The sequence below is a fragment of the Frankia sp. AgB1.9 genome (genome assembly GCF_016786355.1).
Taxonomy (GTDB): domain Bacteria; phylum Actinomycetota; class Actinomycetes; order Frankiales; family Frankiaceae; genus Pseudofrankia.
In genome coordinates this window covers 1-44215 of sequence record NZ_JADWYX010000078.1, presented here as the reverse complement: position 1 = coordinate 44215, position 44215 = coordinate 1, and the positions used below count along the sequence as shown (strand labels likewise).

The window sequence follows — 44215 nt, the reverse complement described above, 5'->3', positions numbered from 1 at the left end:
CACTAGGGCGTGACCTTGGCTCCAGGGCTCGCCCTGGACGTTCCTGCCTGCCGGGTTCGCCCCGGCAGGACCGTCGGGGCCCCCCCCCGGGCCCCCCCCGGGGGGGGGGGGGGGGCGCGGGCGGGGGGGCCCCCACGGCGCGGGCGCGCGAACGCGCCCAGGGAACTCAATCCCGCCGAGCCACCTCGCCCACGGCGAACCGGCTCCTGGCTAGTTACGCCGCGTTACCTTCCGTCGAGCGTCAGGTGGAGGTGGCCGTAACTAGAGCACCCGCCAGGACTCACAGCGGCCACCTCCTCAAGGTCGTCCTCGCTAGAGGATCCGATAGGTTCTTGTCAAGGATAACGGCCGGTTCCGCGACGCCCCACCTGGGGCTGCCGTGATATTGGTCCTTTGCCCGACGCCGCAGCGGATGCCGGCCGGCGCGATGTCCACGCCCGAGGCCAGCCGAACCGGGTTACCAGCGTTCGCGGGCCCCGGCGTCACGGTCGCCGTCCAGCGCGACGCCGCCGGCCCACTCCCCACTGGCTCGCTCGACGCCCGCGAGAACGTGCGTCATCCGCAGCCAGCGGCGTTCGTCGCCTGGATCGCCGGAAGGGTCGCCGTCAACGGCGAACCCATGGCGCTCGTAGAGCCGCCGAGCGGCGGCGTTGTCCAGGTTGACCCACAAGGTGACCTCCCGCGCGCCGACCTCGCGGGACCAGGCGACCGCGGCCTCGACGAGCGCGTCGCCCGCACCGATGCCGCGCGCCCACGGCGCGATCCACATCGCGGCCAGCTCGCGCCGGTCGGCCTCCGTCGCGGGCGCGTAGGCCCTGGCCAGACCGCAGGGGGTGCCGTACCGGCTCACGATCGCCACGTAGTCGTCCTGGCGAGTGGCGCAGTCGATCGCCCTCCGGTCCCAGCCACCGGCCGGAACGGTCAGCTCGTCGCCGACGCAGCCGGAGAAGGCGCGCGGCGCGTCCGTGAGCGCGAGCAGCCGCAGTGACCGCAGCAGCAGCGCCTCATCCGCCCGGATCCGGCGGGTCTCGACCTCGATGGGTCCCTGCTCGACCGTCGTCAGGTCGACCGACGCGTGCTCACTCGCGGCGTCGGCGGGGCGCGCCGCATCCAGCGACGCGACGTATCCGCCAGGCGCGGCGATGGCCGCCGGCGCCGGCGCTACCGCGCCGACGTTCGTCCCCGTCGCGTTCATCGGCTCCTCTCAGGACAGTGGCAGGCGCGGTGCGGCAGTGCCGCGAGATGTCGCTCGGGCGCGCGGTGCCACGGGCAAAAGGCTAGGACCATGTGCTCGACTGCGAGCGATCAGGTTCGCACATTCCGGGCCCTTACGTCCGAGGGTGGCACGAAGGCCACGTGACGCGACCCATCGGCGCGGCCCCGAAACCGACCCTGACCAGCACCGACGCCGGCCCGCCACGGCCCGCGCCACCGTGGCGGCGGACGGCGGCCGGGCGCCCGCCGCTCAGCGACCCGGCCGCAGCGCTCGGCGGGCCACGATCCGGGCCAGCGAGGCGGCCGGGATCGTGCCCCGGCCGAGGCCGATCTCGACCAGCGTGTCGTACAGCTCAGTACGTCTGCTGGCCGCGTGGACGGCGGCGTCCATCAGCGCGCGGTGCCGGCCGGCGAGCCCGGCCAGCAGGGTCGTGTGCCGCAGATGGCGGCCCAGCTCGCCGGCGAGCGCGCGCCGGTAGGCACCGCCGGCCCGCTCCGGCCGGCCGGCGGCGACGGCGGTCATCGCCGCGTCGCCGGCGAGGGCGCCGGACAGCAGCGCGTAGTAGATCCCCTCGCCGGTCAGGGGGTTGATCAACGAGGCGGCGTCACCGGCGAGCAGCACGTGGCCGTCCGGCTGGCGCGGCCGCGCGGTGGACATCGGCAGGTGGTGGGCCCGCAGGGTCCCCGGGTAGGCCGGCTGGTCGGGCAGGATCGCCGCCAGCGTGCCGTGCAGCACCGCGCGGCCGGACCGCTCGTCGGCGCCGGCGGCGCCGCGGGCCGCGGCCGTGGCGTTCAGCTGGGAGCGCAGCATCCCGAAGCCGATGTTCGCCCGGCCGTCGCCGATCGGGAACGACCAGGCGTAGGCCGGCCAGCCCTCGTCCGTCATCTCGATGTACTGCTCGGGCGGGACGTCAGCCTTGGGCGCGTCCGCGTAGGCGCGCACGGCGATCGCGAGCGAGTCCGGCGGGTTCACCGCGATGCCCAGCGCCCGGCGCACCGCGGAGTTCGCGCCGTCCGCGCCGACGACGACCCGGGCGGCCAACGCGCCGCCGTCCACGACGACCGCCGGGGCACCGTCGGCGTCGGTGACCGCCAGCTCGCGGACCCGGTGACGCACGACCTGGGCGCCGCGGGCCTGGGCTGCCGCGAGGAGGCGCGCGTCGAACACCATCCGGGGGATGACGTGGGTGGCTCGGGCCGACGGCGTGGCGACCTCGGCGCCACCAGGGGTGCGCAGCCGCATCCGGTCGACCGGCCGGAATCCGGCGGCGGCGTGCGGCACACCCAGCTCGCGCAGCACGTCGAGGCCGTGCGGGGCGATGCCGTCGCCGCAGGTCTTGTCCCGCGGGAAGGTGGCCAGATCGGCGATCACCACGGTCGCGTCCGGCCGGTGGCGCAACACCGCGAGGGCGGCGGCGGCACCAGCCGGCCCGCCGCCGACGACGAGCACGTCGGCGACCCGGCCACGCAGCTCGGCCGGATCGGTGACCGGCACCGCCGGCGACTCCAGGAGGCGCATCGCCCCAGTTTCGCAGCCGGCGCCCCGGGCGGATGTCGCCGGTCCCCATCAACCGACCCCGGACCCTCCCCACCAGACTCCCGGGCCGGCCCACCAGACCCCCTGGCCCGGCCCACTCGGCCTACGTCGTGGCGGTCCCGAGGACGGAGCCGTAGCCCTGGCGTATGAGTGATCACACCTGGCCGGCGTCAACGGGCTGGGGTGGGGGGTGTTCGTAGAGTTCGGGGGGTGGAGGCGCTCAAGCAGGTGGCCGACTGGCCCGTTCCGACCGTCGCGGCGGTGGTGCTCGCCCGCGCCGCCGACGGCTCCGTACGCAGGGTCGGCGAGATCGGCGACCAGGCGGCGACGTTCCGGCTGGCAAGCGTCTCCAAGACGATGTCGGCCTACGCCGCCCTGCTCGCCGTCGAGGAGGGCGCGTTCGGGCTCGCGGACCCGGCCGGGCCGCCCGGCGCCACCGTCGCGCACCTGCTGGCCCACGCCTCGGGACTGGCGTTCTCCGGGCAGCGCACCCTGGCCCGCCCCGGCACGCGGCGGATCTACTCAAACACCGGCGTCGAGGAGCTCGGCCGGGCGCTGGAGACCGCGACCGGGATCGCGTTCGCCGACTACCTGGCCGAGGCGGTCTTCGCCCCGCTGGGCATGACGGCCAGCCGACTCGTGGGGTCGCCGGCGCACGGCGTCGAGGCGACGGCCGCCGACGTGGCCACGTTCGCCGCCGAGCTGCTGCGCCCGACGCTGCTGGCGCCCGAGACGTACGCCACGGCGACGCAGGTCGCCTTCCCCGGGCTGGACGGGGTGCTGCCCGGCTTCGGCATGCAGCGGCCGAACGACTGGGGACTGGGTTTCGAGCTGCGCGGCACCAAGGCCCCGCACTGGACCGGGTCGGCCAACTCCCCGGCGACGTTCGGGCACTTCGGCCGGTCCGGGACGTTCCTGTGGGTGGACCCGGTCGCCGGGGTGGCCTGCGTCGCCCTCACCGACCGGGATTTCGACCAGTGGGCGGCCGACGCCTGGCCGGTGTTCTCCGACGCGGTCCTGGCCGAGGCCGCCGCGCTCGATGTCCAGCACCTCGACGTCCAGCACCTCGACGTCTAGCACACTGCGGTCGCCCAGGCTGTCGCGGACTGAACGCCGACGGGGCGGCGGGGGTGATTCCGCAGGCGTGCCAGGGGGTATCCCGCCTGTCGTGGACGGCATCCGCGGCACATTCGACACGGCCCGCCGAGGGGTCTCCGGCGGTGTCTCGACGACCCGTCGATCGCTTCCACCGCTCGACCACACGATCCGCGCCTACGCGCGGTATGGAGCAAACGGCGGCGACCGGCTCGCGGCCTCTACGACCTACTACGTGTTCCTGTCGTTCTTCCCGCTCGTGGCGCTGCTGTTCGCGGCGACCGGCTTCGTCGTCGACTCGTACCCGGATCTGAAGGACGACGTCGTCCGGCAGATCAACGGCTACCTGCCTGGGCTCGCCGACAAGCTGAACATCAGCAGCCTGGGCACGCTCAAGGTCGGAATCGGCGTGCTCGGCCTCGTGGGCCTGTTGCTGGCCGGGTTGGCGTTCGTGTCGGCGCTGCGGGACGCGATACGCCTGATGTGGCACCAGGACACCGACGCCGGCAACCTGATCACTCGACGGCTGCGGGACATCCGGGTGCTCGCCGGGCTCGGGCTGCTCGTGGTGATCTCGCTGGCGCTGACGAGCCTCGCGACGTCCGCGAACGGGGTGCTGCTGCGCGCGACCGGAATGGCCGGCAGCTCCCTGGCCTCCTGGTCGGCCAGGGGCCTGGGTGTGCTGCTAGCCCTGATCGCCGACCTGATGGTGTTTCTGTACCTGTTCTGGCGGCTGCCCCGGCAGACGAGCCGACGAGCGGTCGCTCGGGCCGCCCTGCTTGGGGCGGTCGGGATCGAGGTGTTCAAGCTGGTCGGCACCTGGCTGGTGGGCAAGACCACCGACAACCCGATGTACGGCACGTTCGCGGTGCTCGTCGGCCTGCTGATCTGGATCAACGTCGTGATGCGCTGGACGCTGTTCGCCGCGGCCTGGGCGGTGACCGCGCCAGGGAACTCGGACGTCTTCCCCTCCGGTACCGCTGACCAGCAGACATCGGAGGCCGACGCGACGACCGACGAGCCGGCACCAGAAGGACCGGCACCGGAGGCGGACCCGGCGCGGGAAGTCCCGGCTTCGGGAGCAGCCGGCGCCGCGGACGAGGCGTCGCCAGCCAGCCCGCCGGCGCCGGCCGACGCGGGCGAGCCGTCCCCCGACCGGCACTGGCTCGCCGACCGGTTCCGCGGCGTCGTACTGCGGCGGCACCCCGCCGCGCCACGGGACCCCACGAACACCCGGCACCCCGCGACGCTGCCGGGCCCCGCGACGGGACCGGCCCCGGCCGCTCGGCCTGCGCCGGAGCCGCCGTCAGCCAGGACGGCTCCTCGCGACGAGGCGACGCCGGCCGCCCGCGCCCCAGCGCGGGGCGAGGACGGCCGGAGCAGCAGCTAGACCGCGTTCAGCGCGGCGATCGCCTCGTTGAAGGTCGCGGACGGGCGCATGACGGCGCTCGCCTTGGCCGGGTCGGGCTGGTAGTACCCGCCGATGTCGGTCGGGGAGCCCTGCACGGCCAGGAGCTCACCGGTGATCGTCGTCTCCTGGTCGGCGAGCGACTTGGCCAGCTCGGCGAACGCGGCGGCCAGCTGCTCGTCGGCGGTCTGCGCGGCGAGCTCCTGGGCCCAGTAGAGGGCCAGGTAGAAGTGGCTGCCGCGGTTGTCGATCCCGCCGACGCGCCGGGCCGGCGACCTGTTCTCGTTGAGGAACGTGCCGGTCGCCCGGTCGAGCGTCTCACCGAGGATCTTCGCGCTGGCGTTGCCGGTGACCTGGGCGAACTGCTCGAAGCTGACGGCCAGCGCCAGGAACTCGCCGAGGCTGTCCCACCGCAGGTAGTTCTCCTTGACCAACTGCTGGACGTGCTTCGGCGCCGAGCCACCGGCACCGGTCTCGAACAGGCCACCACCGGCCATCAGCGGCACGACCGAGAGCATCTTGGCGCTGGTGCCCAGCTCCAGGATCGGGAACAGGTCGGTCAGGTAGTCGCGCAGCACGTTGCCGGTGACCGAGATGGTGTTCTGGCCCTTGCGGATCCGCTCCAGCGAGTAGGCCGTCGCCGCGACCGGCGAGAGGATCTCGATGGTCAGGCCCGTCGTGTCGTACTCGGGCAGGTAGGCCTTCACCTTGGCGATCAGCTGGGCGTCGTGGGCGCGGTTCTCGTCGAGCCAGAACACCGCCGGGTCGCCGGTCGCCCGGGCGCGGGTGACGGCGAGCTTCACCCAGTCGCGGATCGGGGCGTCCTTGGTCTGGCACATCCGGAAGATGTCGCCCGCCGCGACCGGCTGCTCGAGAACCACCGTGCCGGCACCGTCGACGACCCGCACGACGCCGTCCGCCGCGATCTCGAAGGTCTTGTCGTGGGAGCCGTACTCCTCGGCCTTCTGCGCCATCAGGCCGACGTTGGGCACGGAACCCATCGTTGCCGGGTCGTAGGCGCCGTGCGCCCGGCAGTCGTCGAGGACGACCTGGTAGACGCCCGCGTAGCTGCTGTCCGGCAGCACGGCGAGGGTGTCGGCCTCGCTGCCGTCCGGGCCCCACATGTGGCCCGAGGTACGGATCATCGCCGGCATCGAGGCGTCGACGATGACGTCGCTCGGCACGTGCAGGTTGGTGATGCCACGGTCGGAGTCGACCATCGCCAGCGCCGGGCCGGCGGCGATCTCCGCCTCGAAGGACGCCTTGATCGCGTCGCCCTCGGGCAGCGCGGCCAGGCCCGCGAGGATCGCGCCCAGGCCGTCGTTCGGGGTGAGGCCGGCGGCGGCGATCGTGTCGCCGTAGGCGGCGAACGTCGACGGGAAGAACGCGCGCACCACGTGGCCGAAGATGATCGGGTCGGAGACCTTCATCATGGTCGCCTTCAGGTGCACCGAGAACAGCACGTCCTCGGCCTTGGCCCGGGCGATCTGGGCGGTGAGGAACTCGCGCAGCGGGCCGACCCGCAGCACGGACGCGTCGACGACCTCACTGGCGAGGACCTTGACCGAGCCCTTGAGCACGGTGGTCGTGCCGTTCGCCGCGGCCAGCTCGATGCGCAGCGCGCCGTCTGCGCCGATGACCGCCGACTTCTCGGTGCTGGCGAAGTCGTTCTGGGCCATCGTCGCGACGTTCGTCTTCGAGTCCGCGCTCCAGGCACCCATCTTGTGCGGGTGCTTGCGGGCGTAGTTCTTCACCGACGCGGGGGCGCGCCGGTCGGAGTTACCCTCGCGCAGCACCGGGTTCACCGCGCTGCCCTTGACCGAGTCGTACCTGGCGCGGACCGCGCGCTCCTCGTCGGTCTTCGGCTCGTCCGGGTAGTCCGGCAGCGCGTAGCCCTTGGCCTGCAGCTCGGCGACCGCGGCCTTCAGCTGCGGAATCGAGGCCGAGATGTTCGGCAGCTTGATGATGTTCGCCTCGGGCCGCAGGGCCAGCTCGCCGAGCTCGGCGAGCGCGTCGCCGATCCGCTGCGACTCCTCCAGGTACTCAGAGAACGTCGAGATGATGCGGCCGGCGAGCGAGATGTCGCGGCTGTCGACGGGTACGCCCGCAGCCGCGGCGTACGCCTGGATCACCGGCAGGAACGAGTACGTGGCCAGGGCCGGCGCCTCGTCGGTGAACGTATAGATGATCGTCGAATCAGTCACCGCTACTCCGCTTCGCGTTCGCTGCATCTCGCGAGCAGGACGTGGGTCCCGCTCAGTCGAACCTATGTCCCGCTCATCCCGTCTTCGCCGGCCCGCGGGAGCCGATGACGGGTCACGGCACCGGAGAGGGCGTCGAAGAGCCGGCGAGCGTCACGCGCGGCGGCCTGGCGACGGTTCAGCGACGTGATCGCGTCTCCAGGTGGCATGGGCGGCGCCCGCGAGGCTACCCCGCGCACGGGGTGGCCGGTGGCGCTGTGTGCGCGAGATTGCAGCCGGCACTCGCCGATCGGGCGGTGCCGGGCCCGCGCCGCGGTCCGCGTTCGCGGCTAGGCAGCCGGGATCGGGAGCGGGACCGTCAGGGTCAGGCCGATCACGGCAGCACCGAGCACGGTCAGCAGAAGAGTGTCGAACAGCCGGCCGCGCACGGCGAGCAGGCCCATCCGTTGGGCTGGCAGCACCAGCCGCGCCGCCGCCAGCACCAGGAGCACGGTGCCGATCCCGAACAGCCCGACCCGCCACCGGTTCTGCGCGACAACCAGGATCATTCCCACGACCACACCCGCCAGGGCCGCCGTCAGGGCGAACTCACGCACGAACCAGGGCCCGCAACGGCGGCGCTCGGCGGCTCGCTGCGCCTTCGCCCGGGCGCGCGAACCGGCCGGTGGGGGTTCGTGGTAGCCGGAACGGCCATCGCCAACGGTGGTCGCCGCGCCCGGGCGTGGCAGCTGCGCCGGTCCCTGAGGTCGTAGTGGCTGCTGCCGCAGCGCGTCAGGCACGGGCCTCGGCTGTCGCGCGCTCACGGTGCTACGCCCAGTCCGGCCACGCCCGCAGTGTAAGGAGCCAGCCGACTCCCCGGCACACCCACCCACTCGCGGCAAGCACCCCCCACCGCACGGCACTGACACGGACTAGGGCAGACTGCCCCGTCAGGTCCCACAGCAGGAGGAGCGTGACGTGGCAGACGAGTCGCCACACAGCAAGAAGCTTCAGGAGCTGATGTTCCGGGCGTGGGAGACCTTCGGGGACGCCCGCCATCTCGACAGCGACGACCGCGTGTTCGTCCAGGCCCTGGCGCGCCAGACCGCGGACCGTATCTCGGTCCTCTACGGCGCTTCCTGGCGTGAGGCGCTCGACTGGGTCTCGCAGCGTTACGTGCCGAACAGCGACGCGCCCGGCGGCCCGGCCACCGCAGCGACCGCCACCGCCACTCCGGCGACCGGCACCAGCTCGGCCACGACGACGACCAGCACCACCGGCGCGGCCCGCCGTGGCACCACCGCCGCGGAGTCGACGAGCGTCTGAAGCGCTGGCGCCGGCCAGCGGCCGCCCCCTGCCGCCCCTGAGGGGTCAGCGGGACCAGGCGGTCCGCCGGCCGGCGCCACCGACCAGCACGCAACACCCGCTCTGCCGTCGCGCCCGGAGGTCAGCCGGGCCGGCGACGAGCACGGCCAGCCCACGGACCCGCGCACACGGCGGGAACGCCGGGCCGGCGGTCGTCGCGACCCCAATCGACGCCACGACCCAGGCCGGGGCGGTCCGGGCGGTTCCGGCCGCCGCGGCTGAGCCGTCCGGCGGGCGCCGTCCGACGTCTGTCGGACAGCGGCCCGCGTCGTCCCGGCCCGACCAGCGGGCCAGGACGACGCTCGGCAGCCCGTCTAGTGCGCGAAGTGGCGCACGCCGGTGAAGTAGAGGGTCACGCCGGCCTCGCGCGCGGCTATGACCACCTCTTCGTCCCGGACCGAGCCACCCGGCTCGACGACGGCGCGTACCCCGGCTTCGGCGAGCACCTGGAAGCCGTCCGCGAACGGGAAGAACGCATCGCTCGCCGCGACCGCGCCCTTCGTCCGGTCACCCGCGCGGCTGACCGCGAGCTTGGCGGCGTCGACCCGGTTCACCTGGCCCATGCCGACCCCGACCGTCGCCCCGGCCGAGGCGATCAGGATCGCGTTGGACTTCACCGCCCGGATCGCGCGCCAGGCGAAATGCAGGTCGGCCAGAGTCTCCTCGTCCGCGGGGGTGCCGGCCTCCAGCGTCCACGTCGACGGCTCGTCACCGGCCGCGTCCAGCGCGTCCCTGGACTGCAACAGCAGCCCGCCGGAGACCTGGCGCAGCTCGACGCCGCGCGGATGCGGCGGCGGTGCGCACTGCAGCAGCCGGATGGACGGCTTGCGGGCCAGCACCTCGACCGCGCCCGGCTCGTAGCCCGGTGCGGCCACGACCTCGGTGAAGATCTCGGCGATCTGCTCGGCCAGCTCGACCGTGACCGGCCGGTTGGTCGCGATCACGCCCCCGAACGCCGACACCGGGTCGCAGGCGTGCGCCTTGCGATGCGCGGCCGCGATGTCCGCCGCGACGGCGATCCCGCAAGGGTTGGCGTGCTTGATGATCGCTACCGCCGGCTCGGCGAAGTCGTAGACGGCCCGGCGGGCCGCGTCGGTGTCGGTGTAGTTGTTGTAGGACATCTGCTTGCCGTGCAGCTGCTGCGCGGTCGCGAGCCCAGGCGTCGGGTCGTCGGCCGCGACGTAGAGCGCGGCCCGCTGGTGCGGGTTCTCGCCGTAGCGCAACACGTCCGAGCGGTGCCACTGGGCGGTGAGCACGTCCGGCCAGCCGGTCTCGGTCGCTGTCTCGTCCGGTGCGACGACGCTGGCGAACCACGAGGCGACCGCCGCGTCGTAGCCGGCGGTGTGGGCGAACGCCCGCGCGGCGAGCCGGCGGCGGGCCGGCAGGTCGAAACCGGGGCCGCGCACCGCCTCGATCAGCGCCGGGTAGTCACCCGGCTCGACCACGACGGCGACCGACGGGTGGTTCTTCGCCGCGGCCCGGATCATCGCCGGGCCACCGATGTCGATCTGCTCGACTGCCTCGTCCTCGGTCGCGCCCGAGGCGACGGTCTCCCGGAACGGGTAGAGGTTCACGACGACCAGGTCGAACGGCTCGATGTCCAGCTCGGCCAGCGTCTCGGCGTGCTCCGTCAGGCGCAGGTCGGCCAGCAGGCCGGCGTGCACCCGTGGGTGCAGCGTCTTGACCCTGCCGTCGAGCACCTCGGGAAAGCCCGTGAGGGTGCTGACCGGGGTGACGGCCAGGCCGTGGCGGGCCAGCACCTGGGCGGTGGAGCCGGTGGAGACGACCTCCACGCCAGCCGCCAGGAACGCCTCGGCCAGCTCACCGAGCCCGGACTTGTCGTAGACGCTCACCAGCGCGCGGCGCAGGCGGCGACGCCCGGTGGCGACCACCTCGGTGCCGGCGGTGGCCGTGGAATCGCCCGCCGATGACCGTGCCGCCGGGCCGTCGCCGGACGGGACCGCCGTCGCGTCCTGCGGCTTCGTCATGCTTCCTCCTTGTCGGCTCGCCGGCTCAGTCCGCCGGCGGGGCGTCGGTGCCCAGGCCTCTCACCGGCCCGGGGCGGTTCGCCCCGGCGCCCGGTCCCGCGCGTACACCCGCCGTCACCGGCAAGCGGCGGTCTCCCGCCGGCACCTTCAGGCGCTGCCACGCACGATCTTGCCGATCGTTGCGACGTACAGCCCACGTTCGACCGCCTGGATTCGGTCGCGCAGGTCGTCCTCGGTGTCGCCCGGGCGGACGTCGACCGCCGCCTGGGCGATGATCGGGCCGGTGTCGACACCCTCGTCCACCCAGTGGACGGTGACCCCACTGACCTTCACGCCATGCGCCAGCGCCTCCCGGATCGCGTGCGCACCGGGGAACGACGGCAGCAGCGACGGATGGGTGTTGACCGTGCGGAACCGCCCGATGACCTGCTTGTCCAGGATCTTCATATACCCGGCGAGCACCAGGAGGTCGGGGCGCGCGGCGGCGATCCGCTCGGCGGTGGCGGCGTTGAACGCGTCCCGATCGGCGTGGTCGCCCAACTGGACGGTGAAAACCGGCACGCCGAGGTCGGCCGCCCGCCGCTGCGCGCCGGTGTCGGGCCGGTCGGTTCCCACCGCGATGACGCGCGCGCCGAAGGCCTGGTCCTGGCAGGCATCCAGGATCGCTTGCAGGGTGGTACCCGCGCCGGACGCGAGCACGACCAGGCGAGCGGGGTCGGTCTGCGAAGGCAGCAGGCTCATCTCCCAGGTCTTTCCCAGGCTCGGCGACGCGAGTCGGGAGGCCCTCCCCCGGACCGGGCGGCCGGGGGACGGGCGAAAGCGGCCGCCGGATGCACCCGGAACCGTGAACGGCCCTGACGGCCGGCTCAGCCCGTGGCCGCGGCGGCCTACAACGACCTTCGACTGTACTGACTGGCGGGCCGCGACGCTCCGGAGCACGCGAGCCGCCCGGCCTCGTCGTCCTGGTGCCAGAACTCCTGCCCGAAGCCGAGGCCCAGGTCGAGCTCGAAGTCCGGGTCGAGTCTGAAGTCCGGGTCAAGCTTGAAGTCCGGGTCGGATGCGCAGCCGGGCACCGGGCCGCGGCACGCCCCAGCGGCCCCGGCAGCGCCACCAGGCCCCCGGCCGTCGCGGGCCATGCCGCCGCGGCCGGTGAGCTCGGCCGAACCGCCGGCGACGGGATCGAAGGCGCTGTAGTCGAACCCGTCGAGCAGGTCACCGGGCCGGCACAGGTACAGCTCGGCCAGCCGCCGCAACGTGTCCGGGGATGGTGCCCGGCCGCCGCGGGCCGGCCAGCTCTCCCAGTAGCTGAATGCCTTGTCGTTCTTCGGGTCAGCCGGCCAGCGCGCGTTCCACTGGCGGGCGGCCTGGTCCTGGGTCCAGCCGTGGGCGAGCCGGAAGGCCAGCCTGGCGTTCAGCCGGTAGGCGCGCTGCCAGTGAACGGCGATCCGCCGGTAGGTCCAGCCCAGCACCCGCAGCGCGGCCGCCTGAGCCCGCAGCTGAGCCGCCGTCGGGCGACGGACCGTCGCGACCGGGTGCGTGGCGGGCAGGCGCGGTGCCGGCAAGGGCGGCGCTGACATGAGCGGCGCGGGCAGGGATGGTGCTGGCAGGGTCACGGCGGGCTCCTTCCGGCGCGTGGCCGCTCGCCGCGGCCACCCGGACGTGCTCACCGTAGCCACCAGCTCCGACACGTGGCGGGCCAGTCCGGGTCAGCGTCGGCGGACCAGCTCGGCGACGCTGGTGACCAGGGCCCCGGCCATCCCCACCTCGACGAACGTGGCGAGCATCGCCCACCCGGGCGCCGGTCCCAGCCGGGCCGCGACGCCCGCGCCGATCCCGCCGCCGGAAACGGCGGCCAGCAGGCCGACCAGCAGGGCGCAGACGACCGTGCCGGCGCAGACCATGCTCAGCCGGCCGCCGAACGCACCACCCGGGCTCCCGCGCCGGACCGTGAGCGCCAGGGCCACGCCGGCGGCGAGCGGCGCGACAGCCAGCACCAGCCAGGCCCAACCCGGCAGGGGCGCGGTCGGCAGCAGCCGCAGCACCGGCAGGTCGGGCAGGCTGCCCGGGGCGGCGCTGGTGGGAGTCAGGGTCAGCTCGGGACCGGCCGCGAAGCCGATCCCCAGCGCGTAGCAGACCCCCCAGACGACCAGGTTGGGCAGCACCGCGAGCTGCCCGGCGAACAGGCCGAAACCGCCGACCACCCCGGGGCCGAGACCGTTCGCCGCGGCGGCCACGCTGCCGGCCCGCGCGATCAGCAGGACGCACAGGCCGAGCGCGCCGACGGCGGCGAGGGCGGCCGTCCCCGCGCAGCCCGCGGCGAGCGGGACCCGAAGCACCGCCGGCACCAGCCGCCACGCCGACCGGACCCGGCGGTGGCCGGCCAGCACACCGGCGGTCGCCCCGAGCCCGCTCAGCACGATGGCGCCAGCCACCGCCGAGCCCACGGCGGGCCGCGCGGCCGGCGCCGAGGCCGCCAGGCAGACCGCGAGCACCAGCGCGGTCTGCGCGACCACGACCGCGACCACGTCCAGGGCCGCGGCGCGGCGCGAGACCCGGCTGGGTGCGCTCGCGGCCGCCTTCGCCGCGGCTGGTCTCACGGTGCCGGAGGCCAGGGTGGCTCCGGGCCGGATCGGGAGCCTGCGCCGGCCGGCCATCGCGCGTTGCAGCAGCGAGTGCTGCTCGGCGCGCGCCGCCGCCAGCCGGTACCCCGCGGACCCTGCGACCAGCAGGGGCATCACGACAAGGCCCAGCGGATGAAAGTGGACGGCGCCGGCCGGCAGCCGCAGGGAGGCACCATGCGCGAGCAGCCACAGGTCGGCGCCGACCCGCAGCGCGGAACCGGCCCCGGCCTGGGCCCTGGTATCCGCGCCCCAGGCCATCAGGACGAGCAGCTCGACCGCGACCAGGCCGGCGGCGCCGGCCGCGACCGGGCCTGGCAGGGATACCCCGAACGCGTAGGCGAGCCGAGCGGCCCGGCTGCGCCGGACCACCGCGCTACCGCGGGACGCGACGGGGTGGGCCACGGGGACGACGCTCGCATGTCCCCGCCGACTGGTCGTTCCAACACGCCGGGTCATCGCCCGGAAATCGACCCGATCCAGCAGAAATCGCCGCCGATACCGAGCCGGCGGGGCACGTTAGCCAGGCTGCTGCCCGTACGGCTGGCCGCCCGCCGGCGGCTCCTGGGACCCGGGGTCGTAGCCCGGCGGCGGGGTTCCGTGGCCGGGCGCCGACGGCTGACCGTACCCGGGAGACGGCGGCTGCTGGCCGTAGGGCGCCGGCTGACCGTAGGGCGAATATGGCGTCGCGGGGGGCTGCTGGCCGTAGCCGGTCGGCTGGGTCGACGGCCCATAGCCGGGGGCCGGCGTGGGCTGGCCGTAGCCGGGAGCGGGCGTCGGCTGGCTGCCGTAGGGAGCATTCGGCTGCTGCCCGTACGGGGCACCGGGGGGCTGCTGGTAGGCATACGGCTGGCCGTAGGGCGGCTGGCCGTACGGCGGCGGCGCGCCGAAGGGGGCCGCCGGGGGCCTCGGGCCGCGTCCCGGAATCGACTCGCCGCTGGACAGCAGTCCCATCGCGGCGAAGGCGGTGAGGACGGCCGCGCCGATGAGACCGAAATAGAGCCCGATACCCGGGTCATACGGGCTGACGCTGACGAGACGGATGAGGACGAACAACGTCGCCACGCCGCCGAGGATCACATTGAGCAGCGCGGGGCCCACCGGGCCGAGCTGCGGGACCCGCACGCCGCCGAAGCTCCGTGCGGCGACAAGCCCGGCCACGCTGACCGAGAGCAGAATCGCGACAACCGGAAAGAATCCGCAGGCCCAGCCCGCATGGCTGGCACCGCGGTAGTAGTAGTAATCGACCCGCATCCAGGGCAGGAAGCCCGCAATGAACACGACCGCGCCGGCGGCGACCATGCCGACGTCACTGGTTGCGACATCGCGACCAGCGATCTTGACCATTGGGACCAACCCCGCTCTGTCCAGCGTCACGGCATCCGGCATCGCCGCGGCGCGGCCTCTGATTCAGCAAGCATCGCCACGAAAGTCCTACCGTATTATCCCGGATTCGCGCCGGGGCCGGTCAGGACCATGACAGCCATCCCTGACTGCGACGCGGACCAGCGTCCCGCCGAACCCGATGCCGAGGCGCCGCACCTGACGAAGCCTGCCACCCGGCCGAGCCGCGGGCTATCTGGGCGCCCGGGCCCGCCGACCACCCCGGTGTGGCCACGTCGCGGCCACACCGGGGTCGTTGGTCAGAGCGAGCGCATGATGTCGGCCATCAGACGCGCGGTCTCGGACGGCGTCTTGCCGACCCGGACCCCGGCCTTCTCCAGCGCTTCCTTCTTGGCCTGCGCCGTACCGGACGAACCGGAGACGATCGCGCCGGCGTGACCCATCGTCTTGCCCTCGGGAGCGGTGAAGCCCGCGACGTAGCCGACGACCGGCTTGGTGATGTGCGCCTCGATGTGCGCGGCGGCACGCTCCTCGGCGTCACCACCGATCTCACCGATCATGACGATCGCGTCGGTCTCCGGGTCCGCCTCGAAGGCGTCCAGGGCGTCGACGTGGATGGTGCCGATGACCGGGTCGCCACCGATGCCGACGCCGGTCGAGAAGCCGAAGTCGCGCAGCTCGTACATCATCTGGTAGGTCAGCGTGCCGCTCTTGCTGACCAGGCCGATCCGCCCGGGCGGGGTGATGCTGGCCGGGATGATGCCGGCGTTCGACTTGCCGGGGCTGATGATGCCCGGGCAGTTCGGCCCGATGATCCGGGTCTTGCCCTTGGCCTGCGCCGTCGCGAAGAACGAGGTCGTGTCGTGCACCGGCACGCCCTCGGTGATGACGACGGCGAGCGGGATCTCCGCGTCGATCGCCTCGAGCGCCGCGTCCTTGGTGAACTTCGGCGGGACGAAGATGACCGAGACGTCGGCGCCGGTCTGCTCCATCGCCTCGGCGACGGACGCGAACACCGGTACGCCGTCCTGGGACTGACCGGCCTTACGGGCGTTCACCCCGGCGACGATCTTCGCGCCAGATGCCGCCATGCGCTTCGCGTGCTTGCTGCCTTCCGAACCTGTGATGCCCTGCACCACGATCCGGCTGTTCTCGTCGAGCCAGATGGCCATAGTGAGCTGTATTCCTTCTCGACTCAGGCCGCGGCGGCGGCGAGCTCGGCGGCGAGCTTGGCCGCGCCGTCCATGGTGTCGACCGGCTTCACAACCGGGAGATTGGCCTCGGCGAGGATGCGTCGGCCTTCCTCGGCGTTGTTGCCGTCGAGGCGGACGACCAGCGGGGTGGTGATGTCGCCCACCAGCTCGAGCGCCTTGATGATGCCGTTGGCGACCGCGTCACAGGCGGTGATACCGCCGAAGATGTTGACGAAGACACTCTTCACCGACGGGTCGGAAAGAATGATCGAAAGGCCGTTCGCCATGACTTCGGCCGAGGCGCCGCCGCCAATGTCGAGGAAGTTCGCCGGGCGCTTCCCGCCGAACTCCTCACCGGCGTAGGTGACGACGTCCAGGGTCGACATGACCAGGCCGGCGCCGTTGCCGATGATGCCGACCTCACCGGTCAGCTTGACGTAGTTGAGGCCCTTTTCCTTCGCCTTCTGCTCCAGCGGGTCGACCGCGGAGTTGTCGACGAGCGCCTCGTTCTCCGGGTGCCGGAAGTCGGCGTTCTCGTCCAGCGAGACCTTGCCGTCGAGAGCGACGACCGTGCCCTCGCTGGTCAGGATCAGCGGGTTGACCTCGACCAGGGTGGCGTCCGCCTTGACGAACACCTCCCAGAGCTTGGTGAGCAGCTCGGCGGCGCCGTCGAGGGCGGCCTCGGGGAGCTTGGCGGCGACGGCGATCTCACGGGCCTTCGCCAGGTCGACGCCGGCCAGTGGGTCGATGTGGATGCGGGCGAGCGCCTCGGGCTTGGTGGCGGCGACCTCCTCGATCTCCATGCCACCTTCGCGGGACGCCATCGCCAGGAAGGTACGGTTCGCGCGGTCCAGCAGGAACGACGCGTAGTACTCCTCCGCGATGTTGCTGGCCTGCTCGACGAGCACCGAGTGCACGGTGTGGCCCTTGATGTCCATCCCGAGGATGGCGCTGGCCTTCTCGAAGGCGTCGTCCGGCCCGTCGGCGACCTTCACGCCGCCGGCCTTGCCGCGGCCACCGGCCTTCACCTGGGCCTTGACGACGACCTTGCCGCCTAGCTCCGCGGCGATCGCGCGGGCTTCTTCCGGGGTGGCGGCGGTCTTGCCGGTGGGCACCGGGACGCCATGTTCGGCGAAGAGGGCCTTCGCCTGGTATTCGAAGAGATCCACGGTCCGTCCAGTGGGGTGCGGTCGGTCAGGGGATGCACGGAACGGATGCGAGCCTATCGACGCACCCGCCGTGACGCGCGCCTGCGCGGTCCAGGCCACGGACGGCACCACCACTTCGCAGGGGTGCCGATTGTGACCCACACCGCGCCGCCTGGGCGGCCCGCGGCCGGCATCGACGTAACCGTCTGACACACCGACACAGCCGCGCCGCCCATGCACGCGCGGCAGAACCGTACAAAATGCCTGGCCGCCCCCGGATGTCGGTGGTATCGAACTCACCTGGCGGGTTACCCGCCGGCGAACGACAACCGGCTCAGCCGGAACAGAACCGACGTCGGCGTATGTCCGATCTCACATCACGCGACTCTCTGAAATGGTCGGCCGGCGCATGGCGTTTCCGCGCCGAATACCCGGTCAGCCGCGACCGGCGGCCACTCCAAGGAAGATCATCGCGACGATGATCCCGGGCCAGCCGAGCATGATGCCCACCGCGGCCAGGCGGTCACCACGCCGGGCGACGGACCGGGCGGCGGACCGGGCCCGGTAGCCGAGATAGACGCCGGCCACGCTGCCGAGCCCGAACAGCCAGCACACGGAGAGCGCGGCCGACAGCATCGCGGGCACGTTCCAGGCCGCCGCGCCGCCGACGGGAACCGATTTCCCGCCGCCGACGACCTCCTCAGCGCCAGGAGGTCTCCCGGCCACCGGCGGTCGGGGCCGCCGTGGGTCAACAGGCGCGCCCGCGGGCAGCGGGTACGGAGTCCCCGGGGCCGAGCCGGCCGGCGGTAGCGAAGGCCGGTACCCACCGCCCGCCGGCAACGCGGCGCGGTACCCGTCGCCCATCGGCAACGCGGGGTTGTGTCCATTGCCCGTCGGCGGCGGGGGCCGATACGGATCGGGCGGGGGCACCGCGGGCCGATATGAATCTGACGGGGGCGGCGCCGGCGGGTAGGAGGCCGCGGCCGGCATCGGCCGGTACCCGCCACCGGCCGGTTCCGGACGGTAGGACTCAGGCCGTGGCGGGGCCGCCCGATACGCGTCAGCCGGTGGCGGGACACCCAGCGACCCGGCCCGCGCCGACCGCCAGTCCGGGTCCTGGGCGGGAAGCGGGTACTGCTCGGGGGCGTTCGGCTGCCGCGGCGGCGAGGGCCGGGGAGGCTCGGCCCGCGCTGGTCCGGCGGGGTACCCACCGGACCACGGCTGTGGCGGCGGCTGGGCGCCGGGCTGCCCGGGCGGGTAACCGTCGGGCAGCCGCTGGCCGAGCGGATTCGGGCCGGTCTGGCGCGGGGCGTCGGGGCGCGGGGCGTCGGGGCGCGGGGCGTCGGGACGCCGGCCGGCGGGTGGGACGTCACCCGGGCGCGGCTGGTCCAGCGCCGCGGCCACCGGCCGGGCCCCTGACGCGGGAGCCGGAGCTGGCCGCCAGGTCGCCGGCACGGGCCTCGACATCGGCCCGGCCGGCGCAGGTAATGCCCCACCGTGGCGGGCGGCGAGCCGCGGGTCGGGATCCGGGCGCCGAGCCGGCCGACCGGGCAGCTGACCGGTCCAGTCCCGCTCCAGCACGGTCTCGGTCGCCCGATGCGCCTCGCTCATGGTGCGCACCGGGTGGCCACTCAGGTTGGCGAGCAGCCCGGCGGCCGACGGGCGTAGGCCTGGTTCCTTCTCCAGCGCCGGGATGACCGTCGCGAGCAGGTAGTCGGGCAGGTGCTCGAGGTCCGGCCCCTCCCGCTGGATGCGGAAGGCCAGCACCTCGGCGCGGTCGGCGTGGAACGGATGCCGGCCGGTCGCCGCGTAGGCGACGCAGCAGCCCCAGGAGAAGATGTCGGCCGGTGGCCCAGCCTGCTCGCCCCGCATCTGCTCGGGCGCCATCCACGCGAGCGTGCCGACGACGTGGCCCGTGCGGGTGAGCGTGGCGTTGCCATCGAGCTGGGCGATCCCGAAATCGATCACCCGAGGGCCGTCCCAGGCCAGCAGGATGTTGGACGGCTTCAGGTCGCGATGCACCACGCCGGCCTCGTGGATCGCCACGAGGGCGTCGGCCAGGCCGGCCGCGAGGCCGCGCACCAGCCGCTCGGTCAGCGGCCCGCGCTGGCGTACCGCGTCGGCCAGGCTGATGCCCTCGACGTACTCCGTGACCATCCAGGGCCGCTCGGACTCGGTGTCGGCGTCGAGCACGGCGGCGACCGCGCCACCGCGAACCCGCTGCGCGGCCCGCACCTCGCGCTGGAACCGGCGGCGGAACTCCACGTCCTCGGCGAGCTCCGCCGAGGCGACCTTCACGGCGACAGGCTCGCGACGCTCGGTGAATGCCAGATAGACGGTGCCCATCCCGCCCTCGCCGATCCGGTTCTGCAGCCGGTACGGGCCGATGGCGGTGGGATCGTCGTCGGTGAGCGGTGTGAGCATGGCCCCCCTCGCGCTGGCCGCGCGCTGCCGACGAGCCCAGTCGACTTGGCGTTGCGTCACAAGCCGCGCATTCAGCCGCTACCGGCATGATGGTGACTTTGCACAGTATGCCAACGGCGACGCCGCTACCGCACACGCCGGGTTGTCACGTCCAAACCCATGGTGTTTCCCGACCGCCGCCAGACCGGTCGACGGGACCAGAGCAGCCCGCTGGCCAGCGAGTCCACAGCGCGGAGTGACATTCGGCGCGGGACGGCGACACGGCCACCCGCCGGGCCTGACGATGCGGACATGACCGATCGCCATCCGACGTCGGCCGACCGCCATGCCGAGCGGGGCCAGCAACCGTGCCCCGAACCGGCTCAGGACCGCCCACCCGCCCCGGCCGACTGGCGCGCCCGCCTGCTCGCCGCGGTCAGCCCGCGGCCACCGTCGCCGCCCGCGCCCAACCGGATCGACTGGCCGAACTACACCGGGAGACCCGCGGTCTGGTGGGGCGACGGGACGGTCGCGGGCGCTCACTGCGTCGTCGCGGTCTGGGAGTTCGCCGTGTACGGCGGGAGCTTCGGCGAGGTCGACGCGGCCACCTTCGCCGCGGCGGCCGAGCACGCGGCCACGACGGGCCTGCCGCTGCTGTCCTTCCTGCGTAGCGGCGGCACCCGGCTGCAGGAGGGCGTGGCCGGCCTGGTCGGGCTGCCACGAGCGGCGCTCGCGGCGATGCGCCTGGCCGAGGCCGGCGTGCCGCACCTGGCCGTGGTCGACCAGCCGACGACCGGCGGCGTGTGGGTGACGGTCGCGTCCCGCGCCGACCTGCGCTGCGCGGTCGCGGGAGCGACGGTCGGGTTCGCCGGCCCCCGGGTCGTCACGGCGGTCACCGGCACGGCCCTCGACGGTTCGAGCCACACCGCCGAGTCGGCGTTCGCGGCCGGGCACGTTGACGTCGTCGCCCAGCCAGACCAGGTCGAGGCCTGGTTGGCGACGGCGCTCGCCGCCGTGACGGCGAAACCGGCCGGTTCAGGCGACGCCGGTCCGACCGAAGTCGGTGTCGACGACGGGACCGCCGTGCGGCGCGGCTGGGAGCAGGTCCAGGCCGCTCGCGCGCCCGGGCGGACCACCGCCGGCGCCGCGCTCGACGCACTGGTGCCGCGCGGCGTCGAGCTCGCGGGCGGCGACGCGACGGTGCGGGCCCGGCTGGGCCTGCTCGCCGACGCCACGGGTACCGGCGTGGTCGCCGTGGCGCTGGCTGCGACGCCGGGCACGGCCCCCGGGCCGGCCGGCTTCCGGCTGCTGGAGCGGGCCGCTCACCTGGCCGGCCGGCTCGGGCTCCCGCTGGTGACCTTCGTCGACACGCCGGGCGCCGACCCGAGCCCGGCGGCCGAGGCCGGCGGCGTCGCCGCGGCGATCGGTGCGGCGATGGGGGCGGTGCTGGCCTGCCCGAGCCCGACCATCTGCGTCGTCGTCGGCGAGGGCGGTTCGGGCGGAGCGCTGGCCGCGGCCTGCGTGGACGTCCTGCTGATGGCCCCGGACAGCTACCTGACGGCACTCGCCCCGGAGGGGGCGGCCACCACGTTGCGCATCCCGGCCGAGCGGGCGGCCGACCTCGGTGGCCTGCGGCCGACCGACCTGCGCCGACTCGGCTTCGCCGAGGGCGTGCTCGGCTCCGGCGAGCCGGCGGCGCTCGCCGCGGCCGTCGCCGCGACGCTCGGCCCTCTCCATGGCTCTGACCAGGGCGTTCGGCTCTCCGCCAGGCGGCGGAAATGGTCGACGGGGCTACCTGGACGTCTGTAACCTGACGTCCCCAACCAGCACACCGGCTCCGCCCCTGGCCAGAAAGTGATCTCCGGTCATCGCCATCCGACTGCGCAACCAGCTAGGGCACCTGGGCAACGCCGCCGGGCGGGCCACCCGGGACGTGGCGACCGCGCCCTTCGACGTCGGCCGGGCGCTGACGCGGCGGGTCGGGGCGGCACCGGCGACCATGCTGGGGCTGGTCACCGAGGCGGCCAGCCTCGCCACCCACGTGGCCTTCTACCCAGCGGGGGTCCGGGCGGGCCGCGCGCCGGCCGCGGACCGCTACAGCCTGGCCGGGCTGGCGCCGCTGCAACGCGGCCTGTTGATCGGCCATCCGGCCGCGGCCGGAATGCCGATCCTGCTGGTGCACGGGCTGGTCGACAACCGTTCGATCTTCGCCCGGCTGCAGCGCACGCTGCGCCGCCGCGGGTTCGGCCACGTCGAGACGGTCAACCTGCCGCTGTACGCCATCGACGTGCCGACCGCCGCGCGGATGCTCGCGGTCACCGTCACCGAGATCTGCGGACGGACCGGCTACCAGCAGGTCCACGTCGTCGCCCACTCGCTCGGCGGGCTGGTCGCCCGCTATTACGTCCAACGGCTGGCCGGCGACGAGCGCGTGCACACGCTGGTCACCCTGGGCACCCCGCACGGCGGCACCCGGCTGGCCCACCTGGTGCCCCGGGTGGTCCCGTACCGGCTGGTCGCGTCGCTGCGGCCGGGCTCGCCGCTGCTGACGGAGCTGGCCGAGCCCGCGTCCAGCTGCGGCACCCGGTTCCTCTCGATCGGCGGCGGGCTGGACTCGGTCGTGCGGCCCGAGTCGGCGGCACTGAACCATCCCGATCTCGTCGGCCTGAACGTCACGGTGCCCGGCCTCGGCCACCACTCGCTCCCGTTCAACGGCGACGTCGCCCACGGCATCGCCGCGGCCCTCGCCGACCTCGACGGCCCCCTCACGTGGCTGGACCAGCCCGCCAGCCACCCCCCGGCGCGACACGCGGGCCACGACTCGCCCCCCGACCGGCGCTCAGCAACGTCGAACCTCTAGCTCAACCGGTCACCTAACCGGCGAACCCAGACGAATCGGGAGGGCGCCCTGGCGCCCGAACCGGACGAAACGCACCCCAGGTCCCGACCCTGGACAAGCGCCCGCCCCACAGCCACTGATCCGACCGGGTCGGTTGACGAGTGCGACACTAATGCTAAGTTGGCACTCGGCACGTGAGAGTGCCAGCGACATACGGCGCCTGTTCACCCGCGGCGGCAGGTTGCCAGGGTCGCTCTCTCATCCAGCGTAGGAAGGGGAGGTCGATCGTGACGACCGCCACCAAGGTTGCCATCAAGCCTCTCGAGGACCGGATCGTCGTCCAGCCGTCGGATGCTGAGACCACGACCGCCTCGGGCATCGTGATCCCGGACACCGCCAAGGAGAAGCCCCAGGAGGGCAAGGTTCTCGCGGTGGGCCCGGGCCGGTTCGAGGACGGCAAGCGCGTCCCGCTCGACGTCAAGGTCGGCGACGTCGTGCTGTACAGCAAGTACGGCGGCACCGAGGTCAAGTACGCCGGCGAGGAGTACCTCGTCCTCTCGGCCCGCGACGTCCTCGCGATCATCGAGAAGTAGTTCGGCCTGGGCGTATCCCGGGCGGGTTCCGACAATGTCGGCATCGCGCCCGGGATACGCCCTTCGGCGTTCTGCCGGGGACCGGCAGCGGGAGGAACCGCAACCACATGAGCAAGATCCTCACATTTCGCGAGGACGCGCGCCACGCGCTCGAGCACGGGGTGAACACGCTGGCCGACACGGTCAAGGTGACCCTCGGCCCGCGCGGGCGCAACGTCGTCCTCGACAAGTCCTACGGCGCTCCCACCATCACGAACGACGGCGTGACCATCGCCCGTGAGGTCGAGCTGACCAACCCGCACGAGAACCTTGGCGCCCAGCTCGTCAAGGAGGTCGCGACCAAGACCAACGACGTCGCCGGCGACGGTACGACGACGGCGACGGTGCTGGCCCAGGCCATGGTCCGCCAGGGCCTCAAGGAGGTCACCGCCGGCGCGGCCCCGGTGTCGCTCAAGCACGGCATCGAGGCGGCCGTCGAGGCGGTCTCCCAGGCGCTGCTCGACGCGGCCATCGAGGTCAGCTCGAAGGAGACGATCGCCCAGGTCGCCGCGATCTCCGCCCAGGACACCCAGGTCGGGGAGCTCATCGCCGAGGCGATCGACAAGATCGGCAAGGATGGTGTCATCACCATCGAGGAGAGCCAGACCATGGGTCTGGAGCTCGAGCTGACCGAGGGGATGCAGTTCGACAAGGGCTACATCTCCCCGTACTTCGTCACCGACCAGGAGCGGATGGAGGCCGTCCTCGAGGACGCCTTCGTGCTGCTGCACCCGGGCAAGATCGGCGCGCTCAACGACCTGCTGCCGGTGCTCGAGCTGGTGGTGCAGGAGCGCAAGCCGCTGCTGATCATCGCCGAGGACATCGACGGCGAGGCGCTGTCGACCCTGGTCGTCAACGCGATGCGCAAGACCTTCCAGGTCGTCGCGGTCAAGGCGCCGGGCTTCGGTGACCGCCGCAAGGCGATGCTGCAGGACCTCGCCGTGCTCACCGGCGGCCAGGTCATCGCCGAGGAGGTCGGCCTCAAGCTCGACGCGGCCACCCTCGCCGACCTCGGCCGGATCCGCCGGGTCGTCGTCGACAAGGACACCACCACGCTGGTCGACGGCGCGGGCGACACCGAGTCGGTCTCCGCACGGGTCAAGCAGATCCGGGCCGAGATCGAGGCCTCCGACTCCGACTGGGACAAGGAGAAGCTGCAGGAGCGGCTGGCGAAGCTCGCCGGCGGCGTCGCGGTCATCCGGGTCGGCGCGGCCACCGAGGTCGAGCTCAAGGAGAAGAAGCACCGTCTGGAGGACGCGGTCTCCGCCACCAAGGCGGCGATCGACGAGGGTGTGGTCGCCGGTGGCGGCTCCGCGCTCGTGCACGTCGCCAGCGCGCTGGACGGCGACCTGGGCAAGACCGGTGACGAGCGGTCCGGGGTTCGGCTGGTGCGGTCCGCGCTGTCCGCGCCGCTGCACTGGATCGCCCGCAACGCCGGTCTCGACGGCCCGGTCGTCGTGTCCAAGGTCTCCGAGCAGCCGGTCAACCACGGCTTCAACGCGGCCACCCTGACCTATGGCGACCTGATCGCCGACGGGGTCATCGACCCGGTCAAGGTCACCCGGTCGGCCGTCGCGAACGCCGCGTCGATCACGGCGCTGCTGCTGACCACCGAGGTCCTCGTCGTGGAGAAGCCGGCCGAGGCGGCCCCCGCCGCGGCCGGGCACGGCCACGGTCACGGCCACAGCCACGGGCCTGGCTTCTAGGCAGGCACCGCGGAACGAGAAGAGCCCGGCCGGTGCACCAGCACCGACCGGGCTCTTTCGTTGCCTGGGCAACCGGCCACCCTAGCCACGATTACTGAGCATTACCAGCCTCTCACCATGTGCAGCGTCGGCGCACCCATCGCGGGTGAGCCGGCCGCCGGCCCCGCGATGTCGGCATCTGGGCCACCGCCGGCCCCCGGCATCTGGCCACCGCCGGCCCCCGGCACCTGCCACCGCCGGCCCTCTGCCACCGACACCGCCGGCCCCCGCGATCTGGCACCGCCAGCCCCGCTCAGGCGACGACGGGTGCCTGCCGGTAGGCGTCGACGGCGTCGGCCGCCGGGTTCGCGACGTGCCCCACCGGCACACTGGTCTGCCGCGCCCCGCCACGACGGGTCCGGCCAGTCAGGATCGCCTCCCGCTCGGACTCGCTCATCCCGCCCCAGACCCCGTAGGGCTCGCGGGCGGACAACGCGTGCTCACCACATTCCTTGATCACCGAACAGCGCGCACAGATGGCCTTCGCGGCCGCCTCACGAGCCGCCCGGGCCGGGCCACGCTCCCCCTCCGGATGGAAGAACAGCTCGGTGCTCTCCCCCCGGCAGGCGCCGTGCAACTGCCACTCCCATTTCTCCGCGCCGGGTCCAGGCAGACGTCGGACGTCGGTCATCGGCTGAGCCCCCCTCGTTCGCCCCTCAGCGTTCGCCCCTCGGCCGTCGAGCCGCGGCGGCGACCTGCGTTGCCCGCACACCGTAGGCCGGCCCACCCCATTTTCGATCTTGAAAAATTCACCCGGCCCGAGCCGGCCGCGCCGGGCGGGAACGCCCCCCGCCGGCGCGGTCGCGGAGCCGGAATCGTGCCGTCACCCCACGGGCGCGGAACAGTCAGCTCTTTGGGCGCTACCCGCCGCCGGAGCAGGCAACCGGGGCCGCCGGTCGGAGTTCGCGCTGGTCGGGCCGATTTCTCGGCCCGATGGGAGGAACAACCGGACGTTGGCCAGGACGCCGGAAAACGGGACGACATCTCCGGACAGTCACCCGAAGGTTCAGGCATCCCCGGATCCACGACCACTCCGTGGGCCGACCCACGCTGGGCGTAGCGTGGAGCGAGTGAGCGACGAGCCCATCGACCCGTTCGCGGACGATCCGGAGGACCCGGCGTCCGAGCTCGCCCAGCTCGACCTGGGCGACGACCTGCTCGAGCCGCTCTCGCTCCACGAACGCGAGGAGGTCCTCGCGGAGCTCGGCGATCTGGACGTGTTCCGGACCCTGCTGGAACCGCGTGGCTACCGCGGGCTGGTGGTCGACTGCGAGGGCTGCGCCGAGCCGCACTACTTCGACTGGGACCTGCTGACCGGAAACCTGCGCCATCTGCTCAACGAGGGCAGGACCCGGGTGCACGAGCCGGCGTTCGCCCCTGACCCGAGCTGCTACGTCTCCTGGGACTACGCCCGCGGCTACGCGGACGGCGTCTGCGAGGCCTCGGAGGCCTCCGAGGCCTGAGCGCCTTCGCTCGTTGGTGACCGCCTCGATAGTGACTGCCTCGTTGGTGACAACGCCCACATGGTGGGGTGGCTGACCCTTTCGACCGGCATCGTCGCCGGCACACTGTTGTTTCCAGCAGATGTCGGCCCGGGCGAGGCCGGTCAGGCGGGTCTGCGCGCGATGACGGTGTGGGCTTGCCGGCTCGACGAGCGTGGGCAGGCCCGGCAGGGGTCATGATGTCTGTACGGGGTTTCCCAGCGCCCCGTCTCCCAAGAACCCCGCAGCCGGCCGGCGCAACCCGAACGGAAGGTGCAATGGACGCTCCCGTCGCCACCCCGACCTCGATCGCGGCCTCGACGTCGGCCCGGCCCGCAGCGGTCAGCGAGCCCGTCGCCGAACCGACCGGACTCCCCGACCTCGCCGACCAGGCAGCCGGCACGGCGCTGCCGGCGACGAAACTAGCGATGCTCGGCCTGACCTACGACGACGTGCTGCTGCTGCCGGCGGCCTCGGACGTCGTCCCGGCCGAGGTCGACACGTCGACCTGGCTGTCGCGCAACATCCGGCTGGCCATCCCGCTGGTCTCCTCGGCGATGGACACCGTGACCGAGCACCGGATGGCTATCGCGATGGCCCGCCAGGGCGGCGTCGGGGTGCTGCACCGCAACCTGTCCGTCGAGGACCAGGCGCAGCAGGTCGACATGGTGAAGCGGTCCGAGTCCGGCATGATCAGCGCCCCGATCACCTGCGGCCCGGACGCCTCCATCGACGAGGCGAACGCGATGATGGCCCGCTACCGGATCTCGGGCGTGCCGGTCACCGGCGAGGACGGCACGCTGCTGGGCATCGTCACCAACCGCGACATCCGGTTCGAACGCGACTTCGCCCGCCCGGTCCGCGAGGTGATGACGCCGATGCCGCTGATCACCGCGCCGGTCGGGGTCAGCAGCGACGAGGCGTTGCGGCTGCTGCGCCAGCACAAGATCGAGAAGCTGCCGATCGTGGACGACCGCGGCCGCCTGCGCGGGCTGATCACCGTCAAGGACTTCACCAAGCGGGAGCGCTACCCGCTGGCCACCAAGGACGCCGACGGCCGCCTCATGGTGGGCGCCGCGATCGGCGTCGGTGAGGACGCGTTCAAGCGCGCCCAGGCGCTGGTCTCCGCCGGCGTGGACTTTCTGGTCGTCGACACCGCGCACGGCCACCAGCGGGCGGTGCCCGAGATGGTGCGCCGGATCAAGGCGGAGTGGCCGCGGGGCATCGCCGGTCGGCCGCTGGACGTCATCGGCGGCAACGTGGCCACCGCGGCCGGTGCCGCGACGCTGGTCGCCGCGGGCGCGGACGCGGTCAAGGTCGGCGTGGGCCCCGGCTCGATCTGCACCACCCGAGTCGTCGCCGGCGTCGGCGTCCCCCAGGTCACCGCCATCTACGAGGCGGCCCGCGCGGCGCGCCCGCACGGCGTCCCGGTGATCGGCGACGGCGGCCTGCAGCACTCGGGCGACATCGCCAAGGCGCTGACCGTGGGCGCGGACACCGTCATGCTCGGCAGTCTGCTGGCGGGCGTCGACGAGAGCCCGGGCGAGCTGATCTTCATCAACGGCAAGCAGTACAAGGCCTACCGCGGCATGGGCTCGCTCGGCGCGATGCGCAGCCGGGGTGGCGCGCGTTCGTACTCCAAGGACAGGTACTTCCAGGACGACGTGCTCTCGGACGACAAGCTCGTCCCCGAGGGCATCGAGGGCCAGGTGCCCTACCGTGGCTCGCTGGCCGCCGTCGCCCACCAGCTCGTCGGCGGGCTGCGCGCCGGCATGGGCTACGCCGGTGCCGCCACCGTCCGCCACCTGCAGGACCACGGCCAGCTCGTCCGGATCACCACCGCCGGGCTGATCGAGAGCCACCCCCACGACATCCAGATGACAGTCGAGGCACCGAACTACACCGGCCGTTAGATAAGAATGGCCAGGCCGTAGGTCGGGGGCGGGATTTCCGCTTGGTGCGCTCGTGAAGGAAAGGCCAGCGTTGGCTGAGGTTGAGATCGGCATCGGTAAGAGTGCGCGGGTCGGGTACGACCTGGCGGCGGTCGGGATCGTCCCGTCCCGGCGGACACGGGACCCAGCGGACGTCTCGCTCGCCTGGCAGGTGGACGCGTACCACTTCGACCTGCCGATCGTCGCGGCGGCCGCCGACGCCGTCAGCTCGCCGGACTCCGCGATCACGGTCGGCAAGCTCGGCGGCCTCGGCGTGCTGCACGTCGAAGGGCTCTGGACCCGGCACGAGGACCCGCTGCCGCTGGTCGCCGAGCTGGCCGGCCTGCCCGCGGGGGCGGCCACGAGCCGACTGCGCGAGCTCTACCGGGCACCGATCCGACCCGAGCTGATCGCCGAGCGGGTCGGCCAGGTCCGGGACGCGGGCCTGGTGACGGCCGCTGCGCTGCGGCCGCAGAAGGTCAGGGCGCTGAGCGCCGATCTGCTCGCCGCCCAGGTCGACCTGCTCGTCATCCACGGCCCGGCGGTCTCCGCCGAGCACCAGTCGACCCGGACCGAACCGTTGAACCTGAAGCGGTTCATCGGTGACCTGGACATGCCTGTCCTGGTGGGTGGCTGCGCCTCGTTCTCCACCGCGCTGCACCTGATGCGCACCGGGGCCGCCGGAGTGATCGTCGGAGTCGGCACCGGCGGCGGCGACGCGAACCGCGCCGAGCTCGGGATCGGGGTGCCGCTGGCGACCGCGATCGCGGACGCCGCCGGCGCCCGGATGCGCTACCTGGACGAGTCGGGCGGCCGGTACGTGCATGTGATCGCGCACGGCGACCTGCGGACCGGCGGGGACATCGCCAAGGCCGTCGCCTGCGGCGCCGACGCCGTGATGGTCGACGGGGTGCTCGCCGGCGCCACCGACGCACCCGGCCACGGCGGCATGTGGTCGATGGACGTCCTGCACTCCGACCTGCCCCGCGGTGGCTGGCAGCCGGTCGAGCAGGCCGGCACCCTCGAGCAGATCCTCGTCGGCCCGGACCAGGGCGGCGCCGCGAGCACCGTCAGCCTCGCCGGCGCGCTACGGGCCGCGATGGCCACCACGGGCTACGCCAGCCTGAAGGAGTTCCAGAAGGCGGAGATCATGCTCTCGGCCGCGGCTGGCCAGTGGTCGCGCTGAGGCTTGGCCCGGACGACCCCGGACAGCACTAGACGTCGCGAACCGGTCACGCCTCGTCGATCACGAGGGTCGGGTTCCCACCCGATGGCCTGGCCCGGGCACCCTGTGGGCCGGCTGTGGGCGGCGTTGGGCTGGGTCTGAGATGGCCGGCGCGTACCCCCGGCGCCGACGCCGGGCCCTACGTGGCACCCTTGGAGCGTCCGTCTCCATCCCGAAGGATCACAAATGCGCCTCGACGAGCACGGCCGCTGGGTCAGCGACGACGGCGCCTACGTGTGGGACGAGAGCGCCCAGACCTGGCAGCCGACGACGTCACGCCCCGGTGGTACCCCGGCCGCCGGCCCGACCGGCCCCTCCGCCGCCCGCGGTGGTGGCGGGACCGGCGCATACGGCCCTGGCGGCCCCGGCGGCGCCGGTCATCGGCCTGCCCAGGCGGAGACCGGCGGCTACGGGCGCCCAGGCACCGGCCAGCAGGGCTACGAGGAGCCGCGGACCGGCAGCTTCCCGCTGTTCGGCGCTGACCCCCGCGGCGGCCGCGAGGCCTCCTGGGCCCCGGCCACCGGTCCGTACCCGCAGCCGTCCGCCACCGGCCGCCCCGGGTCCGGCTACAGCGCGGATCCGGCGACCGGCGCGACCCCGCTGGACACCGGTACCAACTGGCGTGCCGGCGCGGCTCCGACCCGCGGCGGCGCCGATCGGGGCCAGGGCGGCCCTGGCGCGCCCGCGGCACCGGGTACCGGGCAGTCCCGGTCCTGGTCGGCCAGGGATCCGCTGGGCACCGGTCCCTACAGTCGCCCCGACCCCGCGGGTGGCGGTCCGTACGACCGCGCGGACCCGCTGGGAACCGGTCCCTACGACCGCGCGGACCCGCTCGGCACCGGCGGTCCCGCCCGCGGCGGCTACGACCGGGCCGACCCGTTGTCCGGGCCGTTCAACCGGGCCGACCCCCTGGGCACCGGCCCGAGCACCGGTAACTGGGCGCGCGGGGGCACCGGCCCCAGCCAGAGCCGGGGCCCCGCGACCGGCCCGGCACAGAGCCGGGCCGGCTCGGGCGGCACCGGCCCGAGCAGCGCCCGAGGGGCGGACGGTCTCGACGGCGGCCCGGGCAGCGCCATGAACCGGGCGGCGGCCCCCGTCCTGGGCGTCGACACCACCGGGCCGCTGCCGACGGACGTCGGCGCCCGCGGTGGCAGTGGGCGGTTCAGCACGTCCTCCTTCACCAAGGCCGGCTCGGGTACCGGGCCGCGGATGGCCCGGCCCAGTGACGACCTCGACGACGACCTCGGCCGGGACGTCGACGACCTGCTCGTCGACGACGAGGACGACGAGGACGCCGCCGACGACCAGGGCGGTCTCGCCGGGGCCCGCGGCCGGCTGCGTGGCCTGGCCCGGATGGGCGGCGCCGATCCGGGCCGCCGCGGCGGCCCCGGGCACGACGAGGACGAGGACGAGGACGACGACGACCTGGACGAGGACGACGAGCGCGGCGGCCGGGCCAGGTCCGCCGGCGCCCTCGTCGGCAAGGTCCGGGCGTCCCGTGGCCGGATGCTCGCCCTCGGCGCGGCGGTCCTGGTCGTCGTGATCGTCGCGGTCGTGCTCGTGCTGAAGACCACCGGTGGCAGCGGCTCGTCCGGCACGACCACCACCGCTGGCGGAACCGCCGCCGCCGCGCGCCAGTACGACGCGAGCATCCGCAAGGTCTACCTCGACCAGTGCGTCCAGCAGAGCAACGGCGCACAGGCCTACTGCAACTGCACCTTGCAGAAACTCGAGGCCGGCTACAGCCAGGAGGACTTCCTGCGCATCAACGCCGACCCCACCTCGGCGACCGGTCAGCGGGTCGTCAAGGAGATCAAGGACGCCTGCAAGTCGCTGAGATAGGGCCGTCCGGGGCGGAGCAGCGGCGCCTGCCCCGGACGGGCCCACCGAACGCCGGATGGGGCGGTCTCACCGCCTCGACGGGCAGGTCATACTGGTTGGCAACCTTTGGTCGGCTTCGTCGGGGCCTGTGGCGTCCCCGCCTCCGACCGCTCCAACCTTCACTCCACGCGCGCGGGATGCGGCGTGGCACCGGACCAGGGGTGCACAGCCTTGCCCACCGATGACCGCGGTCGCCTGCTGAGCGACGACGGCGCCTGGGTGTGGGACGCGGGGTCCCACCAGTGGCTGCCGCATGCGCGCCAGCCGGGCAGCCCTGGGCCGTCGGTGGCGGCGAACCGTGACGACTTCTTCGCGGTCGAGCGGGTCGACGAGGCCACGTCGTCAGCCCGCCCGAACGGGACCCGCACCGACACCGACTGGGTCATCGGCGGCTCGGCGACCCGGCCGCGGGCAGACGGCGTGGTCGACCCGTTCGCCGTCAGCTCCGGCAACTGGGACCGCAACGGCTCGGACAGCGGGCTGTCGGTCACCGGGATCGACGTCGGACCTGCCCAGCCGGCCCCGGGCCCCACGCAGGCCAGGCCCGGCTACGGCCCCAGCGCGCAGGCTCCGGTGGCGCCGACGGCTCGGTCGTGGCCCGCCCAGCCGAGCGGTGGGACGGCCGCCGAGCCCGGGCCCCAGCGCCCCAGCCTGGTGAGCGGGCCGGTCCGGTTGGGACCGGTGACCGGCTCCGTCCGGGTTGGCGGCGAGCCGGACGCACCCCGCCGCACCCACCCCGTCGCCGGCGCCCCGACGGCCTGGAGCCCCGGGCCGCTCCGCCAGACGCCGGGCGCCGCTGCCGGGCCGGTGGCCGCACCGCTGAGCGCCCCCATGCCGGCCCCGGACCCGGCGCCACCCGTCAGCGCGGCGCCGAACATCTTCTTCACGCCGGCCCGCGGGCTGCCCGTCACCCGGCCGAGCGCCGGGCCGTCGTCCGGCCAGCCCGCCGTACCCACGACCGACGCCGGCGCCCACGCGGCGAGCGCGTGGGGGAACCGTCCCGGCGAGGGCATTAGGGCCAGCCCGCCCGAGGCCACGGCATCACCCTGGCGGACGCCGACGGTGGACGGACCCGCCGGGCGGGCGGGAGGCTTCGATCCGTACCCGGTCGCCAGAACGTCGCCCCCGGCGACGGGCTCCGCCGCGGCCGGCGGCGCGGCCTCCGGCCTCGCGACCCCGGGTGTCTCGTCCTCAGGCGTCGCGTCCTCAGGCAGCCGGACGCTGGGCACCCAGCCGGCCGGCGCGCGGCCGCCCGGAGCCCAGGCGCCCGGAGCCGGGCCGTCCGGCATCCAAGCGCCCGCAGTCCAAGCGCCCGGAGTCCAGGTGCCGGCAGTCCAGGCGCCCGCAGTCCGGTCACCTGGCTCCCCGGCGTCCTGGGGGGGCACTTCCGGTGACCCGGCGCAGGCCGTCCCGGGCTTCGGCGGGACGGTGGGCGATCCGGCGTCGAGCGACTGGCGGACGCCGGTGCGGCCCACCGCGCCTCCGGCCGGTGGCCAGCCCGGGGCGAACGGCCAGTGGCGGCGCCGCACGGGCAGTCCGGTCATCGACCCACGCGATCCCCTCGGCACGGGCGATCTGCCGTCGTCCCGGCCGATCACGTCGGCGCGGACCGGCCCGCCGCCTCAGCATTCCGGCGCACCAGCGTCCCCGGGTCTCCCGGCGGCGCAGTTGGCGCTCCCGGGAACAGGGGGCAGCCAGGAGCCCTCGGCAAGCAGCGCCGGGCCCGCGCCTGCGCCGGCCGGCCAGCCGAACCGGCCGGGGGAACCACGCGGCCAGGGTGCGGGACGTCGATCCCGCCGTCACGGCCAGAACGACCCGGCCGCGCGCGGTTCCCAGCACGCCGCCGGCGATGCCGCTCAGAACGGGGCTTCTGTTCAGAACGGGGCGTCCGCGGCCGGCGCTCCGGGGCAAGGCGCTCCGGGGCAAGGCGCGGCCCAGTTCGGCGCCCGGGGCCCGCCCCCCCCCCCGCGGCGGCCCGCCCCGGCGCCCCGCCCGCCCCCGGCCGCGGCGGGGGCCCCCCCCGCCCGCCCCCCCCCCCGGCGGGGGCGGCGGCCGCCCCCCCCCGACGCGGCAGCGCGGAGCAGGTCGGGTCGCCGCCGGCTCCGGTCGAGATGACCTCGGTGCTTTCGCGGGCGATCGGTGCCGGCCGGACGGGCCGGGACGCGACAGCCGACCCGAGTCGGCCTCCCGGGCCAGTCGAGCAGCCGCCCGAGCCTCGCCCGCGCCGCGCGGACGCACCCGCGACAGACCTGCTCGATCCCGTGCGCCCGGGTGCCACCAGCCCGGCCACGACCGGTCAGCCGGGACGGACGGGCCCGCGCCGCCACACCGCCGGACGGTCCGGCGCCGGGCCAGGTCTCGACCAGGGCCGGGACGAGACGCGCCGCAACGGCGGGCCGCCGGCCGACCGCGGTGGGGCAGCTGGCCAGGCCGGCGGCTACCGGGGCGGTCCGGGCGAGCGTCCCGACGACGCGCGGGCGGTCCGCGACGACCTCGCCGACCTGCTCGAGCCGGCCATCCCAGCGGACGCCCAGGAACCCTCGGCGGCGCCGAACGGAGGCCCGACCGGCACCCGGCGCAGATTCGCCACCGAGGACCTGTCGGACCTCCACGACGAGGTGGCCTCGAGGCAGGCGCCGACTGCCCGGCGGGGCACCCACGGTGACTCGTCCGACCGGCTGACCTGGTTCCGGCACGGCTGGCTCGGGCCGCTCGCGGTGGCGGTCACCCTCGCACTGGTCGCGCTGGGTCTCTACGTACTCGTCAGCGGCCGGGGCGGGGGCGGCAGAGGCGGCGGCAGCATCGTCGCGACCACGCCGCCCTCCCCCGCCGGCACCAACCCGGACGCCAAGATCGGCAAGGCGCTCGTGGACGGCACCTACATCTGCCAGGCGGGGCCGCCGGCGAGCGCCTCGGCGACCGCGGGCGCCACAGCGGTCGCGGCCGGCACGACCAGCGTTCTGCTCGTGCCGGCGACGACCGGCACCTACACCTGGAACGGTCAGTCCGGTGCCTACGCGATCGCGACGCCGAACTACGACGACGCATCCAACATCATCGCGTCGGTCTCATTCTCTTCCGGCCCCCTGCAGGGCGACATCGCGACCAGCATTGCCGGCTGGCCCAAGGGCGGCGGCCGAGTGACGGCGACCGTGACGCTCACCAAGGGCAACACCATGTTCTGCAAGCTCAACTAATTTTGACGAGACGTTGCCAAACTGTCACCGAAAGGTTTCGACGGAGACCATCAGTGACCGCTTCGCCCGGTCCTGGCGACCGCTCGACCGGCCCTCTTGGCCGCGACGAATCGTCGCGAAGGACCCAGTCGCCGGGTTTCGACAGGGGTGCGGCAGGATCAGGGGCCATGCACAGGTCTGACCGTCTTACGGGTAAGAAGCGGCCGAACGGCGCCCCTGCTGCCGGGGTCACCGCCGCCGCCGCGGACCAGCCGCGGGTGGCCGACGACGCCACGCCCATGACGACGAGCCAGGCCAGCGCAGACGTCATTCCGGCCGCTACGAGCCCGGCCGGCGCGGCCGAGCCCGAGCCCCGTGGCTTCCGGTTCGTCGACCGACGGGCGATGCTGCGGCTCGCCGGCACCGCGGCGGTCGTCGCACCCGCGACGAGCTTTCTGGCCGCCTGTTCCGGCTCCAAGGGCTCCAGCGGCGTGCGGCCGGTCCGGATCGGCGTGGTCACACCCCAGTCGGGCTCGCTCAGTGCCTTCGCCTCGACGGACCTGTTCGTCACGGACTACATGACCACCTGGTTCAAGGACCACGGCGGCATCGCGGTCGGCAACTCCACCCACCCGGTCGAGATCTTCATCCGCGACAGCCAGTCGACCTTCGCTCGTGCCGCCAAGGCCGCGACCCAGCTGATCTACGAGGACAAGGTAGACATCGTCCTCGTCGACGCGACCTCCGACACGGTGAACCCGGTCGCGGACCAGTGCGAGGTCGCCGGCGTGCCGTGCATCTCCACGATGTCGCCCTGGGAGTCCTGGTATTTCTCGCGCGGCGGCGACATAACCCTGAAGAACCCGTTCAACTGGACCTTCCACTTCTTCGCCGGCCTGAATGACTACTACCAGGCCTATTCGTCGATGTGGGGGGACCGGGTCTCGACGAACCGGACCGTCGGGGCGCTGTGGCCGAACAGTGTCGACGGGCAGTGGTTCTCGCACCCCAAGCTGCCGTTCCGCGCGGGGCTCGACAACAACTGGAAGCTGGTCAACCCGAAGCAGCTCGACGGCAAGGGCACCCAGCAGGACTACCTCTACACTCCGGGCACCAAGGACTTCAAGCCGATCATCTCGGCGTTCCAGGCCGGGAACGTCCAGATCGTCACCGGCATCCTGGACGAGACGGACTTCGCGCAGTTCGAGCGAGACGCGGGTTCCAAGAGCTTCGAGCCGAAGATCATCACGGTCTCCAAGGCCGCCATGTTCGACAGCGACCTGCGCACCATCGGCGCCCAGGTCAGTAACAACCTCACGACCGAGCTGTTCTGGTCCGAAAGCAGCCCGAACCGCAGCTTCGTGACCAACCTGCCGTCCAAGGACCTCGGCCAGAAGTACCGCGCCGAGACCGGCCGCCAGACCTCGCCGCAGCAGCTCGGAGCGTCGATGGCGCTGTTCGACGTCGCCGCGCAGGCCCTCAGCGCGATCAACTCGATCGATGACCGGAAGTCGATCGCCTCCGCGCTGAAGAGCCTCACCGCGCGGACGATCCTGGGCGACGTCAAGTTCGGCGCCCGCGAGGGCCTGCCGCAGAACGTGGCCACGATCCCGCTGAACGGTGCGCAGTGGCGGTGGCACCAGGACAGCTACACCTTCGAGCTCGTCCAGGTGAACAGCAGCGGCAACAACGCGCTGCAGAACCAGGGCCAGCTCGGCCCGATCACCTACGACGCCTAGCCCAGGCCTGCGGCACTCAGCGCCCGCGCGGCGCTGAGACGGCCTTCACCGTCCACTGGGTGTCCATGTTCGGGACAACCGTAACGCGAGCCACAGCGAGGCCCTCAGGGCCGATTCTGGGCTATTCCGGCGCGCCCGCCAGGCTGGTCTCACAGACCCGGGCCACGCCAAGCGGATCCGGCCACGGCAGATCGCAGGGCTCCGGACATGGATGAGGGGGAAGGCGACTGCCTTCCCCCTCATCCATGTCCGGGCCGGCCGACGGCCCGCCCGGACGCGCCCACGCGGGCGCCCCGGAGCTACGCGCGCAGGGCGGCGCGAGACATCGTGTGCTCGACCACCGCGATCAGTGCGGTCTTCGTCGAGTCACGGTTACGGGCGTCGCAGGTGATGATCGGCACCGACGGGCTGATCTGCAGCGCCTCGCGGACGTCCTCGATCGAGTGCCGCAGCACCCCGTCGAAGCAGTTCAGACCGATCACGAACGGCAGCTGGCGCTGCTCGAAGTAGTCCACGGCGGCGAAGCAGTCGGCCAGGCGGCGGGTGTCGGTGAGCACGATCGCGCCGATCGCGCCGCGGACGATGTCGTCCCACATGAACCAGAACCGGTACTGCCCCGGCGTCCCGAACAGGTAGAGGATCAGGTCCTCGTCGAGCGACACCCGGCCGAAGTCCATCGCCACCGTGGTCGTGGTCTTGTCGACCAGGTGGGTCAGGTCGTCGACGTGGGCGCCGGCCTCCGTCATGACGGCCTCGGTGCGCAGCGGCACGATCTCCGAGACGGAGCCCACGAAGGTGGTCTTCCCCGCGCCGAAACCGCCGGCAACGACGATCTTGACCGAGGTGGTCGCGATCGATGAGTTGACGCGTCTGTGGTCAGAGCTTTCGTAGGCCACTGAGAACCCTTTCGAGCAACGCGAGATCCGGCGCCTCGTCGCGGTCCGGCTGCTGGTGTACGCGGACGAAGCCCTCGTCCGCCATGTCGCCGACGAGCACCCTCGCGACTCCGAGGGGCACTCGCAGGCCGGCGGCGATCTCGGCCACTGAACGGACCTGGCGGCACATGGCAGCAATGGACTGCTGCTCAAGGCTGAGGCCGATCGCGCGTTCCTCGCCGTACTGGGTGGTGATGACGAGCGCCTCGATGGCGAGCTCGTAACGCGACCGGGTACGACCCCCGGTCATGGCGTACGGCCGGACGACTGGTCCCGGCGGGCCCCCCATTTCGCTCACGCTGGCATCTCCCTCACCTCGGATGGAATCACCGCGTCAGCGATACGCCCGGTCATCGTGGGAGCGTCCCTTGCAACTCCTGGCGCAGCGCGGGCGTAAGGACCGCCTTGGCCCGGCTGACCAGCAGTGCCATCTCGTAGCCGACCAGGCCGATGTCACAGGACGGCGCGGCGAGCACCGCCATGCTCGCCCCGTCGCTGATCGCCATGATGAAGAGGAAGCCGTGCTCCATCTCGACGACCGTCTGGGTGACCAACCCGGCCTCGAAGACGCGAGCGGCACCCTGGGTCAGGCTGACCAGACCGGACGAGACTGCCGCCAGCTGGTCGGCGCGGTCCCTCGGGAAGCCGTCGGAGACAGCCAACAGGAGACCGTCCGCGGAGACCACGACGGTGTGCGCCACACCTGGAACCCGGTCGACGAAATTGTTGATCAGCCAGTTCAGGTTCTGCGCCTCGGCGCTCACCACCGGTCTCACCGTTCCTCCTGCCCGTCGCGGTGGGCGCTTCTCGTCTCGGCACCCATGTCCCGTCCCTGCCGGACACCCTGGTAGAAGCTGGCAAGACGCCCGCCAACCGCTTCAGGGGATCTGGTCGCGGCGTCAGCTGGCCGCGGCGGGTTCTTGCGATTACTGGCCGGCTCAGCGCTGCCGGGGATTAGGTGGGTCATCGGCACCCGTAGCGGCAGGCCCGACTTGGTCGTCGAGTTCTGCTCGTCACCAGCCGGCTGTCGCAGCGCCTCCGCTGCCTGCCAGCCGGCGTCGCCGGCCGACTCCCACGAGCGAGGCTCGCCGCCGCCACGCACGGGCAGTGACGGATCCGCACCCCGCACGGGCAGTGACGGGTCAACGCCACGCACAGGCAGTGGCGGATCAGCGCCCCGCACGGGCAGTGGTGGCTCAGCGCCCCGCAGCGGCGGCTCGGCCGGGCGCGGCCCGGTCTGCTGCTCCGTGTAGGCGGCCGGCTGACGGTAGCCGCCCCCGTTGAGACCACCGGTGTTCAGGCCGCCGGTGTTCGGGCCGGTGCCGCCGCCCATCCCGTTGTCCGTGCGCAGCCCGGCGGCCGGACGCATCGGTGTTGGGGCTGGCGCCGGTGCCGGCGCCGGTTCGGGACGCTGCATCTGGTTGTCGCCCAACCCGCCGTTACCCATGACCCGCATGCCCGCGGACGCGCGGGGCGCGGTGAACGCGGCCGGTGGCGTGGTGAACGCGGCCGGCGGGGCGAACGCGGCCGGCGGGGTGCTCTCGACCACCGGGTCGGGGCCACGCCGGGCCTCGTCGCTCGGCGAACGGCGCTGGAACCAGGCCGAGACCGAGTCGAAGATCGGAGTGGTGTCGACGTCCTCGCCCTCGCCGACGTACAGCTCGCCGGTGTCCTCCACCCGCGGCCGGGCGTAGCCGCCAGTTGTCGGCTCCTCCCAGCGAGGCCGCGGCACGTCCACGGGCTCCGGCTCCGGGCGGTGCGCCGGACGGGCGAACACGTTCTCCTGCAGGTCCGGCTGCGCCGGCTCGCGGTAGCCGGCACCGTTCTGGTAGCCGGGGTCGCCCTGGTAGTCGCTGGCACCCTGGTAACCGCTGTCGCCCTGGTATCCGGGCTCGCCCTGGTAGCCGTTGTCGCCCTGGTAGCCGTTGTCGCGCTGGCGAGCGCGGTCGGGCATCGGCAGCGGGCTGGTGCCCGGGCGCTGCAGCGGGCCGGTGTGGTCGAGCGAGTCCGGGCTGACCGGGCGCTGCGCCGGGAACTCGCCGCTCCACGACTCCCGCAGGTCGACCGGGCCAGTCCGCGGGTTACGCCGATCGTCGTCGTACCCGGGCCCGTCGAACCGAGGCTCCTCGAACTGAGGCTCCTCGTACCGGGGCTCGTCCGACCGTGACTCTTCGCGCTCGGGCTGGTAGCCGCGCTGCTGGCTCGGGCCGGTCCCCGGCTGCATTCCCGGGAAGGAGCCGAACCGCTGGGTGTCCTCCTCGGTGTACCGCGGCTGCTCCTGAGCCGGCAGCGGCACCGGGCCGGTCCTCGGGCCGCCCTGCTGGCTGCCGGGCCCGATCGCCAGCGGCGGGGGTCCGAACCGACCGGAGTCGATGGCGGGCAGCGCGCCGCTCGGCGGGCCGAACCGCTCGTCCGGCTCGTCGTACCCGTCTGGCTGCGGCCGGCCGCGGCCGTTCTCCTGGCCGGGGCCGAACTGCTGCGGGGCGCCGAAGGCCTGGCGGACCGGCCCGGTCGAGGGGCCTCCCGGTCCAGCGCCCAGCTCGGGCCGACCCGAGCCGGGCCCGGAGGGTCCGAAGCTCGGCCGGGACCCGGCGTCAGCGCCCGGCCGGCTGATGGCCGTCTGCGCACCCGGGCGCTGCGACCCTGGGCCCGTCCCGCCGCCCACGGCGTCGCCGGTGACCAGCTTGGCTGGCAGCCGGATCACCGCGGTGATGCCGCGGGAGGGCGACTCGCGCAGCTGGACGCGGATGCCGTGCCGGCCGGCCAGCCGGCCGACCGCGAACAGACCCATCGTCCGGGACACCGAGACGTCCACGACCGGCGGGTTCGCGAGCCGCTCGTTGACCCGCTCCAGGTCCTTGGCCGGCATGCCGATGCCCATGTCGACGATCTCGATCATGGCGCCGGCGCCGGGGCCGAGGGAGTGGCTGGTGACGACGACGTCGGTCGCCGGCGGGGAGTACGAGGTCGCGTTCTCCAGCAGCTCCGCGATCAGGTGGACGACGTCGCTGACACCGTTACCGGCGATGGACACCGGAGCGGCGGTCGTCTGCTTGACGCGGGTGTACTGCTCGACCTCGGAGATCGCCGCGAGGACGACCTCGTTGAGCGGGACCGGGTGGGTCCAGCGCCGGGCGGTGTCGGTACCGGCGAGAACCAGCAGGCTCTCGTTGTTCCGCCGCATTCGGGTGGCGAGGTGGTCCAGCTTGAACAGGTTGGCGAGCTGGTCCGGGTCCTGCTCGCGGTTCTCCAGGTCGTCGATGAGGCGCAGCTGGCGCTCGACGAGGCCCTGGGAACGGCGGGACAGGTTGACGAACATCGCGTTGACGTTGTTCCGCAGCACGGCCTGCTCGGACGCCAGCCGGACGGCCTCGTGGTGGACCTGGTCGAACGCCCGGGCGACCTCGCCGATCTCCTCGTCGGTGTCGATACCGACCGTCTCGACCTCGTCGTCGATCACCTGCTCGGACGAATCTCGCAGTCTTCGGACGGCGTCGGGCAGTCTTCGCTCGGCGATGTCGAGGGCAGCGGTTCGCAGGGCGAACAGCGGGCGGATCAGGGACTGCGCGACCACCAGGGTGATGATCAGCGCGGCGGCCAGGATCAGGACGGTGAACAGGGCGGAGAAGATCGCCTGGCGCTCGATGCCGCGCCGCAGGGTGCCGACCCGCGAGTTGATCTGATCGAGCATCCCGTCGGCGACGCTGTAGCTCACCGTGATCATGGCACGGGTGTTCTGCAGCCACTTCGTCGACTCGATCTGGTCGATCTGTCCGTCGTTGAGCGGCTTGGAGACCGTCGAGTTGAGCACCCGGTCGGTGTTCTTCAGGGTGTTGAAAACGTCGTTGTTCAGGCGCGGGTCGAGTGCCTGCTCATACAGCGTCTTCTGAGCCGGCGACGCGGACTTGTCGAACTGGTCGAGTTCGTTGTTGCGCTCGGCGTCGGTGCTCAGCACCGACCGGAACTCGTCACTGGTGAATGGCAGTTCGGACACCAGGTAGGTGTTGATCTGCGCCTGCTGCTGAGCGAGCAGGTCGGTCGCCCGGACCAGGTGCAGGGTCGCGTCGACGGAGCTGTCCAGCTGCCGGTCGTCGTTGCCCTGTGGGATGAGGCCGACGAGGTCGATCAACGGTTCGATCATGGAGTCGTACGAGGTCATGACCGAGACCGGATCGGTCAGCCTCCCGATGGCCGCGCGCTTGGTCGGCAGACCGTCAAGGCCCGTCGAGACCGCGTCGAGCGCCTCGTTGACCTGGGGGCTGAAGGACCCGCGCTTGCCGTCGGCCACATCCTGGTAGGCCTTGTACGAGGCGTCGACCGCTTTCTGGCGGGCCACGACCGGGTCCGAGGCGGGCGCCTGGTTGATCGCGCGCAGGGCCACATATTCAGCGGTGAAGGTGCGCTCAAGTTCGACGTTGTACGCGAGGTCGAGTGCGGAGCGGTCGATGGTGATCAGGTGCGAGACCCGGTTGATGTCCCGAGTACTCGTGAGCACCGAACTCGCGTCGATCAGGGCGTTGACGATGATCGCAACGACCGGGATCGCGAGGATCGCGATCAGCTTGGTACGAACCCGCCAGCTCGACGGGTTGGACAGGACGCCGCGGCCACCGCGACTCCCGCCACCTCCGTCGGGGGGTCGAGCCACAACGGGGCGCTCACCGCGGCCCCCGTCTTCCAGGACGGGAGCGCCCGGCGCCGGCATCGGCATCGGGTCTGCGGCGATGCCCGTGCTGCTGGCCATCGGTTGTCTGCGCACGTACTTCGCAACCTCTCCGCCGGCCCCCCGGAACAGGGCGTTCTGGGGATGGCCCGGTATCGGACCCGGATGTCCCTCGGTCGGCACCATAGCGGTACCGAGTTCCCGCCCGAAAGGTGGCTACCTTACGCCACGTACTACGAAGCTACGAGTTGTGTGCCTGATGCGCACTTCATGAGCCCCGGCCGCGCTGGGTAGGTGGCACGCAGCCGTCGGAACATCACGGGGCCGAGGCGCGGTCGCCACCGAGGAAGACCGAAGGGATGCCGTCAGCGTCACCACCGCGGTGGATCTCGATAACCGTACGGAGTGCTTTGGAAGCCATGTGATCGAGATGGCCGACCTTCATCGGAAGATGTTTCCGAGAGTTTCAGGTCAGATACGTATTGTTAACATGCGCGCGATCTGGCAATCCGGGACGCGCCGCCCCGTGCCCGTCGCGGGTCCGGTGTTCCGGTGGACGACGTGCCGGCGCGGGCCGACCGGTGGCGCTGCTCCGTAGACTTGGCAGGTGAGCGCACCCAACCGCCCGCCCAACCGCCCGACGGACTCGCGACCAGGTCAGCCCGCTCCTTCTGGTCAGAACGCACAGTTCGACCAGAACGCTCCGACCGGGCAGCACGCACCCGCAGGCCAGGGCTCCACGAGTCAGGCACAGTCGACGCACCCGGGTTACGACACGGCCCTCGTCATCGACTTCGGTGCGCAGTACGCCCAGCTGATCGCCCGGCGGGTGCGCGAGTGCCATGTGTACTCGGAGATCGTGCCATGGAACACGCCGGTCGCCGAACTGCTGGCCCGCCGGCCGAGCGCGGTGATCCTCTCCGGCGGCCCCAAGTCGGTCTACTCCCCCGGCGCGCCCCAGGTGGACCCGGCGCTGTTCGACACGGGCATTCCCGTGCTCGGCATCTGCTACGGCCACCAGGTGATGGCGCAGGCGCTCGGCGGCACCGTCGACCGGACCAACACCGCCGAGTACGGCGCGACCACGCTCTCGGTCACGCGGCCGGGCCTGCTGTTCGACGGCCTGCCGGTCGAGCAGCAGGTCTGGATGTCGCACGGCGACGCGGTGAGCGCGGCCCCGCCCGGCTTCTCGGTCACCGCGAACACCCGGTCCACGCCGGTCGCCGCGTTCGAGGACCTCGGGCGGCGGTTGTTCGGCGTGCAGTTCCATCCGGAGGTGCTGCACACCGAGCACGGCATGGAGGTGCTGCGCCGGTTCCTGCTGCACGGCGCGGGCGCCCGGCCCGCGTGGACGATGGTCAACATCGTCGACGAGGCGGTCGCCGCGGTCCGCGCCCAGGTGGGCGACGCGAAGCTGATCTGCGGGCTGTCCGGCGGCGTCGACTCGGCGGTTGCCGGGGCACTCGTGCAGCGCGCCGTCGGCGACGCACTGACCTGCGTGTTCGTCGACCACGGCCTGCTGCGGGCCGGCGAGGCCGAGCAGGTCGAGCGGGACTTCGTCGCCTCGACCGGCGTCGAGCTGGTGCACATCAAGGCGGCGGACCGGTTCGCCGCGGCCCTAGCGGGCGTCACCGACCCGGAGCAGAAGCGCAAGATCATCGGCCGGGAGTTCATCCGGGTGTTCGAGGAGGCCGCCCGCGATCTGGAGGCCCGCGCCGAGGCCGCCGGCAGCCGGATCGAGTACCTGGTCCAGGGCACCTTGTATCCGGACGTCATCGAATCCGGCTCACCCGACGCCGCGAAGATCAAATCGCACCACAACGTCGGCGGCCTGCCGGACGACCTGCAGTTCGGCCTGGTCGAACCGCTGCGGACCCTGTTCAAGGACGAGGTCCGCCGGCTCGGCGAGGAGCTCGGCCTGCCCGAGGAGATCGTCTGGCGGCAGCCGTTCCCGGGACCAGGGCTCGCGGTACGGATCATCGGCGAGGTCACGCCCGAACGTCTCGAGATCGTCCGGGCGGCCGACCAGATCGTGCGCGACGAGATCCGCCGGTCCGGACTGGAGCGCGAGATCTGGCAGGTGTTCGCGGTGCTGCTGGCCGACGTCCGGTCGGTCGGCGTCCAGGGCGACGAGCGCACCTACGGCCACCCGATCGTCCTGCGTGCCGTGACCAGCGAGGACGCGATGACCGCCGGCTGGGCCCGGCTGCCGGCCAACCTGCTGGAACGCATCAGCAACCGGGTCGTCAACGAGGTCCCGCAGGTCAACCGCGTCGTCTACGACATCACCTCGAAGCCCCCGGGCACGATCGAGTGGGAATAGGGCGTGACGGGCGGAACGGGCGCGGCGCGCCCCCCCCCCGGCCCCCCCGGGGGGGGGGGGGGGGGCGGGGCCCCCCCGCGATTCTTCGCCTGGGCCGTCGCCGAGCCCGCCCGTCGTCGGGCCGGATGCGATGACCAGAGGGTTATAACGG

The 44215-nt window shown here is 73.1% G+C and carries 33 protein-coding genes; 14 read left to right on the top strand and 19 right to left on the bottom strand.

The features are described from left to right. Positions 1–457 precede the first annotated feature (457 nt). Both I6A60_RS26980 and I6A60_RS26975 read right to left on the bottom strand, forming a co-directional pair. Entirely contained in the window at positions 458–1195 is a 738-nt protein-coding gene (locus tag I6A60_RS26980) for a GNAT family N-acetyltransferase (RefSeq protein WP_203024044.1), read from the bottom strand. Between the two features lie 270 nt (positions 1196–1465). Continuing rightward, positions 1466–2734 (bottom strand): NAD(P)/FAD-dependent oxidoreductase, encoded by a 1269-nt coding sequence (locus tag I6A60_RS26975; protein WP_203024043.1) that lies wholly within the window; start codon positions 2732–2734, stop codon positions 1466–1468. 228 nt (positions 2735–2962) lie between these two features. On the opposite strand from I6A60_RS26975, the gene I6A60_RS26970 reads away from it, so the two are divergent. After that, a complete protein-coding gene (locus I6A60_RS26970) occupies positions 2963–3829 on the top strand; it encodes a serine hydrolase (RefSeq protein ID WP_203024041.1) in 867 nt (288 codons plus the stop codon). A 91-nt stretch (positions 3830–3920) separates the two neighbouring features. After that, entirely contained in the window at positions 3921–5237 is a 1317-nt protein-coding gene (locus tag I6A60_RS26965) for a YihY/virulence factor BrkB family protein (RefSeq protein ID WP_203024039.1), read from the top strand. On the opposite strand, the gene I6A60_RS26960 is transcribed toward I6A60_RS26965, so the two are convergent. Further along, positions 5234–7459 carry an NADP-dependent isocitrate dehydrogenase gene (locus I6A60_RS26960; RefSeq protein WP_203024037.1) on the bottom strand — a complete coding sequence of 742 codons (2226 nt, stop codon included), beginning with the start codon at positions 7457–7459 and terminating at the stop codon, positions 5234–5236. The genes I6A60_RS26965 and I6A60_RS26960 overlap by 4 nt on opposite strands. A 326-nt stretch (positions 7460–7785) precedes the next feature. Next, complete coding sequence (locus I6A60_RS42975) at positions 7786–8235, bottom strand: DUF3017 domain-containing protein (RefSeq protein WP_307873888.1); 450 nt, start codon at positions 8233–8235, stop codon at positions 7786–7788. Between the two features lie 178 nt (positions 8236–8413). Here I6A60_RS42975 and I6A60_RS26950 point away from each other — a divergent pair, with 178 nt between their 5' ends. Continuing rightward, entirely contained in the window at positions 8414–8761 is a 348-nt protein-coding gene (locus tag I6A60_RS26950) for a hypothetical protein (RefSeq protein WP_203024035.1), read from the top strand. Positions 8762–9114: 353 nt separating this feature from the next. Here the strand turns inward: I6A60_RS26950 and purH are convergent, their stop codons facing one another. The 8 genes from purH to I6A60_RS26910 all read right to left on the bottom strand — a co-directional run bounded on the left by purH (position 9115) and on the right by I6A60_RS26910 (position 19515). Next, positions 9115–10788, bottom strand: coding sequence for a bifunctional phosphoribosylaminoimidazolecarboxamide formyltransferase/IMP cyclohydrolase (gene purH / locus I6A60_RS26945; protein WP_238436318.1), 1674 nt, complete (start codon positions 10786–10788; stop codon positions 9115–9117). 147 nt (positions 10789–10935) lie between these two features. Next, on the bottom strand, positions 10936–11529 hold the full coding sequence (purN, locus tag I6A60_RS26940; RefSeq protein WP_203020098.1) for a phosphoribosylglycinamide formyltransferase: 594 nt from the start codon (positions 11527–11529) through the stop codon (positions 10936–10938). A gap of 146 nt (positions 11530–11675) precedes the next feature. Further along, on the bottom strand, positions 11676–12401 hold the full coding sequence (locus I6A60_RS26935) for a helix-turn-helix domain-containing protein (protein ID WP_203020100.1): 726 nt from the start codon (positions 12399–12401) through the stop codon (positions 11676–11678). Positions 12402–12494: 93 nt separating this feature from the next. Next, a complete protein-coding gene (locus I6A60_RS26930) occupies positions 12495–13811 on the bottom strand; it encodes a DUF6350 family protein (RefSeq protein ID WP_203020102.1) in 1317 nt (438 codons plus the stop codon). A gap of 114 nt (positions 13812–13925) precedes the next feature. Further along, the gene (locus I6A60_RS26925; protein WP_238436316.1) at positions 13926–14753 is read right to left on the bottom strand and encodes a hypothetical protein; all 828 of its coding nucleotides are present in this window, start codon (positions 14751–14753) and stop codon (positions 13926–13928) included. Between the two features lie 296 nt (positions 14754–15049). Next, positions 15050–15922, bottom strand: a complete 873-nt coding sequence (gene sucD / locus I6A60_RS26920; protein ID WP_203020105.1) for a succinate--CoA ligase subunit alpha — start codon at positions 15920–15922, stop codon at positions 15050–15052. 23 nt (positions 15923–15945) lie between these two features. Next, on the bottom strand, positions 15946–17112 hold the full coding sequence (gene sucC, locus I6A60_RS26915) for an ADP-forming succinate--CoA ligase subunit beta (RefSeq protein ID WP_203020106.1): 1167 nt from the start codon (positions 17110–17112) through the stop codon (positions 15946–15948). 414 nt (positions 17113–17526) lie between these two features. Then, positions 17527–19515 carry a protein kinase gene (locus I6A60_RS26910; RefSeq protein WP_203020107.1) on the bottom strand — a complete coding sequence of 663 codons (1989 nt, stop codon included), beginning with the start codon at positions 19513–19515 and terminating at the stop codon, positions 17527–17529. 291 nt (positions 19516–19806) lie between these two features. Between I6A60_RS26910 and I6A60_RS26905 the strand changes: the two genes are divergently transcribed. The 4 genes from I6A60_RS26905 (at position 19807) to groL (ending at position 24671) form a co-directional block, all read left to right on the top strand. Then, positions 19807–21303, top strand: a complete 1497-nt coding sequence (locus I6A60_RS26905) for a carboxyl transferase domain-containing protein (RefSeq protein ID WP_203055727.1) — start codon at positions 19807–19809, stop codon at positions 21301–21303. Positions 21304–21427: 124 nt separating this feature from the next. Next, positions 21428–22354, top strand: coding sequence for an alpha/beta fold hydrolase (locus I6A60_RS26900; RefSeq protein WP_203020109.1), 927 nt, complete (start codon positions 21428–21430; stop codon positions 22352–22354). Positions 22355–22617: 263 nt separating this feature from the next. Continuing rightward, the gene (gene groES / locus I6A60_RS26895) at positions 22618–22926 is read left to right on the top strand and encodes a co-chaperone GroES (RefSeq protein WP_041261824.1); all 309 of its coding nucleotides are present in this window, start codon (positions 22618–22620) and stop codon (positions 22924–22926) included. 107 nt (positions 22927–23033) lie between these two features. Next, positions 23034–24671 carry a chaperonin GroEL gene (gene groL, locus I6A60_RS26890; protein WP_203041852.1) on the top strand — a complete coding sequence of 546 codons (1638 nt, stop codon included), beginning with the start codon at positions 23034–23036 and terminating at the stop codon, positions 24669–24671. Between the two features lie 292 nt (positions 24672–24963). Here groL and I6A60_RS26885 read toward each other — a convergent pair whose 3' ends face one another. Further along, positions 24964–25341 (bottom strand): WhiB family transcriptional regulator, encoded by a 378-nt coding sequence (locus I6A60_RS26885; RefSeq protein ID WP_203020111.1) that lies wholly within the window; start codon positions 25339–25341, stop codon positions 24964–24966. A gap of 439 nt (positions 25342–25780) precedes the next feature. On the opposite strand from I6A60_RS26885, the gene I6A60_RS26880 reads away from it, so the two are divergent. The 4 genes from I6A60_RS26880 (at position 25781) to I6A60_RS26865 (ending at position 31189) form a co-directional block, all read left to right on the top strand. Next, a complete protein-coding gene (locus tag I6A60_RS26880; RefSeq protein ID WP_013427270.1) occupies positions 25781–26173 on the top strand; it encodes a DUF5319 domain-containing protein in 393 nt (130 codons plus the stop codon). Positions 26174–26469: 296 nt separating this feature from the next. Continuing rightward, positions 26470–28104, top strand: coding sequence for an IMP dehydrogenase (gene guaB / locus I6A60_RS26875; RefSeq protein WP_238436314.1), 1635 nt, complete (start codon positions 26470–26472; stop codon positions 28102–28104). 70 nt (positions 28105–28174) lie between these two features. Next, a complete protein-coding gene (locus tag I6A60_RS26870; RefSeq protein WP_203020112.1) occupies positions 28175–29308 on the top strand; it encodes a GuaB3 family IMP dehydrogenase-related protein in 1134 nt (377 codons plus the stop codon). Positions 29309–29533: 225 nt separating this feature from the next. Then, positions 29534–31189: a hypothetical protein gene (locus I6A60_RS26865; protein ID WP_203055726.1), complete on the top strand. Its 1656-nt coding sequence runs from the start codon at positions 29534–29536 to the stop codon at positions 31187–31189. A 158-nt stretch (positions 31190–31347) separates the two neighbouring features. On the opposite strand, the gene I6A60_RS26860 is transcribed toward I6A60_RS26865, so the two are convergent. Next, positions 31348–31719 carry a hypothetical protein gene (locus I6A60_RS26860; RefSeq protein WP_203017272.1) on the bottom strand — a complete coding sequence of 124 codons (372 nt, stop codon included), beginning with the start codon at positions 31717–31719 and terminating at the stop codon, positions 31348–31350. 57 nt (positions 31720–31776) lie between these two features. Then, positions 31777–32517 carry a hypothetical protein gene (locus I6A60_RS26855; protein ID WP_203041847.1) on the bottom strand — a complete coding sequence of 247 codons (741 nt, stop codon included), beginning with the start codon at positions 32515–32517 and terminating at the stop codon, positions 31777–31779. 822 nt (positions 32518–33339) lie between these two features. Here I6A60_RS26855 and I6A60_RS26850 point away from each other — a divergent pair. Beyond that, positions 33340–34425 (top strand): hypothetical protein, encoded by a 1086-nt coding sequence (locus I6A60_RS26850; protein ID WP_203055725.1) that lies wholly within the window; start codon positions 33340–33342, stop codon positions 34423–34425. A 167-nt stretch (positions 34426–34592) separates the two neighbouring features. Continuing rightward, positions 34593–36143, top strand: a complete 1551-nt coding sequence (locus I6A60_RS26845; RefSeq protein ID WP_203021175.1) for an ABC transporter substrate-binding protein — start codon at positions 34593–34595, stop codon at positions 36141–36143. Positions 36144–36442: 299 nt separating this feature from the next. Here I6A60_RS26845 and I6A60_RS26840 read toward each other — a convergent pair whose 3' ends face one another. From I6A60_RS26840 to I6A60_RS26825, 4 genes are all read right to left on the bottom strand, one after another. Next, positions 36443–37039: an ATP/GTP-binding protein gene (locus I6A60_RS26840; RefSeq protein ID WP_013427276.1), complete on the bottom strand. Its 597-nt coding sequence runs from the start codon at positions 37037–37039 to the stop codon at positions 36443–36445. Beyond that, positions 37020–37367 (bottom strand): DUF742 domain-containing protein, encoded by a 348-nt coding sequence (locus I6A60_RS26835; protein ID WP_041261829.1) that lies wholly within the window; start codon positions 37365–37367, stop codon positions 37020–37022. Before I6A60_RS26835 ends, I6A60_RS26840 begins: the two co-directional genes overlap by 20 nt. 61 nt (positions 37368–37428) lie before the next feature. Continuing rightward, positions 37429–37842, bottom strand: a complete 414-nt coding sequence (locus tag I6A60_RS26830; RefSeq protein ID WP_045879764.1) for a roadblock/LC7 domain-containing protein — start codon at positions 37840–37842, stop codon at positions 37429–37431. 8 nt (positions 37843–37850) lie between these two features. Continuing rightward, positions 37851–41822 carry a nitrate- and nitrite sensing domain-containing protein gene (locus I6A60_RS26825; protein WP_238436313.1) on the bottom strand — a complete coding sequence of 1324 codons (3972 nt, stop codon included), beginning with the start codon at positions 41820–41822 and terminating at the stop codon, positions 37851–37853. Positions 41823–42528: 706 nt separating this feature from the next. On the opposite strand from I6A60_RS26825, the gene guaA reads away from it, so the two are divergent. Then, on the top strand, positions 42529–44064 hold the full coding sequence (guaA, locus tag I6A60_RS26820) for a glutamine-hydrolyzing GMP synthase (RefSeq protein ID WP_203021189.1): 1536 nt from the start codon (positions 42529–42531) through the stop codon (positions 44062–44064). The last annotated feature ends 151 nt before the right edge of the window (positions 44065–44215 follow it).

What these genes read in the sequence shown, in the direction of transcription:
- I6A60_RS26980 (WP_203024044.1), bottom strand. Translation starts at nt 1,195, where the DNA reads ATGAACGCGACGGGGACGAACGTCGGCGCGGTAGCGCCGGCGCCGGCG.
- I6A60_RS26835 (WP_041261829.1), bottom strand. Translation starts at nt 37,367, where the DNA reads ATGGGGGGCCCGCCGGGACCAGTCGTCCGGCCGTACGCCATGACCGGG.
- purN (WP_203020098.1), bottom strand. Translation starts at nt 11,529, where the DNA reads ATGAGCCTGCTGCCTTCGCAGACCGACCCCGCTCGCCTGGTCGTGCTC.
- I6A60_RS26825 (WP_238436313.1), bottom strand. Translation starts at nt 41,822, where the DNA reads ATGGCCAGCAGCACGGGCATCGCCGCAGACCCGATGCCGATGCCGGCG.
- I6A60_RS26975 (WP_203024043.1), bottom strand. Translation starts at nt 2,734, where the DNA reads ATGCGCCTCCTGGAGTCGCCGGCGGTGCCGGTCACCGATCCGGCCGAG.
- groL (WP_203041852.1), top strand. Translation starts at nt 23,034, where the DNA reads ATGAGCAAGATCCTCACATTTCGCGAGGACGCGCGCCACGCGCTCGAG.
- I6A60_RS26910 (WP_203020107.1), bottom strand. Translation starts at nt 19,515, where the DNA reads ATGCTCACACCGCTCACCGACGACGATCCCACCGCCATCGGCCCGTAC.
- I6A60_RS26855 (WP_203041847.1), bottom strand. Translation starts at nt 32,517, where the DNA reads ATGCCGGACGGCCCGGCTCCGGGCGCCTGGGCTCCGGGCGGCCGCGCG.
- sucD (WP_203020105.1), bottom strand. Translation starts at nt 15,922, where the DNA reads ATGGCCATCTGGCTCGACGAGAACAGCCGGATCGTGGTGCAGGGCATC.
- I6A60_RS26865 (WP_203055726.1), top strand. Translation starts at nt 29,534, where the DNA reads ATGCGCCTCGACGAGCACGGCCGCTGGGTCAGCGACGACGGCGCCTAC.
- I6A60_RS26925 (WP_238436316.1), bottom strand. Translation starts at nt 14,753, where the DNA reads ATGGTCAAGATCGCTGGTCGCGATGTCGCAACCAGTGACGTCGGCATG.
- I6A60_RS26850 (WP_203055725.1), top strand. Translation starts at nt 33,340, where the DNA reads ATGACCTCGGTGCTTTCGCGGGCGATCGGTGCCGGCCGGACGGGCCGG.
- I6A60_RS26885 (WP_203020111.1), bottom strand. Translation starts at nt 25,341, where the DNA reads ATGACCGACGTCCGACGTCTGCCTGGACCCGGCGCGGAGAAATGGGAG.
- purH (WP_238436318.1), bottom strand. Translation starts at nt 10,788, where the DNA reads ATGACGAAGCCGCAGGACGCGACGGCGGTCCCGTCCGGCGACGGCCCG.
- guaB (WP_238436314.1), top strand. Translation starts at nt 26,470, where the DNA reads ATGGACGCTCCCGTCGCCACCCCGACCTCGATCGCGGCCTCGACGTCG.
- I6A60_RS26845 (WP_203021175.1), top strand. Translation starts at nt 34,593, where the DNA reads ATGCACAGGTCTGACCGTCTTACGGGTAAGAAGCGGCCGAACGGCGCC.
- I6A60_RS26905 (WP_203055727.1), top strand. Translation starts at nt 19,807, where the DNA reads ATGACCGATCGCCATCCGACGTCGGCCGACCGCCATGCCGAGCGGGGC.